Annotated in this window: 49 protein-coding genes and 3 tRNA genes (2 of these 52 only partly in view); 28 read left to right on the top strand and 24 right to left on the bottom strand. The window is 73.9% G+C overall.

Annotated elements, in window-relative coordinates; genetic code table 11:
• The 8 genes from SMD11_RS16220 to SMD11_RS16185 all read left to right on the top strand — a co-directional run.
• Positions 1-311, top strand: partial view of a S1 family peptidase gene (locus tag SMD11_RS16220; RefSeq protein WP_234366061.1) — the end only. 619 nt of this gene lie to the left of the window's left edge; 311 of the gene's 930 nt are visible here — the last part of the coding sequence; its start codon lies off the left edge, out of view; it ends in the stop codon at positions 309-311.
• A gap of 373 nt (positions 312-684) precedes the next feature.
• Complete coding sequence (locus SMD11_RS16215) at positions 685-1611, top strand: putative protein N(5)-glutamine methyltransferase (RefSeq protein WP_087927132.1); 927 nt, start codon at positions 685-687, stop codon at positions 1609-1611.
• Positions 1612-1986: 375 nt separating this feature from the next.
• Positions 1987-2295 (top strand): hypothetical protein, encoded by a 309-nt coding sequence (locus tag SMD11_RS16210; protein ID WP_087927131.1) that lies wholly within the window; start codon positions 1987-1989, stop codon positions 2293-2295.
• Between the two features lie 307 nt (positions 2296-2602).
• Entirely contained in the window at positions 2603-3580 is a 978-nt protein-coding gene (locus SMD11_RS16205; protein WP_087927130.1) for a bifunctional MaoC family dehydratase N-terminal/OB-fold nucleic acid binding domain-containing protein, read from the top strand.
• Positions 3577-4014 (top strand): MaoC family dehydratase, encoded by a 438-nt coding sequence (locus SMD11_RS16200; protein ID WP_087927129.1) that lies wholly within the window; start codon positions 3577-3579, stop codon positions 4012-4014. The genes SMD11_RS16205 and SMD11_RS16200 overlap by 4 nt, the downstream gene beginning before the upstream one ends.
• Positions 4011-5177, top strand: a complete 1167-nt coding sequence (locus tag SMD11_RS16195) for a lipid-transfer protein (protein WP_087927128.1) — start codon at positions 4011-4013, stop codon at positions 5175-5177. The genes SMD11_RS16200 and SMD11_RS16195 overlap by 4 nt, the downstream gene beginning before the upstream one ends.
• A 53-nt stretch (positions 5178-5230) precedes the next feature.
• On the top strand, positions 5231-6079 hold the full coding sequence (locus SMD11_RS16190; RefSeq protein ID WP_087927127.1) for a glycoside hydrolase domain-containing protein: 849 nt from the start codon (positions 5231-5233) through the stop codon (positions 6077-6079).
• A 222-nt stretch (positions 6080-6301) separates the two neighbouring features.
• Positions 6302-6841 (top strand): SigE family RNA polymerase sigma factor, encoded by a 540-nt coding sequence (locus SMD11_RS16185; RefSeq protein ID WP_087927126.1) that lies wholly within the window; start codon positions 6302-6304, stop codon positions 6839-6841.
• Between the two features lie 21 nt (positions 6842-6862).
• Here SMD11_RS16185 and SMD11_RS16180 read toward each other — a convergent pair whose 3' ends face one another.
• Positions 6863-7501, bottom strand: coding sequence for a hypothetical protein (locus tag SMD11_RS16180; RefSeq protein ID WP_087927125.1), 639 nt, complete (start codon positions 7499-7501; stop codon positions 6863-6865).
• 168 nt (positions 7502-7669) lie between these two features.
• Positions 7670-8176 (bottom strand): carboxymuconolactone decarboxylase family protein, encoded by a 507-nt coding sequence (locus SMD11_RS16175; RefSeq protein ID WP_087927124.1) that lies wholly within the window; start codon positions 8174-8176, stop codon positions 7670-7672.
• A 298-nt stretch (positions 8177-8474) separates the two neighbouring features.
• On the opposite strand from SMD11_RS16175, the gene SMD11_RS16170 reads away from it, so the two are divergent.
• Positions 8475-10130, top strand: a complete 1656-nt coding sequence (locus SMD11_RS16170) for a long-chain fatty acid--CoA ligase (RefSeq protein WP_087930549.1) — start codon at positions 8475-8477, stop codon at positions 10128-10130.
• A gap of 443 nt (positions 10131-10573) precedes the next feature.
• Here SMD11_RS16170 and SMD11_RS16165 read toward each other — a convergent pair whose 3' ends face one another.
• Positions 10574-13399 (bottom strand): helix-turn-helix transcriptional regulator, encoded by a 2826-nt coding sequence (locus tag SMD11_RS16165; RefSeq protein WP_087927123.1) that lies wholly within the window; start codon positions 13397-13399, stop codon positions 10574-10576.
• Between the two features lie 269 nt (positions 13400-13668).
• Between SMD11_RS16165 and SMD11_RS16160 the strand changes: the two genes are divergently transcribed.
• Complete coding sequence (locus SMD11_RS16160; RefSeq protein WP_087927122.1) at positions 13669-14520, top strand: catalase; 852 nt, start codon at positions 13669-13671, stop codon at positions 14518-14520.
• Positions 14521-14772: 252 nt separating this feature from the next.
• Here SMD11_RS16160 and SMD11_RS16155 read toward each other — a convergent pair whose 3' ends face one another.
• Entirely contained in the window at positions 14773-16038 is a 1266-nt protein-coding gene (locus tag SMD11_RS16155; protein WP_087927121.1) for an MFS transporter, read from the bottom strand.
• A gap of 112 nt (positions 16039-16150) precedes the next feature.
• Here SMD11_RS16155 and SMD11_RS16150 point away from each other — a divergent pair, with 112 nt between their 5' ends.
• The gene (locus SMD11_RS16150) at positions 16151-16750 is read left to right on the top strand and encodes a TetR family transcriptional regulator (protein ID WP_087927120.1); all 600 of its coding nucleotides are present in this window, start codon (positions 16151-16153) and stop codon (positions 16748-16750) included.
• A 228-nt stretch (positions 16751-16978) separates the two neighbouring features.
• Here the strand turns inward: SMD11_RS16150 and SMD11_RS16145 are convergent, their stop codons facing one another.
• On the bottom strand, positions 16979-21892 hold the full coding sequence (locus SMD11_RS16145; protein WP_087927119.1) for a PAS domain-containing protein: 4914 nt from the start codon (positions 21890-21892) through the stop codon (positions 16979-16981).
• Between the two features lie 201 nt (positions 21893-22093).
• Positions 22094-22573 (bottom strand): SSI family serine proteinase inhibitor, encoded by a 480-nt coding sequence (locus SMD11_RS16140; protein ID WP_087927118.1) that lies wholly within the window; start codon positions 22571-22573, stop codon positions 22094-22096.
• 207 nt (positions 22574-22780) lie between these two features.
• Between SMD11_RS16140 and SMD11_RS16135 the strand changes: the two genes are divergently transcribed.
• The 3 genes from SMD11_RS16135 (at position 22781) to SMD11_RS16125 (ending at position 23393) form a co-directional block, all read left to right on the top strand.
• Positions 22781-22871, top strand: a tRNA-Ser gene (locus tag SMD11_RS16135).
• A 327-nt stretch (positions 22872-23198) separates the two neighbouring features.
• A tRNA-Arg gene (locus SMD11_RS16130) sits at positions 23199-23271 on the top strand.
• 48 nt (positions 23272-23319) lie between these two features.
• Positions 23320-23393, top strand: a tRNA-Met gene (locus SMD11_RS16125).
• A gap of 51 nt (positions 23394-23444) precedes the next feature.
• On the opposite strand, the gene SMD11_RS16120 is transcribed toward SMD11_RS16125, so the two are convergent.
• Positions 23445-24329 carry a TIGR03620 family F420-dependent LLM class oxidoreductase gene (locus SMD11_RS16120; RefSeq protein WP_087927117.1) on the bottom strand — a complete coding sequence of 295 codons (885 nt, stop codon included), beginning with the start codon at positions 24327-24329 and terminating at the stop codon, positions 23445-23447.
• A gap of 137 nt (positions 24330-24466) precedes the next feature.
• Here SMD11_RS16120 and SMD11_RS16115 point away from each other — a divergent pair, with 137 nt between their 5' ends.
• The 3 genes from SMD11_RS16115 (at position 24467) to SMD11_RS16105 (ending at position 27943) form a co-directional block, all read left to right on the top strand.
• Positions 24467-25255, top strand: a complete 789-nt coding sequence (locus SMD11_RS16115; protein WP_087930548.1) for a response regulator transcription factor — start codon at positions 24467-24469, stop codon at positions 25253-25255.
• Positions 25256-25330: 75 nt separating this feature from the next.
• Positions 25331-26845 (top strand): MFS transporter, encoded by a 1515-nt coding sequence (locus SMD11_RS16110; RefSeq protein ID WP_087927116.1) that lies wholly within the window; start codon positions 25331-25333, stop codon positions 26843-26845.
• Positions 26846-27145: 300 nt separating this feature from the next.
• On the top strand, positions 27146-27943 hold the full coding sequence (locus SMD11_RS16105) for a TetR/AcrR family transcriptional regulator (RefSeq protein ID WP_087927115.1): 798 nt from the start codon (positions 27146-27148) through the stop codon (positions 27941-27943).
• A gap of 154 nt (positions 27944-28097) precedes the next feature.
• On the opposite strand, the gene SMD11_RS16100 is transcribed toward SMD11_RS16105, so the two are convergent.
• On the bottom strand, positions 28098-29744 hold the full coding sequence (locus SMD11_RS16100) for an MDR family MFS transporter (RefSeq protein WP_087927114.1): 1647 nt from the start codon (positions 29742-29744) through the stop codon (positions 28098-28100).
• A 66-nt stretch (positions 29745-29810) separates the two neighbouring features.
• On the bottom strand, positions 29811-30296 hold the full coding sequence (locus SMD11_RS16095; RefSeq protein ID WP_087927113.1) for a MarR family winged helix-turn-helix transcriptional regulator: 486 nt from the start codon (positions 30294-30296) through the stop codon (positions 29811-29813).
• A 482-nt stretch (positions 30297-30778) separates the two neighbouring features.
• Here SMD11_RS16095 and SMD11_RS16090 point away from each other — a divergent pair, with 482 nt between their 5' ends.
• Positions 30779-31000, top strand: a complete 222-nt coding sequence (locus tag SMD11_RS16090; protein ID WP_087927112.1) for a hypothetical protein — start codon at positions 30779-30781, stop codon at positions 30998-31000.
• Positions 31001-31067: 67 nt separating this feature from the next.
• Here the strand turns inward: SMD11_RS16090 and SMD11_RS16085 are convergent, their stop codons facing one another.
• From SMD11_RS16085 to SMD11_RS35905, 5 genes are all read right to left on the bottom strand, one after another.
• Positions 31068-31901 (bottom strand): hypothetical protein, encoded by an 834-nt coding sequence (locus tag SMD11_RS16085; RefSeq protein ID WP_087927111.1) that lies wholly within the window; start codon positions 31899-31901, stop codon positions 31068-31070.
• Positions 31902-31984: 83 nt separating this feature from the next.
• Entirely contained in the window at positions 31985-32818 is an 834-nt protein-coding gene (locus SMD11_RS16080) for an RNA polymerase sigma factor SigF (protein WP_087927110.1), read from the bottom strand.
• Between the two features lie 188 nt (positions 32819-33006).
• The gene (locus SMD11_RS16075) at positions 33007-33876 is read right to left on the bottom strand and encodes an RNA polymerase sigma factor SigF (RefSeq protein ID WP_087930547.1); all 870 of its coding nucleotides are present in this window, start codon (positions 33874-33876) and stop codon (positions 33007-33009) included.
• Between the two features lie 261 nt (positions 33877-34137).
• Complete coding sequence (locus tag SMD11_RS16070) at positions 34138-34431, bottom strand: Dabb family protein (RefSeq protein ID WP_087927109.1); 294 nt, start codon at positions 34429-34431, stop codon at positions 34138-34140.
• A gap of 10 nt (positions 34432-34441) precedes the next feature.
• Complete coding sequence (locus SMD11_RS35905; protein WP_170116743.1) at positions 34442-34606, bottom strand: hypothetical protein; 165 nt, start codon at positions 34604-34606, stop codon at positions 34442-34444.
• A gap of 711 nt (positions 34607-35317) precedes the next feature.
• Here SMD11_RS35905 and SMD11_RS16065 point away from each other — a divergent pair.
• Positions 35318-35662: an STAS domain-containing protein gene (locus SMD11_RS16065; protein WP_234366060.1), complete on the top strand. Its 345-nt coding sequence runs from the start codon at positions 35318-35320 to the stop codon at positions 35660-35662.
• Positions 35663-35734: 72 nt separating this feature from the next.
• Here SMD11_RS16065 and SMD11_RS16060 read toward each other — a convergent pair whose 3' ends face one another.
• The 3 genes from SMD11_RS16060 to SMD11_RS16050 all read right to left on the bottom strand — a co-directional run bounded on the left by SMD11_RS16060 (position 35735) and on the right by SMD11_RS16050 (position 38570).
• On the bottom strand, positions 35735-36085 hold the full coding sequence (locus tag SMD11_RS16060; RefSeq protein WP_087927108.1) for an STAS domain-containing protein: 351 nt from the start codon (positions 36083-36085) through the stop codon (positions 35735-35737).
• A 152-nt stretch (positions 36086-36237) separates the two neighbouring features.
• On the bottom strand, positions 36238-37008 hold the full coding sequence (locus SMD11_RS16055; RefSeq protein ID WP_087927107.1) for an alpha/beta hydrolase fold domain-containing protein: 771 nt from the start codon (positions 37006-37008) through the stop codon (positions 36238-36240).
• A 29-nt stretch (positions 37009-37037) separates the two neighbouring features.
• A complete protein-coding gene (locus tag SMD11_RS16050; protein ID WP_199843894.1) occupies positions 37038-38570 on the bottom strand; it encodes an FAD-binding oxidoreductase in 1533 nt (510 codons plus the stop codon).
• Positions 38571-38935: 365 nt separating this feature from the next.
• Here SMD11_RS16050 and SMD11_RS16045 point away from each other — a divergent pair, with 365 nt between their 5' ends.
• Positions 38936-40159, top strand: coding sequence for a transposase (locus SMD11_RS16045; protein ID WP_199843893.1), 1224 nt, complete (start codon positions 38936-38938; stop codon positions 40157-40159).
• Positions 40160-40249: 90 nt separating this feature from the next.
• Here the strand turns inward: SMD11_RS16045 and SMD11_RS16040 are convergent, their stop codons facing one another.
• The 4 genes from SMD11_RS16040 to SMD11_RS16025 all read right to left on the bottom strand — a co-directional run bounded on the left by SMD11_RS16040 (position 40250) and on the right by SMD11_RS16025 (position 45961).
• Positions 40250-42148, bottom strand: coding sequence for a helix-turn-helix domain-containing protein (locus SMD11_RS16040; protein ID WP_199843892.1), 1899 nt, complete (start codon positions 42146-42148; stop codon positions 40250-40252).
• Between the two features lie 336 nt (positions 42149-42484).
• A complete protein-coding gene (locus SMD11_RS16035; RefSeq protein WP_087927105.1) occupies positions 42485-44011 on the bottom strand; it encodes an FAD-binding oxidoreductase in 1527 nt (508 codons plus the stop codon).
• Between the two features lie 130 nt (positions 44012-44141).
• Positions 44142-45359 carry an MFS transporter gene (locus tag SMD11_RS16030; RefSeq protein ID WP_087927104.1) on the bottom strand — a complete coding sequence of 406 codons (1218 nt, stop codon included), beginning with the start codon at positions 45357-45359 and terminating at the stop codon, positions 44142-44144.
• A 146-nt stretch (positions 45360-45505) separates the two neighbouring features.
• Positions 45506-45961: a carboxymuconolactone decarboxylase family protein gene (locus SMD11_RS16025; RefSeq protein ID WP_234366059.1), complete on the bottom strand. Its 456-nt coding sequence runs from the start codon at positions 45959-45961 to the stop codon at positions 45506-45508.
• A gap of 50 nt (positions 45962-46011) precedes the next feature.
• On the opposite strand from SMD11_RS16025, the gene SMD11_RS16020 reads away from it, so the two are divergent.
• Positions 46012-47475 (top strand): PLP-dependent aminotransferase family protein, encoded by a 1464-nt coding sequence (locus SMD11_RS16020; RefSeq protein WP_087927103.1) that lies wholly within the window; start codon positions 46012-46014, stop codon positions 47473-47475.
• Positions 47476-47679: 204 nt separating this feature from the next.
• On the opposite strand, the gene SMD11_RS16015 is transcribed toward SMD11_RS16020, so the two are convergent.
• Together SMD11_RS16015 and SMD11_RS16010 are read right to left on the bottom strand one after the other, a co-directional pair.
• Positions 47680-48021 (bottom strand): hypothetical protein, encoded by a 342-nt coding sequence (locus SMD11_RS16015; protein ID WP_234366058.1) that lies wholly within the window; start codon positions 48019-48021, stop codon positions 47680-47682.
• 19 nt (positions 48022-48040) lie between these two features.
• Positions 48041-48268, bottom strand: a complete 228-nt coding sequence (locus SMD11_RS16010; protein ID WP_087927102.1) for a hypothetical protein — start codon at positions 48266-48268, stop codon at positions 48041-48043.
• Between the two features lie 64 nt (positions 48269-48332).
• Here SMD11_RS16010 and SMD11_RS16005 point away from each other — a divergent pair, with 64 nt between their 5' ends.
• The gene (locus SMD11_RS16005) at positions 48333-48557 is read left to right on the top strand and encodes a DUF397 domain-containing protein (RefSeq protein ID WP_087927101.1); all 225 of its coding nucleotides are present in this window, start codon (positions 48333-48335) and stop codon (positions 48555-48557) included.
• 48 nt (positions 48558-48605) lie between these two features.
• Here the strand turns inward: SMD11_RS16005 and tal are convergent, their stop codons facing one another.
• Positions 48606-49754: a transaldolase gene (tal, locus tag SMD11_RS16000; protein ID WP_087927100.1), complete on the bottom strand. Its 1149-nt coding sequence runs from the start codon at positions 49752-49754 to the stop codon at positions 48606-48608.
• A gap of 329 nt (positions 49755-50083) precedes the next feature.
• Here tal and SMD11_RS15995 point away from each other — a divergent pair, with 329 nt between their 5' ends.
• From SMD11_RS15995 to SMD11_RS15970, 6 genes are all read left to right on the top strand, one after another.
• On the top strand, positions 50084-50716 hold the full coding sequence (locus SMD11_RS15995) for a flavodoxin family protein (RefSeq protein WP_087927099.1): 633 nt from the start codon (positions 50084-50086) through the stop codon (positions 50714-50716).
• Between the two features lies 1 nt (position 50717).
• Positions 50718-52307, top strand: a complete 1590-nt coding sequence (locus SMD11_RS15990) for a carboxylesterase family protein (RefSeq protein ID WP_087927098.1) — start codon at positions 50718-50720, stop codon at positions 52305-52307.
• A gap of 91 nt (positions 52308-52398) precedes the next feature.
• On the top strand, positions 52399-53574 hold the full coding sequence (locus SMD11_RS15985) for a 3-deoxy-7-phosphoheptulonate synthase (protein WP_087927097.1): 1176 nt from the start codon (positions 52399-52401) through the stop codon (positions 53572-53574).
• A gap of 76 nt (positions 53575-53650) precedes the next feature.
• On the top strand, positions 53651-54421 hold the full coding sequence (locus SMD11_RS15980; protein ID WP_087927096.1) for a 2,3-dihydro-2,3-dihydroxybenzoate dehydrogenase: 771 nt from the start codon (positions 53651-53653) through the stop codon (positions 54419-54421).
• Positions 54422-54503: 82 nt separating this feature from the next.
• Positions 54504-55178, top strand: a complete 675-nt coding sequence (locus SMD11_RS15975) for an isochorismatase family protein (protein WP_087927095.1) — start codon at positions 54504-54506, stop codon at positions 55176-55178.
• On the top strand, positions 55175-56089 hold the 5' end (the start) of the coding sequence (locus tag SMD11_RS15970) for an anthranilate synthase family protein (RefSeq protein ID WP_087927094.1). Its footprint extends 981 nt past the window's final position; only the first 915 of its 1896 coding nucleotides appear in the window; the start codon lies at positions 55175-55177; its stop codon lies off the right edge, out of view. Before SMD11_RS15975 ends, SMD11_RS15970 begins: the two co-directional genes overlap by 4 nt.

Here is a 56089-nt window from a genome sequence, read left to right as displayed (position 1 = left end):
GCGCCCATGACGCGGTCATGGGCGAGAACGTCCGGCGCAGCGGCGCCACCACGAGCCCGCGCCTCGGCGGTGTCTCCTCCGGCCAGGTCACCGGCCTCAACTGGACGGTGACCTACCCGGAGGGCCGGGTCTCCGGCCTCACCAAGACCAACGTCTGCGCCGAACCCGGCGACAGCGGCGGCCCCTTCTTCTCCGGCACGGACGCCGTCGGCCTCACCTCGGGCGGCGACGGCAACTGCACCGAGGGCGGCACCACCTTCTTCCAGCCCGTGAAGGAGGCGCTGTCGGCGTTCGGGGTGACGATCGGCTGACGTCCGGGCGAGGTCATGGCTCCACCCCGCGTCGCGCGACGCGGGGTGGACGAGTCAGGGGACGGGCGGCCAGGAGGCGCCGATCGCGGGGGTCTTGTCCGCAGAGGTGTATCGGTCCTTACACGCCGTTCTTCCGGTATTCGATCGGAAAGTATGACGTAATGCTGAAGGGGCGGCCCTGCTGCCTTCTTCTGTTTGCACCGGGCGCCGGCTCCGGTAATGTTGCCGCTCAGCAGTGATCGAAATTTTCGACCTAGGAGGTGGGACCCATTACCGCAGTCGCAGGCAGGGTGCTCTCCTCCCTCAGCTGTACGGTCGTCACCCTCTAGCAGGACGACCGTGAGAGCGCCCTTCGGTATCCCGGAAGGCTCTCATGTCTCTTTCTCTCTCTTCTTCCTCCTCTTCGCTTTCTCTTGACGCCCTCGTCGTCCGGCTGCGCGCCGTCGGCTGTGTCTTCGCCGAGGACGAGGCGGAGTTGCTCGTCTCCACCGCACGTACGCCCGCCGAGCTCGCGGCGATGGTGGAACGGCGCGTCGACGGGCTCCCCCTGGAACACGTCCTGGGCTGGGCCGAGTTCTCCGGGCTGCGGATAGCCGTCGACGCCGGGGTGTTCGTGCCGCGCCGCCGGACGGAGTTCCTGGCCCAGGAGGCCCTCGCGCTGGCGCGCCTCGCCGTGGGTGCCGCCTGCCCGGCGCGGGCCGCGGGCCGCGGCCCGGGGTCCTCGCGGGCCGTCGTCGTCGACCTGTGCTGCGGGTCGGGCGCGGTCGGCGCCGTGCTGGCCGGGGCCCTGGAGGGGATCGAGCTGTACGCGGCCGACATCGAGCCCGCCGCCGTGCGCTGCGCCCGCCGCAACATCGGTGACCGGGGGCTCGTCTACGAGGGTGACCTCTACGAGCCGCTGCCCGCCTCGCTGCGCGGCCGCGTCGACGTCCTGGTGGCCAACGCCCCCTACGTGCCCACCGAGGCGATCGAGTTCCTGCCCCCGGAGGCGCGGATCCACGAGCCCAGGGTCGCGCTCGACGGCGGCTCGGACGGGCTGGAGATCCAGCGGCGGGTCATCGCCGGGTCGGCGGAGTGGCTGGCGCCCGGCGGGCACCTGCTCGTGGAGACGAGCGAGCGGCAGGCCCCCCGGACCGCCGAGGCGTTCGCCCGCAGCGGTCTCGTCCCGCGCGTGGTGGGCCGCGAGGACCTCGAGGCGACCGTCGTCGTCGGCACCCGGCCCGCCCCCGGGCGGGCGGCCGGCGGTCCCGCCGGGGGTGCGGGGCGGCCCGCCGTCGGTATTCCTGTCGGCGCTCGGTGAGTCGTTCGTAAGGGTTTTCCGGGCGGCTGCGGGGAGTTCCGGCCCCGCTGCCTGAACGTTTTCGCCGTCCGGGTGCCTGGTCCGTTGAACGGGTTTACGGAATTGGCCGAATTTGGGCCGGAACGGTTCTCCCCTTGGGGCGCTTGGGATCCCTGGCTGTACGAGCGCGCCCTGAGGGGCGCGGGGCGGGGGCTTGAGGGCGTGGTGGGGGTTTATTCCTGAGTGGTCATGCTTGCGAGGGAATAGCGAGCGGCGGGTGGTTCGCCGGGGATTCGGTGGGCAATTCTGAGGTTGCGACGTCGGCAAGTTCGTCGGGTGGTCGGCCAACCACTCGGCAGTAGGCAGTAGTTCCGTTCCTGTTCTGGAGGAATTGATATGGCAAGCACCCGCACTGCTCGCGTCCTCGCTGCTGTGGCGGCCCTGCCCATGGCCGTCGTTCTCTTCTCCGGCGTTGCCTCGGCCGATGACGGCAACCAGCTGGCCAACCGGGGTTCCAACGCCGCCGCGGCCGCCATCGTGGGGAGCGGCGTCGGGGGTACCAACCACGGCAACTCCACCACGGGGCAGCAGCAGGCCACCGGCACCGGTGCCTCGAACCAGAACAACACCGCGAGCGTCGTCGGTGGCGACGACACCGCCATCCACCAGGAGAACGTCTCGGTCACCTTCACCAACTGGTGGTAGGCCGCCCCTCGTGGGGAGCCACGACGTGACCGGGTGAATGTGGACAGGGTCTGGTGATGGCGCGCGACGGCACTCCGGTGCCGTCGCGCGGCCATGTGCGGAGCCATGTGCCGCGCGGGATCCGCGCGGCGGGTACGGGGTCGCCGAGCCGCCGGCGGCCCCGCTTCCGTTGCCCGGGCCCCCGGCGGGGCGCACCCGTCACGGCGGGCCGCCGCCGGCCGGGCGCACCCACCGTCGTGGCGGGCGGCCGTCGTTCTTGACATCCCGAGTTTTTCTGACGGACAGTCAGAAAAACTTGGAGGGACCCATGAGCGACCCCACCGCGCCCCCCTTGCCGCCCTCGCGGCCCTTACGGCCGGAAGAGCTCGCCGGCTTCGAAGGGCGGCCCGCCGCCGTCTCCGGCCGGGCCCGCGACCCCGTCAACCCGCCCATGATCAGGCACTGGTGCGAGGCGATGGGCGACCGTCACCCCGCCTACTCCGGCCCCGACCCCGTCGCCCCGCCCACCATGCTCCAGGCGTGGATCATGGGCGGCCTCTCCGGGCACGGCCCGCGCGGCGGCCGCGCCGACGCCTACGACCGGCTGCTCGGCCTCCTCGACCGCGCCGGGTACACCGCCGTCGTCGCCACGGACTGCGAACAGGAATACCTGCGGCCGCTCCGGCCCGGCGACGAGCTCACCTTCGACGCCGTGATCGAGACCGTCTCGCCCCTCAAGCACACCCGGCTCGGCGCCGGGCACTTCGTCACGACGCGGACGGAGATCCGCACGGCGGGCGCGCTCGTAGGGACGCACCGTTTCCGGATCCTCAAGTACGCGCCCCGCCCGAAACCCGGGAAGGCCGCCCCCGGACCCGCTGCGGACGAGCTCCGCCCGCAGCGCCCCCGCCCGGTGATCAACCGCGACAACGCCGGCTTCTGGGAGGGCGTCGCCGCCGGACAACTGCTCATCCAGCGCTGCGCCGCCTGCGCCGAGCTCCGTTTCCCCTGGCTGCCCGGGTGCGGCCGCTGCGGCTCGCCGGAGTGGACGGCCGTCCGGGCGTCCGGTGCCGGGCGGGTCTTCTCGTACGTGGTCATGCATCACCCGCCCTTCCCCGCCTTCGACCCCCCGTACGCCGTCGGGCTGGTCGAACTGGCCGAAGGCGTAAGGATGATCAGTAATCTCATCGGCACGGAGCCCGGCCGGGTGCGTATCGGGATGCGGGCAGAGCTGGAGTTCCTCCAGGTGGACGCGGGGCTGCGGTTGCCCGTATTCCGGGTCCTCCCGGACGGGGCGGACGCATGAGGCCCGGCGACGAACTGCCCCCGCTGTCCGTACCCGTCACCCGTACGCTGATCGTCGCGGGCGCCCTCGCCTCCCGTGACTTCCAGGACGTGCACCACGACGCAGAAGCGGCCCGCGCCAAGGGCTCTCCCGACATCTTCATGAACATCCTCACCACCAATGGTCTGGTGGGCCGGTACATCACCGACCATTTCGGTGCCGACGCGACACTGGTGAGGGTTTCGATCCGACTCGGGGTGCCCAACTATCCAGGCGATGTCCTGACATTGAGCGGAAGGGTCGTTTCCGTGAGTCCTGCCCGCGAGGCCGGCCGGCGCGCCGTCGAGGTCGCCGTCACCGGGACGAACCGGCTCGGACGCCATGTGACCGGCACCGTCCACGTGGCCGTGCCCGCGGCCGCGCCCGAGAGCCCGGCCGACGGGGGCGGAGCATGAGCGCCCGGCGCGGCCCCGGCCTCTCCGGTGCCGCCGCCGTCGTCGGCATCGGCGCCACGGAGTTCTCCAAGGACTCCGGCCGCAGCGAGCTCACCCTCGCCGCCGAGGCCGTGCGGGCCGCCCTCGCCGACGCCGGACTCGGGCCCGGCGACGTCGACGGCCTGGTCACCTTCACCATGGACACCAGCCCCGAGATCACCGTCGCCCAGGCGGCCGGCATCGGGGAGCTGACCTTCTTCTCCCGCGTCCACTACGGCGGCGGGGCCGCCTGCGCCACCGTGCAGCAGGCCGCGCTCGCCGTCGCGGCGGGCGCGGCGGAGGTCGTCGTCTGCTACCGCGCCTTCAACGAGCGCTCCGGCCGCCGCTTCGGCGCCGGGGTGCAGCGGCGCGAACCCACGGCGGAGGGCGTGGCGCTCGGCTGGGCGCTGCCCTTCGGGCTGCTCACGCCGGCGTCCTGGGTCGCCATGGCCGCCCGCCGCTACCTCCACACGTACGGTCTGACGCCCGAGGTCTTCGGGCACGTCGCCGTCACCGGCCGCCGCCACGCGGCGGCCAACCCGGCCGCGTACTTCCACGGCAGGCCGATCACCCTGGCCGACCACGCCGCCTCCCGCTGGATCGCCGAGCCGCTGCGGCTGCTCGACTGCTGCCAGGAGACGGACGGCGGCCAGGCGGTCGTCGTGACCTCCGCCGACCGGGCCCGTACGCTCCCGCACCCGCCGGCCGTGATCGTCGCCGCCGCTCAGGGCGCGGGCCGGGCGCAGGAGCAGATGACCAGCTTCTACCGGGACGACCTGACCGGCCTGCCCGAGGCCGGCGCGGTCGCCCGGCAACTGTGGCGTTCCAGCGGCCTGACCCCGGGAGACATCGACGTGGGCATTCTGTACGACCACTTCACCCCGTTCGTGCTGATGCAACTGGAGGCGTACGGATTCTGCGGGCCCGGCGAGGCCGGGGACTTCGTCGCCGCCGGCGCGCTGCCGCTCAACACCCACGGCGGCCAGCTCGGCGAGGCGTACCTGCACGGCATGAACGGCATCGCCGAGGCGGTGCGCCAGCTGCGCGGCACCGCCGTCAACCAGGTCCCCGGCGCCGCGCGGGTGCTCGTCACCGCGGGAAGCGGTGTTCCCACGTCCGGGCTGCTTCTCGGGGCAGACGGATGAACCGAGGGCGTGTCAGCGGGGGAGGCCGGTCCGGGGCGCCTATCACTCGGCGTATGGACCGACTGGACCGCCTAAGGAAGATCATCGGATTTCTCGTCGCTCTGACGGTCGCCGTGGCGCAACTGGTCAGCGGCGCCCAGCCCGCCACGGCGGACGACAGGGGCGATCCCAGGTCCGAGGGGGCAGAAGTCTTCAGGGGCTGGGGCTTCGACACCTGCCAGGCCCCGTCGCTGTCCGCGATGCGGGCGTGGCGGGCCTCCGACTACCGGGCCGTCGGCGTCTACTTCGCCGGCCGGGCCCGCGCCTGCCCGCGCCAGACGTACCTCAGCGCCTCCTGGCTGGCCGACGCCGACGACCTCGGCTGGCGGATGCTGCCGATCTTCGTCGGCTCGCAGTCGCCGTGCGTCAAGGCCGGGCACAAGCGGGGCTTCTCCATCAGCAGCTACGACCCCTACGGCCAGGGCCAGGAGGAGGGCCACGAGGCCGCCGACCGGGCCGGGGCGCTCGGCATCGCCCGTCGCAGCCCGCTCTACCTCGACATGGAGGCCTACGACCAGTACAACTCCTCCTGCGCCCGTACGACCCTGTCCTTCGTCCGCGGCTGGAGCTCCACCGTGCGCAGCCGCGGCTATCTGGCCGGCTTCTACAGCAGCGCCGACTCCGGCGTCCGGCACATGGAGCGGGCGCGCCGGAACGGGACGGGCGGGCTGCCCGACCTGATGTGGTTCGCCCGCTGGCAGGTCCCCGCCTCGACCTCGGGCGAGCCGGTGCTCTCCCGCTCGGCGTGGACGCCGCACCGCCGGATCCACCAGTACCGGGGCAACGTCACCGAGACCCACGGGGGCCGGCGGATCACCATCGACCGCAATCTCGTGGACGCCCCGGTGGCGATCATCGACTGAGCCCGCCCGCCCGCGGTCTCCGCCTCGGGGTGCGAGGGCGGAGCGGACGCCCACCGGTCGGGGCCGGTGGGCGTCCCTCCGCCTTCCGCACCCCGAGGCGGTCCCTGAGCACCCTCCCCCTCCAGGAGGTGGGGGTGGCCCCACCAGTACGACCTGAGGGGGACCGCCCTTCGGCACCTGCGGGCGATCCGCGGCGTACGGGTGCGCTTCTAGCGTTAAGGCATGACAGCTACCACGACGTCTGTGTGCACCAGCGCATCCACCGCCGTGTACCCGTCGTTCTCCTCCTACGTACGGGCACGCGGACCGGTGCTCCAGCGCACCGCCCGCTCTCTGACCGCGAACCCGTGCGACGCCGAGGACCTGCTTCAGACGGCGCTGACCAAGACGTATCTCGCGTGGGAGCGCATAGAGGACCACCGTGCCCTGGACGGCTACGTCCGCCGGGCCCTGGTGAACACGCGTACTTCGCAGTGGCGCAAGCGCAAGGTCGAGGAGTTCCCCTACGACGAGCTCCCCGAGCGCGAGGCCATGGCCGCCCCGGACCCGGCGGAGGCCCAGGCCCTGCGCGACGCGATGTGGCGCGCCGTACTGCGGCTGCCGGTGCGGCAGCGGGCGATGGTCGTCCTCAGGTATTACGAGGACCTCACCGAGGTGCAGACGGCGGAGCTCCTCGGGGTCTCGGTGGGCACGGTGAAGAGCGCGGTGTCGCGGGCGCTCGGCAAGCTCCGGGAGGACCCGGAGCTCTCGCGGGCGGCCTAGGCGCCGCTCCGGGGGCGGGCGTCAGCCGAGCCCCAGCCGCTGCCCCAGGCCGCCCAGCAGGCCGGTGGTCTGCTCCAGGACGTCGAAGCCGGTGCTGCCCGTGAAGAGCCGGCCGCCCGCGGGCAGGGGGCCGGTGGTGAACGCGGCGGCGAGGGCCTCCGCGCCGGCCGGGGTGAGGTTCATGGGGATGTCCTCGGCGCTCACCTTGGTCAGATACAGCTTCAGCCGTGCCGTGGGCGAGGCGAGGACGTCGATCCGCCGGCCGCGGTGGACGGCCGAGGTGATCATGATCTTGTCCGACATGACCGAGGCCGCCAGATTCTCGAACGCCGCCCGCCGCTGACCCCGGCGGAAGGCGAAGCCGCCCTCGCCGGCCGCGCCCGTACCGGAGGAGGAGCCGGGATTGATCCGCCCGGTCTCCACGGTCGTGCGCACACAGGCGTGCCCGTTCTCGGTGACCAGGGTGGACGGCGGTACGGCCTCCAGCCCGATCCGGGCGGCGCTCAGGGCCGCCGCGGACGCGTCGGTCAGGCAGAGGGTGACCGGCGTCCCGGCGGGCGCCCGCGCCGCGCCGGCGGCCTGCGGGGCGAACGCGGCCGAAGCGGCCAGTGAGGTCACGGCGAGTGCGAGGGCGAGAGCGCGGAGGCGGGGCTTCGTCACAGCGGGCTCCGGGGGAGGCGGGTGCGCGTCGGCGGCGGCCGTCGGGCGGCCGCGCCTGGCCAACGCGGGCCGGCTCCGCGCGTCACGCCCCGCGCGGCCGGTGTCAGCCGGGCGGCGTAAGCCCTTCCCGGAGCCCTTCCCGGAGTCCGTCCCGGCCCGCCGCCGGCCTTACTCCCACGGGTCGGTGAACGACCGCCCCGGGACCGGCTTGGCGACCAGGGCTATGGGGATGAAGAAGTTGACCTGCCCGATGGCGAGGGTCAGGGTGGCGAGCGCCTTGTCGTCGTAGTGCCCGGACACCTCGGCGTACAGCTCGTCCGACACCCGCTCGCCGTGCGCGGACGGCTGGAGCACCGCTTCCACCAGCGCCAGCGCGGCCCGCTCGGGGCCGGTGAAGTACGGCGAGTCCTGCCAGGACGCCACCGAGGTGATCCGCTCCTCGGACTCCCCGGCCTTCCGCAGGAAACCCGTGTGCAGGACGGTCAGATAGGTGCTGCCGACGATCTGGCCGGCGCGCAGCTGGACCAGGCTGATCGTGGTCCGCGGCACGGAGCGGTTGCCGGTGGCCTTGAACAGGGCCGCCGACACCTCCGCCACCTCGGGGACGAGCGCCGCCGGGTCCTGGGCCATCCGCGGCCGCGCCGGAACCGGGGTGCTGATCGTACGTGCTGCCATCGTCGTGTTCCCTTCGTGCTTCGTGTCGCTTCCACAGCACTGACGGAGCGCGACGAGGGAATGTGACCGGTGGCCGGGAAAAAACCGGAGGAGAAGAAGTCGCGCCGGTGTGCGCCGAACGGCAGTCGCCCGCACGGCCCTTCGGCACCGCGCCCGCCTCGTCCGGCCCGGGGCCCGTGCCTTGGCCTCCCCGGCCGGAGAACGTCGCCGCAGAGTAGTGACTTACCGAGGGGAACGAAAGCAGAATCTCAGGGAACTACCTCGCGCAACGCGGCGCGCAGATATGGGAGGCCCTTCGGTGCTGAGCACGATGCAGGACGTACCGCTGACCGTTACCCGCATTCTCGCGCACGGCGCGCGCGTGCACGGGGACGCGGTCGTGACCACCTGGACCGGCGACGGCGAGCCGCTGCGGCGGACGTTCCGCGAGGTCGGGGCCCGGTCCGTACAGCTGGCCCACGCGCTCCGCGACGAGCTCGGCGTCGTCGGCGACGAGCGGGTGGGAACGCTGATGTGGAACAACAGCGACCATCTGGAGGCGTACCTCGCGATCCCCTCCATGGGCGCCGTCCTGCACACGCTCAACCTGCGGCTCCCCGCCGAGCAGCTCGCCTGGATCGTCGGCCACGCCGCCGACCGCGTCGTGCTCGTCAGCGGCTCGCTGCTGCCCCTCGTCGCCCCGCTGCTGCCGCACCTCCCCTCCATCGAGCACCTCGTCGTCTCCGGGCCCGGCGACCGGTCCGCGCTGGAGGGCTGTCGTCCCCAGGTGCACGACTACGAGGAACTGCTCGCCGGCCGCCCGACCGAGGGCTTCGACTGGCCGGAGCTGGACGAGCGCCAGGCCGCCGCCCTCTGCTACACCTCCGGGACCACGGGCGAGCCCAAGGGCGTGCTCTACAGCCACCGTTCGATCTACCTCCACGCCATGGAGGTCAACGCCGCCGCGTCCTTCGCGCTCACCCCGGCGGACCTGGCCCTTCCGGTTGTCCCCATGTTTCACGTGAACGCGTGGGGGATGCCGCACGCGGCGTTCATGGCGGGCGCGTCGCTGCTGATGCCCGACCGCTTCCTCCAGCCCGCCCCGCTCGCGGAGATGATCGAGACCGAGCGGCCGACGGTCAGCGCCGGTGTGCCCACCATCTGGGCGGGGCTGCTCGCCGAGCTCGACGCCCGCCCGCGGGACATGACCTCGCTGAAGACCGTCGTCAGCGGCGGCTCGGCCTGCCCGCGCGCCCTGATGCGCGGCTTCGAGGAGCGGCACGGCGTGCGCATCGTCCACGCCTGGGGCATGACCGAGACGTCCCCGCTGGGCACGATCGCGTACCCGCCCCTCGGCGTGACCGGCGAGGAGGAGTGGGAGTACCGCCTCAGCCAGGGCCGCATCCCCGCCTCCGTCGAGCTCCGGCTCGCCGGGCCGGGCGGCGACCACCTGCCCTGGGACGGCGAGTCGGCGGGCGAGCTGGAGATCCGCGGCCCGTGGATCGCGGGCGCCTACTACGGCGGCGCCGGCCAGGAACCCATCCTGCCCGAGGACAAGTTCACCGAGGACGGCTGGCTGCGCACCGGCGACGTCGGCACCATGAAGCCGAACGGCTTCCTGACCCTGACGGACCGGGCGAAGGACGTCATCAAATCCGGCGGCGAGTGGATCTCCTCGGTCGAGCTGGAGAACCACCTGATGGACCACCCGGAGATCGCGGAGGCGGCGGTGATCGCCGTACCCGACGACAAGTGGGGCGAGCGGCCGCTGGCGGCGGTCGTCCTGCGGGACGGCTCGACGGTGGACTACGCGGGGCTGCGGGCGTTCCTCGGCGAGCGGGTGGCACGGTGGCAGCTGCCGGAGCGCTGGGTGAGCGTCCCGCAGGTGCCGAAGACGTCGGTGGGCAAGTTCGACAAGCGGGCGTTGCGGAAGCTGTACGCGGAGGGTGAGCTGGAGGTTTCGGTGCTGGGGTAGGCGGTGCCCGCGCCTCTCGCGGTGCCCTCGGGGCCGGGTGAGGCGGTACGGGCCGGGGTCGGCGTCCGGCGGCGGGTGCTGACCGGCCGGCGACCGTCCGATCCGGCCGCGACCGTCCGACTCGGCCCGCGACCGACCGAGCCGACCGCGACCGTCCGACCCGGCCCGCGACCGACCGGCCCACCGCCACAAGCCGGGCCGGCCGGACCGGTTGCGGTCGGGTGATGACGAGCTTGCCGGAGGCGTCGGGGTGAGCCTCTGCCCCGCCGGACCGTCATGACGGCGGCCGCGCCCGCCCGTGCGACGGGGTGCTGGGACAGCGGTGCGTCGGGCCGTCGCTCCGGGGAGGGCGTCCGGTTCGTGACGGCGGCGGCCGCACGGGCCCGTGCGGCGGGGCCCGTCGCCGGACGCGGTGGGACGGACGCGGTGGGACGGGCACGCCGTCACGGCGTCAGCCGCACGCCGTCCTCGAAGTCGACGTGGGACAGCTCCGCCCGCGAGGTGACGCCGAGCTTCGGGAAGACGTTCGACAGATGGTGTCCCACCGTCCGCGGGCTGATCAGCAGCCGTGCCGCGATCTCGCGGTTGGTCAGGCCCTCCGCCGCCAGCCGGGCCACCCGGCGCTCCTGCGGGGTGAGGCTCACGCCCGCGTCCCCGGGGCGGCGCGGCTGCCGGCCGGTGAGTTCCCGCTCGGTCCGGGCGCGGGCCAGCAGGGGAGCCGCGCCCAGCCGGCGGAACGTCTCCGCCGCCTCCGCCAGCTGCTCCCGGGCGTCCGTACGGCGCCGGACGCGCCGCAGCCACTCCCCGTACAGCAGCCGCGTACGGGCGTGGTCGAAGGGCCGGGCCGCCGCACCAGGCACGGCCAGCGCGGCCCGGAAGCGGGCCTCGGCCTCCGCCGGGTCCCCGGCCAGCAGGGCGGCGCAGCGGTGCGCGGCCGCCGCCGCCCACGCCGTGCCCGTACGGTCCGCCCACTCCCGCAGCCGCCGCGCGTGCGGCAGCGCCGCCTCCGGCCGCCCGGCCCGGACCGCCGCCTCGGCCGCGTCCGCCGCCGAGAGCAGCGCGAACGTGCCGTGCGCGGCCTCGTGGCCGGGCTCGGTCAGCCGTTCCAGCAGGCCGGACGCCTCCTCGGCGCGGCCGGCGTGCAGCGCCAGCTGCCCCCGGCTCCAGTACGCGGCCGCGGTCAGCGCCCGCACCCCGCGCGGCACCGACATCTCCAGCGCCCGCGCGCTCAGCTCCCCGGTCGCCGCCTCGTCGCCGCGCGCCGCGGCCAGCCAGGCCAGGACGTTCCGGCACTGCGACGCGGCGTGGTCGGCGCCGATCTCCTCGGCCAGCCGCAGCGTCTCCGTGGCGTTCGCGGTGGCGTCGGCCCACCGCCCGCGCACGAGGTCGAGCGTCGCGGTCTGCGGCACGGTCAGCACGAGCGCGGTCGCCGCGTCCGTGCGCCGCAGCTCGGCGACCTTCCGTTCCAGGGCCTCCGCCAGCGCCTCCTCGGCACCCCACGCGACCGCGAGCGTCGCGGGCGGCATCAGCCGCCACGAGCCCGCCCCGAGCCGGGCGACGGCCTCGTCGGTCAGCGCGGGCGCCGGGCCCTCCTCGCGCCACCACTCCGGCAGCACCGGCGGTACGTCCGGCAGTCCGGTGAGCACCCGCAGCGCCGCCGCCTGGAGAGCGGGCGAACCGGCCGACCAGCCGGCCCGTACGGCCACGCCGGCCAGCTCCGCCGCCTTGTCCGGCCGGGAGAGGGCCGGGACGTCGCGCAGCAGGTGGCGGTGGGCGGTCTCCTGGTTGCCGTGGGCGAACTCGATCAGCCCCCGCAGCCCGCCGCTCGGTTCGGCGGCCTCCTCGTCCGAGGCCAGGCGCGCGGCCCGGTCCAGCAGCTCCCGCGCCGTGTCCGCCCGCCCCGCCTCCCACGCCGCGCGCGCCCCGCGCGCGAGGCGCACGGACGCCGCGGCGGGCTCGGGGGAGAGCTCCGCGGCGCGCCGCAGGATCCGTTCGGCGGTCGCGCAGCCCCCGCGCTCCCACGCCCGTTCGGCCGCGGCGGTCAGCAGCGCGGCCACCGTCTCGTCGGGCCCTTCGCAGGCGGCGGCCAGGTGCCAGGCGCGCAGCTCCTCGGCGTCGGTGCCGGCCAGCACCCGGGCGAGGGCCCGGTGCGCGGCCCGCCGCCCGGGAGACGGCGCGTCCTCGTAGACCACGGCCCGGAGGAGCGGGTGGCGCACGCGCAGCCGGCCCCCGCGCGCGTCCAGCAGCCCCGACAGACGCACCTCCTCCCAGGCGTCGTCGCCGGCGCCGAGCCGCGCGGCGGCCTCGCGCAGCACCCACTGCTCGCCGCGTTCCTCGGTGGCGATGAGCAGGAGCAGGGTGCGGGCGGTGGGGGAGAGCGCGTCGATACGGGCGGTGAAGGCGCGGCGCAGGCGGGGGCCGACCGGGAACGGGGTGCCGGGGGCGGGAACGGCGGGTGCGCTTGTGCCGGTGGGAGAGGCGGGCGGTGCGGCGGCGGTGATCGTTGCGGTGGCGATCGCCGTGGCGGCGTTCCGCGCGGTCACCGCGGCCGTTCCCGCGAGGGCGGGCGCGCCCAGGTCCGTCGGCCCCGTGAGAGCCGGTGTGCCCGGCAGTTCCTGGAGGGCCAGCGGGTTGCCGCCCGCCACGCGGACCGTACGGGCCAGGGTGAGCTCGTCGGCGTCGGGCCAGGCGGCCGCGGCGAGCAGCCGCGCGTCGGCGTCGGGAAGGCCCGTGACCTCCAGCGACGGCAGCGGGTCCCAGGGGCCGCGGGCCGGGTCGGCGTGGGTGGCCAGCAGCAGGGCGACCGGCTCGGTGCGCAGCCGGCGGGCGACGAAACAGAGACAGTCGACGGTCGGCTCGTCCAGCCACTGGGCGTCGTCGACGGCCAGCAACACGGGCTGTTCGCTCGCGAGTTCGGACAGCAGGGTGAGGACGGCGGCGCCGATCAGGAAGCGGTCGGCGGGGTCGCGGTGGTGCCCGAGCGCGCCGCGCAGCGCGGCGGCCTGCGCGGCGGGCAGTGTGCCGATGCGGTCCACGACCGGCCACAGCAGCTCGTGCAGCGCGGCGAACGCGAGGCCGGACTCCATGCGTGTGCCCCGGCAGCAGAGAACGGTGAAGTCCGCGGCGGTGAGGGCGGTGTCCTCCAGCAGCGCGGTCTTGCCGATGCCGGGGTCGCCCCAGAGCACCAGTCCCGCCCCCGTGCCCTCACGCGCTCCGTCCAGAACGCGGTCGAGCTCCGCTTTTTCGTGGTGCCGTCCGTACAGCGTCATTTGTTGGAGATCCTATAAGGGGGTATTTCAGATCTCCGTCAGGGAAAGCCATGGTGTGTGTCACCAAATCCCTTGATGGAATGGAAAGTTCCGTTTGTTGTTGGTGCGGCGTCAGGGGCCGGGCGGCGGGGCCGGGCGGTGCCGGGCGGCGGGCGGCGCGCGGCCCGTTCCGTCCTCCCGGAATCCGGTGAGGCCCGTTCCGGCCATTCGCCGCGACACCGATACGGTGACCGATTCACTTCCGCCGCCGGGCTCGTAACGTCGGCACCATGCAGCCCTCCCCCGCACCACCCTCAGCTCCCGCAGGGGTCGTCGGCGCCGCTTCCCGCGACCGCCTCCCGCACACCCGAGGCGTCTGGGTCACCGGCCGCTTCGACCCGTCGCCCGAGGCCGCCGCGCTCGGCACGGCCGCGCTGCTGACCGGCGCCGAGGTCCCCGTCGTCGCACGCTTCTCCAGCATGCTCGGCGGGCGGGACGGCCACGACGGCGCGCCCGGCGAGCAGGGCCTCGCGGTGCGCTTCCACGCGGGCGACGGCGGCGAGATGGACCTGCTGGCCGGCACGCTGCCGGTGTTCTTCGTCCGCACCGGCGCGGACATGCTCGAATACCTGCGGGCCGTCCGCTCGCCCGACCCGGCGGCCGTCGCCGCGTTCCTGGAGCGCCACCCGGAGGCGGCCACGGCGACGGCCCTGGCGGAGACGGCCCGGCCGGCCGAGAGCTTCACCGGCGTGGCGTACCACGCCGTCCACACCTTCGGCCTGGTCGACGCCGCCGGCCGGACCCGCTGGGCCCGGCTGAGCTGGCAGCCGGAGCGCCCGCTGCCCGCGCTCACACCGGACGCGGCGCTCGCCCGCCCGGCGGACTACCTCACGGCGGACCTCCCCCACCGCCTCCCCGCCCGCTTCCGCCTCACGGCCCAACTGCCCTGCCCGGACGACGCGCCTGTACTCCACGACCCGACCCGCCTGTGGTCCCAGGAGCCGGCCCGGACGGCGGTGCTCGGGACGCTGGTGCTGGACGCGGTGTACGTGCCGCCGCGGGGGTGTGAGCCGCGGTTCGACGGGGGGCGGGTGCCGGAGGGGTTCGTGGCGCCGCGGGTGGGGGTGGCGGGGTGGGGGTGAGGGGGGTGCGGGTTGCCGCTGCGCGGGGCTTTTCCCCAGCCCCGCCCCTTCCCGTAACTGGGGGCTTCGCCCCCAGACCCCCGGTTCCGCGCTGACGCGCGGGGTGTCCTCAAGCGCCGGACGGGCTGATTTTCAGCCCGTCCGGCGCTTGAGGACCGGGGTCCGGGGCGGAGCCCCGGTATCGGGAAGGGGCGGGGTGGGGAAAGGCCCGCCGCAGGCGCACCCCGCACCCGCACCCCGCACCCCCACCCGCTACGCGCCCCCGCCCCGCCGCGCCGCCCCACCGACCCACCCCGCCACCATCCACACACACGCGATACCGCACACCCCGTTCCAGCCCCACCACGCGAACGCCGGCCCCGCCAGCGCCGACGCCGACGCCCCGCCCAGGAACCCCGTCACCACGTACGCCGTGTTCGCCGAGGCCGGCTTCGCCGTCGCGCCCAGCGCCCGCGTCTGGTTGGCGACCTGACCGGCCATCAACCCGGCGTGGATCAGTACGGCGGCGGCGTAGAGCGCCCAGAGCCGGTGGCCGCCGAGCCAGAAGAGCGGCAGGGACAGCGCCGCGAGGGCGTAGCCGGACGTCACGACGCGGCGCGGGCCGAAGCGGTCGATGAGGGTGCCGGAGACCGGGGCGACGGCGCTGGAGACGAGGCCGAACAGGCCGAAGAGACCGGCGGTCGCGGTGGACAGGTGAAACGGTTCATCAGCTGTCAGCAGCAGGGCCAGCGTGGTCCACAGGGCGCTCCAGGCGCCGAACAGGCCTGCCTGGCGCAGGCACGCCGCCCGTAGCTCCGCCGACGCCCTCATCAGGCCCGGCAGTCCCGCGACGGCCTTGAGGGGGCGGGCCCGGCGGGGCGGGCGGGTCTCCGCCGGGAGCAGGGCGGCGGTCAGCAGGCCGATGCCGACGGTCAGGACCGCCGCGCCGTAGAAGACGGCCCGCCAGCCGTACGCCTGGCCGGCGATCCCGCCGAGCACGCGCGCCGCGACGATGCCGGTGAACAGGCCGGCCACCACCGCCGCCACGTGCCGGGCGCGGCGCTCCGCCGGGGCCCGCTCGGCGACGAGCGGGACGAGCAACTGCGGGACGACCGTGGCGGCGCAGGCCACCAGCACGGCGGCGGCCAGCGCGGGCAGGCCGGGCGCGAGCGCGGCGGCGACGAGCGCCAGGCCCGCGAGGCCGGACAGGACGCCGACGAGGCGGCGCCGGTTCGCGGTGTCACCGAGCGGGGCGAAGGCCAGCAGGCCGAGGGCGTAGCCGAGCTGGGCCACCGACGCCACCCAGCCGACGGCGGAGGGCGCGACGCCGAAGTCCTCGGCGATCAGTCCGAGGAGCGGCGCCGCGAGGTAGATGTTCGCGGCGGTGACGGCGGTGCACAGGGCGATGACGGACAGCAGGACGCCGTTGCGCGGACCGGTCCGCCGGCCACCGGTGCCCGGGGTCCCGGCGCCTCCGCGCGCGGCGGTGCCGGCGGCCGCCCCGGCGGTTCCTGAGCTGGTGCGGATGGGTGTCGGCATGGGTGGTGGACGCTCCCGGGAGGCTGGCTGGAAGTTATAACCAACTGGTTGGTTATAACTTTGCGGCCACGCGCCCAGGGCTGTCAACCGAATAGTTGGTTACCCTGTGTGCATGGCAGTAGTCAGGGACCCCGAGGCCACCAAGGCGCGCATCTTCGCGGCGGCCACCGCCGAATTCGCGGCCCACGGCATCGCCGGCGCGCGCATCGACCGCATCGCGCGCGAGGCCAAGGCCAACAAGCAGCTCATCTACGCCTACTTCGGCGACAAGGCCGAACTGTTCTCCCAGGTCCTCCAGCGGGCCCTGCTCGACCTCGCCAGCGCGAACCCGGTCGACGCGGACGACCCGGACGGCTACGTCGACCGCCTCATGGAGTACCACCGCGTCCACCCGGAACTCCTGCGCCTGCTCCTCTGGGAGGGCCTGGAGTACGGCACGGCCGAGATCCCCCACGAGGCCGAGCGCCGGGCGAGCTACGAGGCGAAGGCGGGAGCCTTCGCCGCCGCCCAGGAGAAGGGCACGGTGGAGCGGATCCTCCCGCCGCAGGACCTGGTCTTCATGATCAGCGCACTCGCGGGCTGGCCGTCGGCCGTACCGCAGTTCCGGCGGCTCCTGGTGGGGGAGACGGAGGCGGACGAGGCCCGCCTGCGGGAGTCCGTGCGGACGGCGGCGCGGCGGCTGACGGGGCGGGACGAGGGCGGGCGGGCCTGACGGTTGCCGCTGCGCGGGCCTTTTCCCCACCCCGCCCCTTCCCGAACCGGGGCTCCGCCCCGGACCCCGGTCCTCAAACTCCCCCAGCTACCGCTGGGAGGTGCCCCCAGACGGGCTGAGTTGTCGCCCGGAACCGGGGGCCCGGGGGCTTGCCCCCGGTTACGGGAAGGGGCGGGTAGGGGACAAGGCCCCGCGCAGCGGCAACCCCCCCGCACCCACCCCCGCCGATCAGCCCGTACCGATCTTCGACAACAGATCCACGATCCGCCCCTGCACCTCCGTGCTCGTCGAGCGCTCCGCCAGGAACAGCACCGTCTCCCCCGCCGCCAGCAACGCCAGCTGCGCCGGATCGGCTTCCGGCGACGTGTAGACCACCAGCGGCGTACGGGCCAGCAGACCGTTGCCTCGCAGCCAGTCGACGATGCCCGCGCGGCGCCGCCGCACCTGCATCAGGTCCATGACCACGAGGTTCGGCCGCAGCTGCGCCGCGAGCGTGACCGCCTCCGCGTCCGTCGCCGCGCGCGCCACCTGCATCCCGCGCCGCTCCAGCGTCGCCGTCAGCGCGAGCGCGATCGGCTCGTGCTCCTCGATCAGCAGCACCCGGGGCGGGTGCATCTCGCTGTCGCGCGGCGCCAGCGCCTTGAGGAGGACGGCCGGGTCGGCCCCGTACGCCGCCTCGCGCGCCGCCTGGCCCAGACCGGCCGTCACCAGCACCGGGACCTCCGCCGCGACCGCCGCCTGGCGCAGTGACTGGAGCGCCGTGCGGGTGATCGGGCCGGTCAGCGGGTCGACGAAGAGCGCGGCCGGGTACGCCGCTATCTGCGCGTCGACCTCTTCGCGCGAGTGCACGATCACCGGGCGGTAGCCGCGCTCGGTGAGGGCCTGCCGCGTGGAGTCGTCCGGCGCCGGCCAGACCAGCAGCCGGCGCGGGTTGTCCAGCGGCTCCGGCGGCAGCTCGTCGTCCATCGGCGGACGGGGGGCGTTCATGACCTCCACCGCGCCGTTGGGCCCGTCGAGCGGCTCGGGCCCCTCGGAGCCCTCGTCCGGCGCGCCTATGGCGAACGCGCGCCCCTCCGGGCCCCCGAGCGGCTGCGGCCGGGCCGCGCTCGGCTGCGTGGTGCGCGCCTCGCGCTCGCCCTCGGCGGGGTTGCCCAGCTTGCGGCGGCGTCCCGAGCCGACGGGGGTCCCGCCGGGCGGGGTGTCCCCGGCGCCGGGGCCCTGCCCGAGCGTACGGACGCTGATCTGTCGGGCCTTGTCGGCCTGCGGTGCCGCGCCCGGCTCCTCGGCGAGCGCGCGGCGGGCCCGGCGGCGGCCGGTCGGCGCGTCGGCCTGCGGCGGCGCGTCCGCGCCCGGCGTGGTCTCCGGCCGCTCGCTCCGGCCGGGGCCGTCGGCCTCCTGCGGATGCGGCGTGCCGAAGGGGGCCGGGGCTCCCGGGAGCGCCCCGGCACGGCCGGGGGCCTCCCCGGACGCGTCCGCGCCCTGCGGGTGCGGCCCGGGGCCGTCCTGACCAGCGGGGCCGCCGCCCGCCCGGCCCTCGGGGGCCTGCTGCGGGTACGGGGGTGCGAAGGGCACGCCGGGTGCGGGCCGGGGCACCTGCACGCCGCCCTCGGGCCGCGCCGCCGCGTCCGCCGGTACGGGTCCGGTTCCGTCGGCGGGTGCGGCGGTGGGCTGCGGGACGGGTCCGCCGAGTCCCGGGTGCGGGACGGTACCCGGAGCGGCGGCGTCGGGGCCGAACGGGCCCGCTCCGGGAGCGGCGCCAGGCCGTCCCGGAAGGTTCGGGGCGGGCGCGGCGCCGGGCTGCGGAACGGGACCGGTCGCGGGCCCGTCGCCGTCGGCGGGCCGGGGGACGGGCCCGCCGAGCCCCGGGTGCGGCACGGTGCCCGGCCGCCCGGGCATGTCGCCCGCCGGGCCCTCGGCGCCGAACGGACCAGGTCCCGCGGCACCCGGGACGCGGCCCGCGGGCGGCACGGGCCCGTTCGGCCCGGCGCCCATGGCCTCGGCACCGAAGGGACCGGCCGCCGGGGCGTCCGCGCTGTACGGGCCCTGGGGTGCCTGGCCGGGGCGGGGCGGAGTGGTGCCGCCACCGGGGTGGTTCGCGGGGTCGGCGGCATAGGCGTCCGGGCCCGCCTGCGGCGCGGGGCCGTTCGGGCGGGCGCCGGGGACGCCGGTGCCGAACGGGCCCTGGCCCGGCCGGGGCGCGGCGGGGCTGCCATCGGGGTCGGCGGGGTACGCGCTCGGGCCCGTCTGTGACGTGGGGCCGTTCGGGTCCACGTCGGGGTTCTCCGCGCCGTACGGACCGGGCGTTCCTCGGCCGGGGCGGGGCGCGTCGGGGCCCGCCCCGGGGTGGTTCGCGGGGTACGCGTCCGGGCCCGCCTGCGGCGCGGAGCCGTTCGGGCCGGTGCCCGGGTGGTCCGTGCCGAACGGGCCCTGGGGTGCCTGGCCGGGGCGGGGCGGAGTGGCGCCGTCACCGGGGTGGCTCGCGGACCCGGTGGCGTACGGCCCCTGGCCCGCGCGGGGCGCGGCAGGGCCTCCACCAGGGCGTTCCGGGGTGCCGGCGGGGTACGGTCCCTGGCCCGCGCCGGTCGGCGCGCCGTCAGGGCCGGCGCCCGGGTGGTCCGTGCCGAACGGACCCTGCGGCACCTGGCCCGGACGGGGTGGGACGCCACCCGCACCGGGACGGTCCGCGGCGCCGACGGCGTACGGCCCCTGGCCCGCGCCGCCCTGCGCTCCGTCCGGGCCCGTACCCGAGGGCTCCGTGCCGTACGGGCCCGGTGCCGCCTCGCCGCCCGGCCGCTCCGGCCGGTTCTGCGGGGGCACCCCGCCGTAGGGCGCCGCCGCGCCCTGGCTCACCCGGGCCGCGAGCGCGTCGCCCGCCCGCGCCCCGGGGGCGGGCTTCGGCGCCGGGGCGTCCGGGCCCGGTGCCTCGGTGGACGGGAGGGCCGTCGCGCTCGGGGCGTCGGAGCCGGGGGTGCGGTCGGCGGCTGCCGGGGGAAGGGCGAACACCGCCCGGGGAGCGGCCGGTTCCGCACTCGCCTGGCCCGGAATGGGACGCTCCGCTTCCGCCAGGGAGCGGCGGGCGCGTCGCCCGGAAGGTGCCGCCGCCGGGACGGACTCCCCGGGCGGGACGGACCCGGGCGTGCGGTCGGCCTCCGCCGGAGGCAGCGCGAACGCGGCGCGCGGGGCCTCCGCGACCTGGTCGCGGGGCTGGTCACGGCGGGCCCGGCGGCCCGTCGGCGCGGCCGTGCCCTGCGGCGGCACGAGGCCGCTCACGTCCGCGGGCCGCTCCTCGTCCGTACGCGGCCGCGCCCGCCGGCGCCCCGTCGGCTGGGGCTGCGGCGGGGACTGCTGCTGAGAGGGAGACGGGGACTGCGGCCGCCCGGCCGCCTCCGCCGGGGAAGCCGGGGCCGCCGGAGCGACCGGCACGGCCTCGCCGGCCGCGCCGCGCTTGGCCCGCCGGCCACCCCCGGCGGTGCCTCCACCGCTCGTACCGCCGTCGCCGCTGCCACCGCCGGCGGGCCCGTCACCGCCGTCACCGCCGCTGCCCTTCCCGGCGGCGTCCCCGCCACCGGGAGCCGCGGCGCTCTCCGTGCCGCGCGCCCGCTGCGACGGCACCGGCATGACCGTCGTCGCGTTCATCGTGTCCGTCGCCGAGCGCTCCGCCGTGGCGGACGCGGACACCGGGCCGGCCTTCGCCGACACCGGCACCTCCAGGACGTAGGCGTGCCCGCCCGCCGCCCCCGGCAGGTCGTGCGTCTGGAGCACCCCGCCGTGGCCGCGCACGATGCCGCGCACGATCGGCGCGTGCACCGGGTCGCCGCCCGCGTACGGGCCCCGGACCTCGACGCGCACGACCTCGCCGCGCTGCGCCGCCGCCACCACGATCGTCCGGTCCCCGGCGGGCGCCGCGGCACCCGCCGGCGCGCTGCCCGTCGCGTCGACGCCCGCGACGTCCGCGATCAGGTGCGCCAGCGCCTGCGCGAACCGCTCCGGGTCGACCTCCGCCTCGATCGGCGGCGCGTGCACCGCGAACTGCGCCCGGCCGGGGCCGATCAGCTCGACCGCGCCCTCGACGCCCGCCGCCACGACCTCGTCGAGGGAGACGCTCTCCCTCGCGAGCTTCGCCTCGCCCGCGTCCAACTGCTGATATGCCAGGACATTGTCGACAAGCGTGGTCATCCGCGCGTAGCCGGCGGAGAGGTGATGCAGGATCTGGTTCGCCTCGGGCCACAGCTGTCCCGCCGGGTCGGCGGCCAGCGTGCCGAGCTCGGCGCGCAGTTGTTCCAGCGGCCCGCGCAGCGAGCTCTCCAGGACGGCCAGCAGCTGGGCGTGGCGGGCCGCCAGCGCGTCGTGGGCCCGGCGGTCGGTGAACGTCATCACCGCGCCGACCAGCTGGTCACCGTCGCGCACGGGCGCGGTCGTCAGGTCGACGGGCACCGCGCGCCCGTCCTTCGCCCACAGCACCTGCCCGCGCACCCGGTGCTTGCGCCCCGAGCGCAGCGTGTCCGCGATGGGCGATTCGTCGAAGGGGAACGGCGTGCCGTCCGGGCGCGAGTGATGAATGAGCGGGTGCAGCTCCTTGCCGCCGAGGTCGCTCGCGCGGTAGCCGAGGATCTGTGCGGCCGAGGGGTTGACGAGGACGACCTTGCCGTCGGTGTCGACGCCGACCACGCCCTCCGCCGCCGCGCGCAGGATCATCTCCGTCTGGCGCTGCTGACGGGCGAGTTCGGCCTCGGTGTCGAGGGTGCCGGTGAGGTCGCGGACGACCAGCATCAGCAGCTCGTCGCCCGTGTACGGCTGGTGGTCGGCGTAAGGGGTGCGGCCGTCCTCCAGATTGGCGCTGGTGACCTCGACGGGGAACTGCGAGCCGTCGGTGCGCCGGGCGACCATCCTGGTCGGCTTGGTGCGATTGTCCGCGTTGTCCGGGAGGCGCATCGAGCCGGGGATGCGCCGCGAGTCGAAGTCCGGGAGCAGCGAGAGCAGTCCACGGCCGACGAGCCCGGTGCCGGGCACCTCGAAGGTCTCCAGCGCTATGTGGTTGGCGTTGACGACGGTGCCGTTGCAATTGACGAGCAACAGGGCGTCGGGGAGGGCGTCGAGTATGGCTGCGAGGCGAGCAGCGCCTCGGGATGGCCTGCTGCTCACGACGACGCTTCCTCCCTGGTTACCGCACCTTGCCGACCGCGCCGGGCGGCGGCGGCACTCTTCCCCGCCGCCTTTCGGCGTGTCACTGGAGGGAAGTCTAAGGGCTGTGGAGGCGGGGGCGACGGCGGACGACGCGTGCGGCGAGGCGCGTCGAGGGGCCGCTCCGGGGCGTCCTGCCGCAGGCCGGACATGCCTCTTGTGTCAGCTCTTGGTGGTGCTCTTCGGGCCTTCGAGGAGGCCGGAGAAGCGGTTCCAGCGCTCGATCTCGCAGCCGTTCTTCCGGTTGAACTCGGCGTTCACCCGCCGGCCGACCCACGTTCCGGTGACCCGCGCCCGCTGCGGCCCGCCGTAGATCATCGTGCAGACGCTGTCCTTGGGGACGGCCGCGAAAAGGTCCCTGCCCCAGTGCGTCTGGCGGTCGAGCTGCGCGCACGCCTCCTTGGCGTTGCGGTACGTACCGCCGTCGGGGTGGCAGTAGAGGTGGTGCGTGCCGCTCCAGGAGCCGCTGTCGGTGACCGTGACGACGAGGTGGTCGCCGTGCTCGGTGCCGGGCAGCGGCAGCGGCAGGGCGCTCGCGGCGGCGGGGGCGGCGAGCAGCGCGGGGGCCAGGGCGAGCGCGGCGAGGGCGAACCGGGCGGGACGCGGGAGACGGGCGTGGCGGGGGAGACGGGACACGGACATCTGTGGGGCTCCAGAGCTGTGGCGGGACCGAAGGGGCCGGAGCGGACCCTTCACCCGTCTAACGCGCCGGGCGGCAACGCGTTGCGCGTCGGCAAACGTCTTTGCCCCCACGGGTGAAAGCCCGGTACCGTAGGGATCGATTGGTGGCGGGCCGCAAGGCTGTGTCATCATCTGCACGCACCACTCGCGCATGCGCGGGTGAATGCTGGAGGCGTCGCCTAGTCCGGTCTATGGCGCCGCACTGCTAATGCGGTTTGGGACTTAAATCCCATCGAGGGTTCAAATCCCTCCGCCTCCGCAGGTGCCGGAAGCCCCGGCCGTCCTCGTGACGGCCGGGGCTTTTCGCATGGACCCCGGGGCTTTTCGCACGGACGGCCGGGGTGCGGTCCGGGCCGGGCGCTTTTCCGGCTCCGGTTGCGGCCGGGTGTCCGTCCGGTCGCGCCCGCGTTCCGCCGGGTGTCCCCGGCCCGCCCCGCACCCCCCTCGGCGATCTTCTCCGGAGGGCCTCCAGAGCCTGTTTTCGCAGGTCGGAGCGGGTGGGGGGAATGGATTTCGCGTCACGGCGGAGTTCATGTAATGTTGTCCACGCAACGTCGACCGGCAAGAAAAACCGCCGGGAAGCCGAGCGCTCGTAGCTTAACGGATAGAGCACTTGACTACGGATCAAGAGGTTGCAGGTTCGAATCCTGCCGAGCGCACAGCCGAGGAACCGGATCCCAGATTCTGGGGTATGGTTACTCGACCGTCGCGGGGTGGAGCAGCTCGGTAGCTCGCTGGGCTCATAACCCAGAGGTCGCAGGTTCAAATCCTGTCCCCGCTACTAAGACCGAAGGCCCGGTACTCACGTACCGGGCCTTCGGCGTTCCCCCGGTCAGCCACCGAGGGGCAGCGCCTCCGCGAGCGCCCGCCATTCGGCGCGGGGCAGGGCGGCGCGCTTCGTCAGCACCCCGGGCACCACGACCTGGACGGCGACGTGGTCGGCGCCGGCCGCCAGGAACTCCTTCACCCGGCCCGCTATCGCCTCCGCGTCACCGAGGGCGAAGACCTCGTCGAGCAGCCGGTCGCTGCCGTTGCCCGCGAAGTCCTCCTCGGTGAAGCCGAGCCGCAGGAGGTTGTTGGCGTAGTTGGGCATCGGCAGATAGAAGGACAGGTACTCGCGCGCCGTCTCGCGGGCGCGGGACAGGTCGGCGTCGAGGACGACCTTCAGCTCCGGGGCCAGCACGGGGCCCTCGCCGAGGAGCTCGCGGGCCCGCGCGGTGTGCTCGGCGTTGACCAGGTACGGCAGTGCCCCGGCCGCCCGCTCGCCGGCGAGCCGGACCATCTTCGGGCCGAGCGCGGCCAGCATGCGCCGCCCGGCCGGCAGCGGCACGGGTGCCTCGTCCAGGGCCGTCAGGTAGTCCTTCATCGCGGAGTACGGGCGCGCGTAGTCCTTGGCCAGGTGGCCGTGGCTGGCCCCGAGCCCGAGGACCAGCCGCTCCCGCCGCTCCGGGGTGAGCGCCGCGTACCCGGCGGCGACCTCGGCCGCCTCCTCGTTCCAGATGCTGGCGATGCTGGTGCCGACGGTCACCCGCCGGGTCGCCTCCAGCAGCCGGGCGGCCTGGTCGAGACGGGGGCTGCCGCCGATCCAGAGCGTGCCGTAGCCGAGTTCCTCCAATTCGGCCGCCGCTTCGCGGGCTTCGCCGGGCAGGTCGGGTTCGTCCGACCGGAATGCCGTGCTCCAGATGCCGATCGTGCCGAGGTCTGTGGTGAGTGCCATGCGAGCGTCAACCGGAGGTTGATTCCGGTTATTCCGATCTTGGTCCACGGATTTCCGGCGCCCGGCCCGGGGGATTCTCAGGCGAATCACAGGTACGCGAAAGGCGGCTCTCACCCGCCGCCCCCACGCTCGTGACCATGACCGCCACCGCCCGCACCGCACCGCCGCGCGACCGCCTGTCGCGCGACCATCCGACGCACGGCGACCTGCCGCACCGGGACCTGCCGCACGGCGGCGAGCGCGCCGTGCGCGTCCTGGTCGTCGACGACGAGGCGCCGCTCGCCGAGCTGCTGTGCCTGGCCCTGCGCTACGAGGGCTGGGACGTGCGGACGGCGGCCGACGGCGAGGGCGCGGTCCGCGCCGCCCGGGACTTCCGGCCGGACGCCGTCGTCCTGGACGTGGCGCCGCCCGACATGGACGGGCTGACCGTCCTCGGCCGGCTGCGCCGCGACCACCCCGGCGTGCCGGTCCTCTTCCTCACGGCCGGGGACGCGGGTCCCGGCCGCGTCGCCGGGCTCACCGCGGGCGGCGACGACCACGTCGCCAAGCCGTTCGGCCTGGAGGAGGTCGTCGCCCGGCTGCGCGGGCTGCTGCGCCGCTCGCGCGCCGCCACGCCGCGCGAGGGCTCCGTCCTGACCGTCGGTGACCTGGTGCTGGACGAGGACGGCCGCGAGGTCTCCCGCGGCGGTGCGGAGATCCGGCTGACCGCCACCGAGTTCGAGCTGCTGCGCTTCCTGATGCGCAACCCGCGCCGGGTGCTGAGCAAGTCCCAGATCCTCGACCGCGTCTGGTCCTACGACTTCGGCGGCCGGGCCAACGTCGTCGAGCTCTACATCTCCTATCTGCGGCGGAAGATCGACGCCGGGCGCGAGCCGATGATCCACACCCGGCGCGGCGCCGGCTACCTCATCAGGCCCGCCGGATAAAACGCTTGTACGGCGTAGAGGGAACCTTGTACGGTGTACAGCGCTTCACCTCTACACCGTACAAGGGGGCTTTCCATGACCGCGACGACCGCGGACACACCCGACGCCACGGCGGAGATCCCGCCGCGGCGCAATCCCACCCGCTGGGTGATCCTCGGAGTGATCTGCCTCGCCCAGCTCACCGTGCTGCTCGACAACACGGTGCTGAACGTCGCGATCCCCTCCCTCACGGCCGACCTGCGGGCGTCCACCTCCGACGTGCAGTGGATGCTCAACGCCTATTCGCTGGTCCAGGCGGGCCTGCTGCTCACCGCCGGCAACGCCGCCGACCGCTACGGGCGCAAGAAGATGCTGATGACCGGCCTCGCGCTGTTCGGCATCGGCTCGCTCGCCGCGGGGCTCTCGGAGAGCACCGGGCAGCTGATCGCCGCCCGCGCGGGCATGGGCGTCGGCGGCGCGCTGCTGATGACCACCACGCTCGCCGTGATCATGCAGGTGTTCGACGCGGACGAGCGCGCCAAGGCCATCGGTCTGTGGGGCGCGGTGAGCTCCCTGGGCTTCGCCGCGGGCCCGCTCGTCGGCGGCACGCTGCTCAACCACTTCTGGTGGGGCGCGATCTTCCTGGTCAACCTGCCGGTGGCCGCGCTCGGTCTGCTCGCCGTGGCCCGGCTCGTACCGGAGTCGAAGAACCCCAGCGGTGACCGCCCGGACCTGCTCGGCGCCCTGCTGTCCACCGTCGGCATGACGGGCGTGACGTTCGCGATCATCTCCGGGCCCGAGCACGGGTGGACGTCCGCCCGGGTGCTCTTCTCGGCCGGGGTGGGCGTGCTGGTCCTCGCCGCCTTCGCGCTGTGGGAGCAGCGGATCCCGCACCCGATGCTGGACATGCACTTCTTCCGCGACAGCCGCTTCGTGGGCGCGGTCTCCGGCTCCGTCCTGGTGGCCTTCGGCATGGGCGGCTCGCTCTTCCTGCTCGCCCAGCACCTCCAGCTCGTCCTCGGCTACGACCCGCTGGAGACCGGGCTGCGGATGTCGCCGCTGGCGCTGATGATCGTCCTGCTCAACCTCACGGGTGTCGGCGCCCGGCTGCTGCCGAAGGTGGGCACGCCCGTCTCGATCGCGGGCGGCATGACGCTGCTGGCCGCCGGGCTCGCGGCCGTCGCGGTGCTGGGCGCGGACGGCTACGGCGGGATGCTGCTCGGCCTGGTGCTCATGGGCTCCGGCATCGCGCTCTCGATGCCCGCCATGGCCACCGCGATCATGTCGGCCATCCCGCCGGAGAAGGCGGGCGTGGGCGCGGGCGTGAACGGCACGCTCCAGGAGTCCGGCAACGGCCTGGGCGTCGCGGTGCTCGGCGCCGTCCTCAACTCCCGCTTCGCGGCGCTGCTGCCCGCGGCGGCGGTGGGCGCGGGGTCCCTGCCGGAGGCGCTCTCGCTGGCGCGGACGGACGCGGACCGGTCGGCGGTCGCGGACGCGTTCGCCTCCGGCGTGCAGTCGAGTCAGCTGGTGGGGGCGGGGGCGGTGCTGGTGGGGGGTGTGCTTGCCGCGGTGCTGTTGTGGCGGGCGGAGCGGAAGGTTGTACGGGGTTGAGTGCGGGTGCGGGTGCGGGTGCGGAATCGCGGGTGGGTGCGGCTGCGCGGGCCTTTTTCCCCAGCCCCGCCCCTTCCCGCCGCATCCGATGTGCGGCTCCGCCGCGTGCGGGGCTCCGCCCCGGACCCCGGTCCTCGAACTCCCCCAGCTACCGCTGGGAGGTGCCCCCGGACGGGCTGAGTCGTCGCCCGGAACCGGGCCGAAAGCAGACCGTCCGGCGTAGCGGAACGGTGATTAAGGGCAAACGGGGCGCACGGCCTAGCATTCAGGCATGTGTCGACGGTGAGAGGGAGAACGCGCATGCCGGGTGGGAGTCGGGCGGGGCGGCCGCGTCCCAGTGTGTGGCTGGCCGGGGCCGGGACCGCGGCTCCCAAGCGCAAGGCGGAGGGCGGCGACGGGACCGCGCTCGACCGGGAGCGCATCGTCGCGGCCACGGTGCGGCTGCTCGACGCCGAGGGGCTCGCGAAGTTCTCGATGCGGCGGCTGGCCGCCGATCTCGGGGTGACCGCCATGTCGGTCTACTGGTACGTCGACACCAAGGACGACCTCCTGGAGCTCGCGCTCGACGAGATCTGCGCGGAGCTCTCCACCCCGGACCTCGCCGACGAGGGCGCCGACTGGCGCGACCAGCTCCGCGGGCTCGCCACGGAGTACCGGGACCTGCTGCTCGCGCACCCCTGGGCGAGCCAGCTGCTGGGCCGGTACCTCAACATCGGCCCGCGCTCGATGACGTTCGCCGAGTCCACCCTCGCCGTGATGGCGCGCAGCGGGGTCGCCCCGGAGAAGCGGGCGGGGTCGCTCGCCGCCCTCTTCCAGTTCATCTACGGCTTCTGCACCATCGAGGCGCTCCACGAGGAGCGCTCCCGGGCCTCCGGCGTCTCCATGGACGAGTACTTCCGGCAGGTCACGGAGCTGGTCGCGGACCGGCCCGAGTTCACCGAGAACTACGGGAACGCGGGCGAGCTGCTCCGTGACGGTGGCGACGACGCCGTCAGCACGATGCGGAAGCAGACCTTCGACATCGCCCTGGAGACGGTGATCGCCGGGATGGAGGCCCTCCGGGACCGGGCGGAGCCCACGGCGGCCGGGGACGCGTGAGGCCCCGGTGCGGTGCGCGCCGGCCGTCCCCTGCCTGCTTCTGCGCACCCTCACCGGGGCCGGTTCCCGGGAACACCCTTTGCCGTTCGGTTCCCGGGGGCCGCCGTCCGCCCGCGCGCTCCGCTCGAGGCGCGCGACCGGACGACGGGGTCTGTCAGCCGCCCTGCCGGGCGGGAGTCGCCTCGGTCGGTGCCGGGGCCGTGGTGGAGGCGGACGTCGTGCCACCGGCCTGCGCCGACAGCTTGACCTCCTTGATGAAGAGCGTGATGACGAAGGCCAGCAGCGCGCACGGGGACGCGTAGAGGAAGACGTCACCGACGGCGTGGCCCCAGCTGCTCTCGAAGACCGTCCGGATCGGGGCCGGCATCGCGTCGAGCTTGGGGATCCCGCCGCCCGAACCGCCCTTGGCGGCGGCCTCCGCGGCCTTCGGGCCGAGGGCGGTGATGCCGTCCTTGACGTAGTCCGTCACCCGGTGGCCGAGCACCGCGCCGAGCGCCGAGACACCCACCGCGCCGCCCAGGGAGCGGAAGAAGACGACGACGGAGCTGGCCGCGCCCAGGTCCTTGGGGGACACCTGGTTCTGCGTGGCGAGCACCAGGTTCTGCATCATCATGCCCATACCGAGACCCACCAGCGCCATGTAGATCGCCAGGTGCCAGTACGGGGTGTCGTAGCGCATCGTGCCCAGTAGACCGAGGCCCGCGGTGAGCAGCACACCGCCCGAGACCAGCCAGGACTTCCAGCGGCCGGTCTTGGTGATGATCAGGCCGGAGATCGTCGACGACAGGAACAGGCCGCCGATCATCGGGATCGTCATCACGCCGGACATCGTCGGCGACTTGTCGCGGGCGAGCTGGAAGTACTGCGAGAAGAAGACCGTGCCGCTGAACATCGCGATGCCGACGAAGAGACTCGCGGCCGAGGCCAGGGTGATCGTCGTGTTGCGGAACAGCCGCAGCGGGATGATCGGTTCGGACGCCTTGGACTCGACGTAGACGAAGACCGCGCCGAGCACGACCGAGCCGGCCACCATGACGTAGGTCTGCCAGGACAGCCAGTCGTAGTTCTTGCCGGCCAGCGTCACCCAGATCAGCAGCAGCGTCACCGAGGCGGTGATGAAGAACGCGCCCAGCCAGTCGACCTTGACGTCCCGCTTCACGACCGGGAGCTTCAGCGTCTTCTGGAGCACGATCAGCGCGATCACCGCGAACGGCACGCCCACGTAGAAGCACCAGCGCCAGCCGAGCCAGTCGGTGTCGGTGATGACACCGCCGAGCAGCGGGCCGCCGACGGTCGCGACCGCGAAGGTCGCGCCGAGGTAGCCGCTGTAACGCCCGCGCTCCCGGGGGGAGATCATCGCCGCCATGATGATCTGCGCCAGCGCCGACAGGCCGCCGACGCCGATGCCCTGGACCACCCGGCAGGCGATCAGCGTGCCGGTGTTCTGCGAGAGACCGGCCACCACGGAGCCGGCGACGTAGACGATCAGGGCTATCTGGACCAGCAGCTTCTTGCTGAACAGGTCGGAGAGCTTGCCCCAGAGCGGGGTGGACGCGGTCATCGCCAGCAGCGAGGCCGTGACGACCCAGGTGTAGGAGGACTGGCTGCCGTGGAGGTCGGAGATGATCTCCGGCAGGGCGTTGGAGACGATCGTCGAGGACAGGATCGCCACGAACATGCCGAGCAGCAGCCCGGACAGCGCCTCCATGATCTGCCGATGCGTCATGGGGGCGTCGGAGCCGGCGGGGCCTCCGTGCTTGTCGTGGACGGCCCCCACACCGGCGGGTGTGGTCTTAGCCATTGAGTTTCTTACTCCTGATCTCCTGGTAGGGGAGGTGGGTTCGGGAACGAAGGGGGGAAAGGGGGGTCAGCCCGCCACCGCGGCCTCCGCCGCGGGCACCGGCTGGTGCTGGGGCGGCCGGGCCCGGCAGTCGCCGAAGCTCGTCCGCAGCCGCGCCAGGAGGCCGGTGAGGGCGCCGATGTCGTCGTCCGACCAGTCCTGGAGGCAGGTGGCCAGCGCCTCGGTGTAGCGCGCGGACACCTCCCGCAGCAGCGCCTCGCCGTCCGGGCTCAGACTGAGCAGACGGGAGCGCCGGTCGGCCGGGTCGGGGTGCCGTTCGAGCCAGCCGTGCTCGGTCGCGTAGGTGACATGACGGCTGGTCACCGACATGTCGACGGCCATCAGTTCGGCGAGCCGGCTCATCCGCAGCTCGCCGTGCTTCTGGACCAGCGCGAGCACGACGGCGGACGCGGGCGAGCAGTCAGGGGGGAGCAGCCGGCCCAGATCGCGCCGGACGGCCGCGACGGCACTCAGCTGCCGGGCGAGCTCCTCGTACTGCTCCTGCGCGGCCACGCGCCACCCCTTTCGGTTGCTTGAGGCAACCATAGAAGCAGTTATTGGTTGCTGAAGGCAAACGAAATCATCCCTTTCCGGGTAAAGGAACCCTCAAGAGCTTGCCGGTGGGGTGTAAAGGGGCAGGTGGGAGGGGTTGGGGGAGCCGTCGGGGGGCTGGGGTGCGGCTGGGGTGCGGCGGGGGTGCCGGTGCGGGTGGGTGCGGAATCGCGGGTGGGTGCGGCTGCGCCGGGCCTTTCCCCACCCGCCCCTTCCCGCCGCATCCGATGTGCGGCTCCGCCGCGTGCGGGGCTCCGCCCCGGGCCCCGGTCCTCGAACTCCCCCGGCTACCGCTGGGAGGTGCCCCCGGACGGGCTGAGTTGTCGCCCGGAACCGGGGCCACGGGAACTCCCCGGTTTCATGAAGGGGCGCGGTTGTCGTCCGGTCGCCGAAGGGTGGCCCGGCGCGCGCTCCGTACTCCCTCTTCGCTAGGGTCCTGGCCTATGGCCAACCCCCATCAGCAGAACCCCGAGGGCTCCTACGACCCGGCGGGCAGCACCCAGATGTTCCGCGCCTTCGTCGACGAGGGCACGACCGGCCGCCGCGCGGCGGCCCCGGCCGCTCCGGCCGCCACCGCCTCGTCCGGGCCGCGGGCCGGCGTGATCATCGGTGTGGTCGTCGCGATCGCCGTGATCGCGGCGGTGGCGTGGCTGGCGCTCGGCTAGCGGGAACGTTTCCGGGACTCTTCCGTCCTGACCCTTCCGTCCTGACCTTTCCGTCCTGCCCGTTCCCTCAGGGGCGTTCCGTCAGGGACGCCGCGTCCGACCAGTCCGCCGTCACGTCCCGCGTCTCGACGTGCCAGCCCAGCGGTACCCGCCAGGCGTCGACGCAGACCGTCCAGGCCGGTTCCGCCTGCCCGCCCGCGGCGATCGGCACGGGGAGCGGCGCGGTGGAGCGTACGGTCACCCAGTCCACGCCGAGCGGGCCGATGACATGGGTGCCGAAGGTGACCGTGCCGGCCGTCACCGGACGGCCGCCGGTGTTGTGGAGGGGGACGGTGACCCGCTCGCACCAGCGCCGGCCCTCGTCGGGTTCCCGTCGCGGCGTGCCGACGGTGAGCTTCGCGGGGCGGGTGGGCGAGGGGGCGCCGCTCGGTGCCGAGGGGGAGGGGGCCGGGGGTTCCGGCGGTCGGCCGCCGCCCGGTCCGGGGCGCGGTCCTGAAGGGGAGTGTCCGCCGCCCGGGCCGCCGCCGGGTGGTCTCCCGGGGTGGGGCGAGGCCTGTCCGGAGGGTCCTGCCGAGGTCTTCGGCGGCCCTGGGGCGCTCGACGGGGCGTGCGGTGCTGCCGTGGAGTCCTTCGCGGGGTCGTCCGAAGGAGCCGAGGCGTGGTCCGAAGGCTTTCCGGTGGGTGTCGCGGACGGTCCGGATCCGCTGTCCAGCGGAACCATCTCCACACCGCCCCTGGGCGGTACGGCCCCGTCCACCGATCGGGACGAGCCGGGTCCGGCGGCCCCCGTCGCGACATAGCCGTCGCGGTCACTACCGCCGCATCCCGCCATCAGTGTCCCCAGGACGAGCGCGGCGGCACCGGCGGAAGCGGAGGCGGAGACTATCGTCTTCCGTCGCATCGGCACAGTGTGGCTGACGACTCGTCAGGTGTACATACACCGGCCGGCGGCCGGTGCGTCCGGGGAGTGGCGCCCGGACGTGGTCAGTCGGCGATGAGTCCTTCCCGGAGCTGCGAGAGCGTCCGTGTGAGCAGCCGGGAGACGTGCATCTGGGAGATGCCGACCTCCTCGCCGATCTGCGACTGCGTCATATTGGCGAAGAAGCGGAGCATGATGATCTGCCGCTCGCGGGGCGGCAGCTTCGCCAGCAGCGGCTTGAGCGACTCGCGGTACTCCACGCCCTCCAGGGCGCTGTCCTCGTAACCCAGGCGGTCCGCGAGGGAGCCCTCGCCGCCGTCGTCCTCGGGGGAGGGGGAGTCCAGTGAGCTGGCGGTGTAGGCGTTGCCCACGGCCAGGCCGTCGACCACGTCGTCCTCCGAGACGCCCAGGCACAGGGCGAGTTCGGGGACGGTCGGCGACCGGTCGAGCTTCTGCGCGAGCTCGTCGCTCGCCTTCGTCAGGGCGAGCCGGAGCTCCTGGAGCCGGCGCGGCACCCGCACGGACCAACTGGTGTCACGGAAGAAACGCTTGATCTCCCCGACGACCGTCGGCATCGCGAAGGTCGGGAACTCCACCCCCCGTTCGCAGTCGAAACGGTCGATCGCCTTGATCAGGCCGATGGTGCCGACCTGGACGATGTCCTCCATCGGTTCGTTGCGGCTGCGGAAGCGGGCCGCGGCGTAGCGCACCAGGGGGAGGTTGAGCTCGATGAGGGTGTCGCGGACGTACGTACGCTCCGCGCTGTCCCTGTCGAGCGCGGCGAGCCGCAGGAAGAGCGAGCGGGAGAGGGTGCGGGTGTCGATGGCTTCGCAGTCGTCGAGCACGGCGTGCGGTGCGTCGTTGGCGAGCACCTTCGCGCTGCCCAGGTCTACGGACATGCCACCCCCTTGAGGTCGCGGACGGGTCACAGCAACTCCCTCGTGCGAGGGGTTCAGCCTCCACCTGAATACCGGAGGCCGGGCTGTGGCAAACGCAGTTCCAGCAGAATGTCACATGTCGGCAACACGCTGTAGCGTCAAGTCGACATATCTGCCCACTGACATCGGAGGGGTGTCACCCGTGAGGGTTAGGCATCGATTCGATTTGCGGACCGCAGCCGGGCGAAGGACCGGGAGAGCAGCCGGGAGACGTGCATCTGGGAGACGCCCAGCTCGGCGCTGATCTGCGACTGCGTCAGATTGCTGTAATAGCGCAGCAGCAGAATGCGCTGCTCGCGCTCCGGCAGTTGGACGAGCAGATGGCGCACGAGGTCCCGGTGTTCGACCCCGGCGAGTGCGGGGTCCTCGTAGCCGAGCCGGTCCAGCAGGCCGGGCAGCCCGTCGCCCTCCTGGGCGGCCTCCAGCGAGGTGGCGTGGTAGGAGCGGCCGGCCTCGATGCAGGCCAGCACCTCCTCCTCCGGGATCCGCAGCCGCTCGGCGATCTCCGCGGTGGTGGGCGTGCGCCCGTGCAGCACCGTCAGGTCCTCGCTCGCGCCGTTGACCTGCACCCACAGCTCGTGCAGCCGGCGGGGGACGTGGACGGTGCGGACGTTGTCGCGGAAGTAGCGCTTGATCTCGCCGACGACGGTGGGCATCGCGAAGGTCGGGAACTGCACCCCGCGGTCGGGGTCGAAGCGGTCGATGGCGTTGATGAGGCCGATGGTGCCGACCTGGACCACGTCCTCCATGGGCTCGTTGCGGCTGCGGAAGCGGGCCGCGGCGTAGCGCACCAGGGGGAGGTTGGCCTCGATCAGGGCGGCCCGTACGCGGGTGTGCTCGGAGGTGCCGGGGGTGAGGGTGACGAACTCCTTGAAGAGCACCTGGGTGAGCGCGCGGGCGTCCGCCCCCCGGCTGCGCGGGCCCGGGCCGGGCTCCTGGTCCTCCGGCTGCGGGGCGGGGCGCGGGGTGGTGCGCGGCGGGGTCTCGGGCGTGGCTTCGGGGACGGTACGGGCCGACACGGTCACGCCACCCTTCACGGTCAACTCATCCGGCAAAAGCGGTCATAGCATCACAAGACATGTGCACTGTGTGCAAGCACCGCATAGAGCCGTGTTGGCGCAAAACGGACCCCTCGCCGGGGTGGCGAGGGGTCCGCTGGGAAAGGGGTCGCGAAGGGGTGCCGCGGGGGTCTGCCGGGGGCGCCTGCGGGGCGCCGACCAGGCATCGGAGAGCTGCCGGCGGGGTCGCCCGCGGGGCGCCGGCGGGAGCTCGCGAACCGCTCAGAACGGGTAGTCGGCGATCACCCATGTGGCGAATTCGCGCCACTGCGCGACGCCCGCCTGGTGGGCCGGGTGGTCCAGGTAGCGCTGGAGCGCCTCGGGGTCCGCGACGGCGGAGTTGATGGCGAAGTCGTAGGCGATCGGCCGGTCCGAGATGTTCCAGGCGCACTCCCAGAACTCCACCTCGGGGACGAGGCCGCCGAGCTTCTCGAACGCCTGCACGCCGGCGACGACACGCGGGTCGTCGCGCTCGACGCCCTCGTTGAGCTTGAACAGGACGAGGTGACGGATCACGGGTCTGCCCTCAGTTGATCAGCTGGGTCATGAACTCACCGACGCTCTTGGCGGCGTCCGAGATGCCCTCGAACCCTATCTGGACGAGCTCGGCCGACCGGGCGGGGGAGTGGATGATGGTGTAGGCCACGAAAATGCCGACGGCGTAGAGCGCGATCTTCTTCGCTTTGGCCACGACGCACTGTCTCCCCTGTTGTCCCCGGTGCCTCGGCGGTCGCTCCCGACGCCGGTGGCGCTGTGATCGCGAGAGTCTAACCGGCCAACCGTACGTATGGACGAATACGGCGCGGGGCGGCCGGCGCGTCCTCACCGGACCTTTAAGGACCAAAGGCCCGGCAAGGAGGGCCCTTCGGCCGCACGACGGGCTCCCGCGGGGGCGGAGGATGGGGGTAATGGCCCTCGGATCTGGCAGGAATCCGCCGGGGCCAGGGACATGACCTCACTGCGGGGTCCGGGCCGCGACTCCCCCCGACTGCGGCCCGTGACTTTGAGGGCGTGTCCTCGCCGGGGGGAGCGGCTTTCCCCCCGATGCCGCTTCCCCCGACCTGCACTTCTCCTTCCCCTTCTCTCCTGTCCTCCCCGGCCCTTCCCCGCGGCGCCCCGGACACCTCGGCGCGCGCCTTCCGCGCCACCCCCGCGCGCACCCGTTCGCCCCGCGGCGCGCCTGAGCCCCTGAGTGCTCCCACGCGGTCCGGGCCCACCCTCTCCGGCCGTCCCGGCCCCCTCGGCCCTCCCACGGCGTACCGCCGAATGCCATGAGCGGCGATCACAGCTTTGCGACGTAGGTGAGATTCATGTACTGCCGGGGCACCAAAAGGTGGACGGCATATGCGGCCGAGGGAGGTCGGTGAGAGGCGACATGGGCGCGGAGTGGCCCTCCTTCGCCATGAGTGAGCGTGTGGCGAGCGGGGCGATCATCATTGAACTGCACGGTGAAATAGATATTTTGGCGGAACAGGAGCTCGGGCCGCGGGTGGACGCGCTGACGGAAAGGTTCCGGGCGGATGTCGTCATCGATCTCCGCGGGGTGACGTTCCTGGACGCGAGCGGGCTGCGGCTGCTGCTGAGGGCCCGGGAGCGGGTGCTCCGGAGAGGCGGACGGCTGCGCCTGGTGCGGGGCGCTCCGCGGGTCTTCCGGGTGCTGCGGGTGACCGGGGTCGAGGGCGGGTTCACGATCGTGGACGCGTTCCCGTACGGGCGCGTGGGGGAGGGCGGGAGCGTGCCGGCGTAGGAGGCGGACGCCCTCTCTCCAGGGCCCGTGATCCCCGGGGCCCGCCGGGGTTCCGCTCCCGGGCGTCCCCGGCTACCGGGGGACTTCGTCCAGGGTGCGGAACACCGGCATCACCTCGCGCAGGCCCGTCAGCGCGAACACCTTCCTCGTCAGCGGCGCGGGCGCCACCACGTACAGCGCCATGCCCTCGTCCCGTGCCAACTGCCGTGCCTCCACCAGCACCGAGAGCGCCGTCGCCGTCGCGAAGCGGGACGCGGAGAGGTCGGCGACCAGGGCGCGGCAGCGGCCGCCGTGGTCCTGGATGATCGTGCGCAGGGCGCCGCGGACGTCCGGGGCGTTCCCGATGTCGACCACGTCGGGAAAGGCGACCACGCAGTGGGCCGACATGACGTGGGCCGGCATGGTGTGGGTGGGCACCTGCATGAGGTCCTCTTCAGGGTGCTTCCTGCGACCTGGTGAAATCCGCGGACGGATCTTTATTGCCGCCCGCTTCCCGGGCCGCTTCCCGATCCGAGAGAATTCCACCACATTCGCCGTGGGCTCCAAGTAAAACCGAGGACATTCTCCGGAATCCCCTACACCAGCGGTAGAATTCCCGGCCGCACGAGTCCCCTTGACGCCTCCAGCAGTGCCCGGACCGTGGTCCGGCCGCCCTCGACCGCGTGCGGCGCGGTGTCGGGCACACAGCGGCCGGCCGCCGGGTCGAAGCGGGTCATGACGACCCCGGCGTGATCCGTCGGCACCTCCTCCAGACCCACCGGCCAGCCGTGCCGGCCGAGGGCCGCCGCGAACCGCCGCGAGGAGACGCTGTCCAAGGTGTCGTCCCGGGTGCCGTGCACCAGCCGTACGGGCACCCGGGCGGCGGCGTCCTCCCACTCGGCGAGGTCGTCGAGGGGCACCCGCCCCGTGGTGCGCGCCGGGAGGTCGTACCGTCCGGCGATGCCGACGACCGCGCTGGGACGCGGGTGGCCGGACGGGCCCGGGTGCGTGGCGAGACCCGCGGCGGCGCCCGCCCCCGCCGACCACCCCGCGACCACGAGCCGGCCGGCGTCACCGCCGTGCTCCGCCGCGTGGTCGTGGGCGTGGGCAAGGGAGTCCAGCAGGTGCGCCCGGCCGCGGTCCGGTGCGTCGGAGCGCCAGTCCGGGACGAAGACCACCAGGCCCCGGGCGGCGGCGGCCCGCGCGACGGGCGCCATCATCGCCCGTTCGTCCGGCCCCGCGCCGTGCCACAGCAGTACGACGGGTGCGCCCCCGGCCCCGGGCCCGCCGGCGGGCCCGTAGACGTCGACGGCCTTGCCGTGCGCCCCTTGGACAAGCGTGTGCGTCGCTACTAACTCACTGGTCACACAGGTCACCCTATGCGGCGTGCGTCGCGTCAGTCGATGCCCTGCGCGAAGCGGAAGAAGCCGTACGGGTCGTAGGCCCGCTTGACCGCGCGCAGCCGTTCGTAGTTCTGTCCGTAGTACGCCTCGCGCCAGTCGCGCAGCGCCGGGTCCATGTAGTTCTGGTACGAACGGCGGTTGGACCACGGGAGGACGGCGGCGTACCCGCCGTCGGCCCAGGCCTGCGCGGCCTCCCGCTGCTCCCTCGCGGGCGCCGGCGTGGTGAGGCCGGCCTGGTAGTCGGCCTCGAAGAGGGCGTCCCGGTGGACGAAGGCGGTGGCCTTCGGGTCCACCTCGTTGATCCGCCCGCCGTAGGCGAACAGGCCGAGGAAGCGGAACTGCCCCGGCCGGAGCGCCGCTTCGAAGGCCCGCAGGGCCTCCTGGGCGGCCTGCGCGGTCCAGGGCCGGGTGAAGTAGAGGTTCCGGCCGGTGACGTAGTTGTCGCGCGGCAGCCGCGCCTGCGGGGAGTAGCCGGTCCGGTGGCACTCGGGGACGCTCCGGTCGGCACAGCCGAAGATCTTCATCATCCCGGCCCGGTAGGGGAGTTCGGCCGCCTCCCGGGTGAGCGGGCGCGCCCCGGCCGCCGCGACGAGCTGGTCGAGAAGCCGGTCGCACACCCCGGCGGTACCCGCGAAGGTGCCGCTGACCTGCACCGCCGGCTCGATGCCGGCCGGGCCGTCGGTGGCGAGCGTGACCGACAGCTCGGCGGCGAGCTCCACCGGGCCGGCCGCGATCCACTGCTGCCACGCGAGCATCGCGTCGGCGGCGGCCGCCCACGCGAACGTCAGGGTGAAGACCACCATCGACGGCAGCCGGGTGGGCCGCACCTCGTACTCGGTGACGACGCCGAAGTTCCCGCCGCCCCCGCCGCGCAGCGCCCAGAACAGATCGGCGTCCTCCCGCTCCGAGCAGCGGGTGACGGTGCCGTCGGCGAGCACCACCCGCGCCGACACCAGCCGGTCGCAGCCCATCCCGAACCGCCGGGCGTGCGGCCCGAGCCCGCCGCCGAGCAGCCAGCCGCCCGCGGCGACGGTCGGGCAGGTGCCCCCGGCCACCTGGACGCCGTACGGGTCCAGGGCGTGCACCACGTCCACACCCTGGCCGCCGGGGCCCAGCCGGACGGTGTCGCGGCCAAGCCGGACCGCGTTCAGCCGGGACACGTCGATCACCAGCCCGGGGGTCGTCGAGTAACCCGCGAAGCTGTGGCCGCCGCTGCGCGCGGCGACGGCGAGCCGGTGCTCCCGCGCGAACCGCACGCACGCCGTGACGTCGGCGGCGCTCGCGCAGTACGCGACGGCCTGCGGCTCGACGGTGTCGTACTGGGCCAGCTGGAGCTGCTTGGCCACGGGGTACGACGGGTCGGCGGGCAGCACGAGTCCGCCGGTCAGCCGCTCACGCAGGCGGGCCCAGGGGGCGCCCGCCGCGAAGGCGCGGGCCCGGCCCGGCAGGGGGACGCCGCCCGCCATGAGTGCTCCGGCGGCGCCGATCCCGGCGCCGGCTCCGACGAGCGACCTTCTGCTGATCAATGGAAGTTCCTCCCCCGTGGGCCCCGCGGAAGCGCGGGGCGAAACCGGCCACGCCTCTTCCGGCCATGGCCGGTATCGCGTGTCCGGAGGGACGGTATGCAGCGGCCCGGGGTAACTCCAGATGTATTCCGGTGGCCGGGCGCAGTCAGTCAAGTCCGTTTCTGGAACTTAGAATTCCGAGCCCATTCGGAGCGCAGCGTCAGGGCCCGCCCGTTCCGTTCACGCTGGGTGAGTGATGGTGGATCATCCACCACCCGTCCGGTGTGCCAGGTGACTTACGCACCTATGCGGCGGTGGGCGGAAACGGCACTGTGGAGACATCACTTCGCGCCGCTCGCCCCATCGGATCCGAGATAGGGAACGCAATGAGCACTCTTGCCCTGTACCCCGACGACGTCAGAAGGCAGCCGCACGCACCGAAGTACGCCGGGGCCTACGACGCGATGCTCACCGAACTCTGTTCGGAGCTTTTCGCGACGCTGCCCCGGAGCGACCAGCGCCGAAAGGGCCTGGAATACCTTCGCGGACTGCTCGGCGGACAGGGCCGTAAAACCATTCGGAACATCGCCGCGCTCATCGGCGGATCGGCGACGGAACAGAGCATGCACCATTTCATCTCCAGCTCCATCTGGGACTGGGAGCCGGTGCGCCAGGCGCTCGTCCGCCACCTCGGCCGGATCGCGCCGCCGCAGGCCTGGGTCGTCCGGCCGATGGTGATCCCCAAGGGCGGCCGGCACTCCGTCGGCGTCGACCGGCGCTTCTTCCCGGCGCTCGGCCAGGTGCTCAACGCGCAGCAGGCCGTCGGCGTCTGGGCGGCGTCCGACGAGATGGCGACGCCCGTCAACTGGCGGCTGCACCTGTCGGAGGACTGGCTGGAGGACGACGAGCGGCGGACCCGCGCCTCCATCCCGGACGGCACGGTCCCCGAGACCCTCGGCGACTGCGCGGTCGGCGCCTATCTGGACATGCTCACCACCTGGGACGTCCCGGTGCGGCCCCTGGTCCTGGACGCGCCGGAGACCGACACCGGGGCGATCGTCCGGCGGCTGCGGGAGGCGGGCGTCCCGCTGCTGGTGCGCGTCAGCAGCACCTTCCGGCTGACGGCGGCGGACCCCGCGCTGCCCGGCTGCCGGGCTGAAGGGGTGCCCGCCCACCAGATCATGGGCGCGGCCGCCGGCATGCGCCGCCCGGTGATGTGGTCGGACCACGACGCCGCGGAGACGCTGCGGACCAGCATGTCCGCGAGCGTCCGGGTCCGGATGCCGGCCCGCGGGCCCCGGCCGGTACGGGCCCTCGGCCAGGCGGGCGTGGGGGACCTGCGGCTGATGGGCGAGTGGGAGAACGGCCAGTCCTCGCCCACGGCCCTCTGGCTCACCGACATGACCTCGCTGCACCCGGTGGCCCTGATGCAGCTGAGCAAGATGACGCGCCGGGTCGACCGCGACTTCGCGGAGATCTCCGACCAGGTGGGCATGCGGGACTACACGGGGCGGTCGTTCAAGGGATGGCACCGGCATGTGACGCTGGCGTCGGCGGCACACGCGGTCACTGCGTTGGGGCGGGCGGGGCGGGTGGGTGTGCGGGTGTGAATGCGGGTGGGGCGGTGCCGCTGCGCGGGGCCTTTTCCCCAGCCCCGCCCCTTCCCGAAACCGGGGGCTCCGCCCCCGGACCCCCGGTCCTCACATGCCGGACGGGCTGCTCTTTCCTGGTCGCCGTCTCTTCAGCACGTGCCGGATCCTCGACAGCCGCAGCGCCAGCTGGATCTCGAAGGCCCGCTCCGACTGCTGCCACCCCGGCCCTAACAACTCGCTGATCCGCTCCAGCCGCCGCGCCACCGTGTTCGGGTGCACGTGCAGCCTCTCGGCCGTCTGCGTGATGCTGCCCCGGGCGTCGAAGTACGCGGCCAGCGTGGGCGTGAACTCGGTGAAGCGCTGCGCGTCGCAGTCGGCGAGCGGGCCGATCATGGAGCGGATGAAGCCCTCCACGTCGTGGGTGTCCGACAGCAGCACGCCCAGGAAGCCGTGCTCGCGGGCGGAGGCGAAGCCCCCGGCGGCCCCGAGGGCGATCATCGCCTCCAGGCAGCGCACGGCCTCCTCGTAGCCGCGGGTGATGTCGCCGCCGTCCCGGCCGGCGTCGACGGGGCCGGACGCGCAGACGGTGACCGGCCGGTCCAGCAGGGGCGCGAGCGCGCGGGAGACCTGCTCGGCCGTCGCCGTCGGGTCCGTGCCCGGCAGCAGCAGGACGGCGCTGCCCGCGTGCATGCCCTTGAGGCCGTTGCGGCGGCGGGCGTACGAGGAGGCCCACAGGTCCAGCTTGTCCTGGGGCTCGCCCTCGGGCCGGGCGACCACCACCACGTGCGGCAGCCCGAGGTCGACGCCGAGCCGGGCCGCGCGCTCGCGCAGCCGCGCGGCCGGCCGGGCCGGACCGGCCAGCAGGTCCTCCAGCAGCCAGTCGCGGTCGTGGCCCGCCGCCGCGTCCTGCCGGCCGGCGCGCAGCAGCAGCTGGGCCGCGACGGTCTGGGCGACGAGGACGAGCAGCGGCACGTCCTGGTCGCCGAGCGGGTGACGGGGGCTGAACAGCAGCGTGCCGAGGTCCTCCGGGCCGGCCAGGACCGGCGCGGCCCACAGGCCGCCGTCGAGCAGCGTGGGCTCGCGCGGCGGCTGCGCCCCGGCCGCCTCGACCAGCGCGCGCACCGCGTCCGCCCCGGCCTCCGCCGGCATCTCGCCGGCCGTCGCCAGCACCGCGCCGTCGGCGTCGTGGATCCGCAGGGCGCCGCCCAGGCCCGCGGCCGCCTCCCGGGCCAGCGCGGACAGCTCGCCGCCGCGGAGGACGACGTCCATCAGCCGGCCGTGCAGGGCCGTGGTCTCCCGGACGCCGCGCGCCCCGGCCTTGTGCCGCTCCAGCTCGGCGATCACGTCGGTCGCGCGCTCCAGGAAGCGGGCCTTGCCGATGGCCACCCCGGCGAGCTCGCCGAGCGAGGCCATGAGGGACACCTCGCCCGCCGTGAAGTAGCGCATGCACCGGCTGGCCACGTAGAGGGTGCCGACCGGCCGGGCGCCGTCGTCGAGCGGCACGGACATCAGGGCGCGCACCCGCTCGGACTTCATCAGCCCGTCGACGGCGCGGCTGTGGCCGACCCGCTCGTCCGCCGCGTAGTCGGGCGTCCAGAACGGGGTCGGGCCGCCGCTCAGGGCCACGTCGTCGGGCATCGTGAGACCGGGGGCGAGGACGGTCGTGTGACCGTCGAAGGCGCTGACGGACACGATCCCGGGCGTCCGGTCGAAGGTGGTGACGTACGCCAGGTCGACGTCGAAGAGCCGGCGGGCCTCCTGGGCGAGCGTGCCGAGCAGTTCCGGAAGGTCCTGGGTATTGGCGAGCGTGCGCGCCGTCTCGATGAATGCGGAGAGCCGGGCCTCCTTCCGCTGCCGCCGTTCGGCCTGGGCGTAGATGGCCATGCCGAGCCGCTTGGCCTTTTCCAGGAATGCCAGTTCGGCGCCCGTGGTCCCGCGCCAGCGGGCCTCTTCCACGAGCGATTCGAATTGATCTATGGGCGCTTCGTCGGCCAGTAACTCCAGCACGGCGAACGCACTCGCCTCCGTAGCCCTCCCTTGTGACGCAACGCTTCCCATTTTTGCCCCCCCAGGTGCAACGCAGAGATCGTTCGCGGCGTACATGTCGGAAGCTACGCATCGAGTAATGCCCGAGTCAACGTCCGGACTTATCCAGGGACGTGAACAAAGCATTGCCATTTGCGCAGGGGACGACCGCACCCGGAGGGAAGGAGTTTCTCTCCGGGCGCGGTCGATTCCGGCGACGACGGACGTCGCGCACAGTCGCGGTTGGTGTGTACCGGAATTGTCCTCGCGCGACTCGGAACGATCAAGGGGGCCTGGGGGCCCTGGCCCCGCGGGCGGTCAGGGGGTACGGACCGACAGGGCGTGGCCGAAGACGCCGCGCGGGTCGTACGCCGCCCGGACGCCCTGGAGCCGCGGGTAGTTGTCCTTGTAGTAGAGCTCGTGCCAGGGGCTGTCCGAGGTGTTCCAGGCGGGGTCGGCCAGGTCGGTGTCGGCGAAGTTGACGAACGCGCCGTCCTGGGTGTCGTCGGGCGCGGGCACGCCGCCGGTCTTCGCGAACACGGCGCCGTGGAAGCGCCGCATCCAGTCGAGGTTGACCGCGTCGTCGGCCGCGTCCTGCCAGGTGTTCATGAAGAGCACCTTCAGCACCGAGTCGCGCTGCGCGACGGCGGTGGCGTCGGGCGCGACGGTGCCCACCCGGCCGCCGTACGAGTCGAGGGCCACCAGGCTGCTGCCGTTGGCGTGGTCGTCGCTGTTCAGGAAGGCGTGCAGGGCGTCGGCCTGGTCGTCGCGGAACGCGCGGCGCAGGTTGGCGGACTTCACCTTCTGGCGGCCGGTCTCCGCGTCCTGCGCGTCCCCGAGCGCCTTCTTCGAGTCGAGCCACGGCACGGTTCCGTGCGGCAGGACCACCGGCGCGAGGCCGGGCTGCCCGGCCACCTCGTCGAGGAAGTCCGTGAGCAGCCGCTCCGCGTCCGGCCGGGTCGCATCCATGTGGGTGACGAGGACGGCGCCCATGTCCTTCTCGGGGTCCGGGTCCCGGCCGAGCAGCACCAGGCTGGCGAAGAGGTGGGCGTACGGGGAGTCCGGCGCGCTGTTGCGCTCGTGCCAGCGGCCGAAGCCGCCGACCAGCGTCCGCATGGCCGGCTGGTCCAGGCCCGCGCGGGGGAACAGCACGGTGCTGGTGATCACCTCGGCGGGCGGGTTCGGCAGCAGGCCGGCCGGGTCGGTGCCCTCGGCGCCGGGCGTGCGGAACCAGAAGCGGGTGACGACGCCGAAGTTGCCGCCGCCGCCACCGGTGAGCGCCCACCACAGGTCGTGGTGCGGGTCGTCCGGTTCGCGGGTGGCCACGACCGCGCGGGCCTCGCCGGCGGCGTCGACGGTGACGACCTCCACGGCCTCCAGGTGGTCGACGGTCAGGCCGTGCGCCCGGCACAGCGAGCCGTAGCCGCCGCCCTGCACATGGCCGCCGACGCCGACGGTGTTGCTGTTGCCCGCGGGTATCGCGACGCCCCAGCGCTCGTACATCGGCCCGTAGACGTCCTTCAGGAGGCGGGCGCCGGGCTCGACCATGAACGCGTCGCGCTCGGTGTCGAAGGCGACGGCGCGCATCTCGCCGAGGTCCAGGACGAGTTGGACGCCGGGCTCGCCGACGGCGTTCTCGTAGCCGTGGCCGCCGCTGCGGACGGCGATGTGCTGCCCGGCGCGTACGGCGTCGCCCACGGCCGCGACCACCTCGGCGGTCGTGGTGACGACCCGGAACTCCTCCGGGCGGGCGGTGAACCGCTTGTTGTTGCCCCGGGTGGCCAGCGCCTCGTAGCGCGGGTCCGCGGCGCCCACGGCGGACGGCGGGCGGGATGCGTCGGACATGTGCGGCCTTTCGGAAGGACGAACGGAAGGACGGACGGGAGGACGGACGGGAGGACGGACGGGAAGAAGCGGGGGAGGCCGCCCCCGCACTCCGGGGGATCGAGTGCGGGGGCGGGTCAGGAGCCGCGGGTCAGTGACCCGCGGCGGGCTCGGTGGACAGCAGGCCCTTCGTCCGGCCGCCGGCCACGGCCAGCGTGAGGACGGCCAGGGCGGCGCCGATCCACAGCACGCTCGTCATGGCGAGGCTGTCGAAGGCGAGGCCGCCGATCAGGGCGCCGAGCGCGATCGAGAAGTTGAACATCGAGACGTACAGCGAGGACGCGGCCTCGGTGGCGTCCGGGGCGGCCTTGAGGATCCAGGTCTGGAGGCTCACCGGCACGGCGCCGTAGCCCAGGCCCCACAGGACCAGCAGGGCGATGCCCACGGCCAGGCCGCCGCCGGTGACGGCGAAGAGCACCATCGCGGCCGTGAGGATCACGGAGATCGCGAGGACGATCGTCCGGACGTGCTGTCCGACCTTGGCGCCCGCGAGGAAGTTGCCGATGATGCCGGCGACTCCGAAGATCAGCAGCATCATGCTGATCCGGTTCCCGGAGATCCCCGCGTCCTGGAGGATCGGCCGGACGAACGTGTAGGCGACGAAGTGCCCGGTGATCAGCAGGAACGTGATGGCGATGCCCACCCGTACGCCCCTGTTGGACCTGAAGATCCGGGGGAGTTCGGCGAAGGTCAGCGACTCGTCGGCGGGCAGCGGCGGCAGCAGGAAGACCATCAGGACGAGGGCGGTCAGGCCCAGCCCGCCGACGGCCGCGAACGCGGTGCGCCAGCCGCTGAGGTCGCCCAGCAGGGTGCCGGTCGGGACGCCGAGCACGGAGGCCGTCTCGACGCCGCCGAAGATGACGGCCATGGCCCGGCCGACGTGCTCCTCGGGCACCAGCCGCAGGGCGATGCCGCCCGCGATGGCCCAGAAGCCGCCGACGGCGATGCCGACGAGGAAGCGCGCGCCCAGCACGATCGCGAAGTGGTCGGCGAACGCCGAGGCGAGGTTGGCCGCGCCCACCAGGCCGACCAGGACGCCGAGGACGAGCCGGCGGTCGATGCGGCCGGTGGCGACGGTGACGACCGGCGCGGACAGCGCGGCGACGACGCCGGGGACGGTGACCATCAGGCCGGCCGTGCCCTCGGAGACGTGCAGGGCGTCGCCGACCGGGGTGAGCAGGCCCACCGGCAGCAGTTCGGAGGTCATCAGGCAGAAGATGCCGAGGGTGACCGCCGCGACGGCGAACCAGCCCTTGACCGGGGATCTTCCGGTGCCTGTGGCGGGGGACGGGGATGCGACAGTGGTCAAGTCCTCACAGCCTTCGACGGGAGCGCGCGAGTGCGCGCACCAGGAGCGGGGGATACGGGTGCGACGGCCGGCGTCCCGAACCGATGGAGCCCGATGAAGAGGGAGGTGGACGGAGTACGCCCAGGCCGGTGGCGGCACCGGCGGGGTCACTCGGTGCCGGGGGTCTTCCGGGTGGGCACCGCGATGCGGTTCCAGGCGTTGATGGTGAAGATCAGTGCGATGAGCTGGGCGAGCTCCTCGTCCGCGAAGTGCCGGGCGGCCGTCCCGTACACCTCGTCGGACACCCCGCCCTCGCCGAGCTCGGTGACCGCCTCGGTGAGGCCGAGCGCGGCCTTCTCGCGCGGCGTGAACAGGCCCGCCTCGCGCCAGGCGTTGAGCTGGTAGACGCGCTCCTCGCTCTCGCCCGCCTTCCGCGCCTCCTTGGTGTGCATGTCGATGCAGTAGGCGCAGTGGTTGATCTGCGAGGCGCGGATCTGCACGAGGTCGATCAGCACCGGGTCGAGACCCGCCCGCGCCGCCGTGTCCAGGGCGATCATGGCCTTGAAGACCTTGGGCGCCGCCTTGGTGAAGTTCATGCGCTGGTCGAGATCGGTAGCGGTCATGTCAACGACTCTAGGCAGCCCACCGGTCGGGAGTGTGGTGCAATTCCCGGGTGAATTCGAAGGTCAATGCGCGCGTCGATCCGGCGGGAAGCCTGGGCAGCGATCTCCATCTGGAGCTCCCCGATTCACCGGCGGGAGGCCGCCGCGGCGCGCTGATGAGCGCCCTGCGCGACGCCATCCGCACCGGCAGGCTCGCCCCCGGCACCAAATTGCCCCCCTACCGCTCGCTCGCCACCGATCTGGGGCTGGCGCGCAACACCGTCGCCGAGGCGTACGCCGAACTGGTCGCCGAGGGCTGGCTGAACGCCCGGCAGGGCTCCGGCACGTACGTGGCCCGCCGTGCCCGGCTCGCCGACCCGCGGCCGCGCCGGCCCACCACCCCCGACCGGGTGCCGCGCGCCCGCTACAACCTGGTGCAGGGCACCCCGGACGCCTCGGCCTTCCCGCGCTCGGCGTGGCTGGCCTCGGCCCGCCGCGCGCTCACGGCGGCGCCCAACGACGCCTTCGGGCCAGGCGATCCGCGCGGCCGGACCGAGCTGCGCCGGTCGGTCGCCGAGTACCTGGCCCGGGCCCGCGGCGTGCGCGCCGACCCCGACCGCATCGTCATCTGCTCGGGCTTCGCCGGGGCGCTGCGGCTGCTGGGCGAGGTGCGGACCGGGGCGGTCGCCGTGGAGTCGTACGGGCTGGGCTACTACCGCCACCTGCTCTCCGCGGCCGGGCTGCGGACCGTGGACCTGCCGGTGGACTCGTACGGGGCCCGGGTGGAGGACCTGGCGGGCAGCGGTGCAAAAACGGTTCTCCTGACGCCCGCTCACCAGTTCCCGACGGGTGGCCCCTTGCATCACGAACGACGGTCCGCCGTCATCGACTGGGCGCGGGCCGAGGGCGGTCTGGTGCTGGAGGACGACTACGACGGGGAGTTCCGCTACGACCGCCAGCCGATCGGCGCCGTGCAGGGCCTGGACCCGGACCGGGTCGTCTACATCGGCTCGGTGAGCAAGAGCCTCTCGCCCGCGCTGCGGCTGGGCTGGATGGTGCTGCCGGGCGGGATGGTGGACGACGTGGTGGAGGCCAAGGGCGAGCGGGAGCCCTACGCGAGCGCCCTGGAGCAGCTGACCCTGGCGGACTTCCTCGACTCCGGCTCGTACGACCGCCATGTGCGGCGGATGCGCCGGCACTACCGGCGCCGCCGGGACCAGCTGATCGAGGTCCTCGCCGAACGGGCGCCGCACGTGCGGGTCACGGGCATCGCGGCCGGTCTGCACGCCGTGCTCGAACTGCCGCCGGGCACGGAGGCGTCGGTGGTCAAGGCGGCGGCCTGGCAGGGGCTGGCGCTGGAGGGCCTGTCGCTCTACCGCCACGCGGAGGGCGCGGGCGCGCCGTCGGACGGGCTGGTGGTGGGGTACGGCACCCCGCCGGAGCACGCGTTCGCGGGGGCGCTGGAGGCACTGTGCGAGGCGCTGCCGCTGCCTGAGGGGGGTGCGGTGCCGGGGCGGGGGGTGCGGGTGGGGTAGGCGGGGTGGGGGTGCGGGTGCGGAGGCCGCTGCGCGGGGCCTGTTCCCCGCCCCGCCCCTTCCCGCCGCATCCGATGTGCGGCTCCGCCGCGTGGCGGGGGCTCCGCCCCCGGGCCCCTTACCGGGCGGCCGCCGCGGCGCGTGCCGGCCAGGGGGAAGGGCCCCTCCCGGAGTCCTGGGAAGGGCCCTGTGCCGCGGAAGGGGTCAGGAGCTCACTTCACCTTCCCCGTGGCACGTCCGGCACAGTGCTTCGTGATCCCACCCCTCTTCGTCCGTCCACTCGATCTTTCCGCTTCCTCCGCACGAGGAGCACAGAGGCATGGGCTCGACCACCCCGATCCGTTGGCACAGCGCGTCCTTCTCCAGGAGAACCGCCTCCACGCCCGGTAGCGCGTTCTTGGTGAGCTTGATCCGTAGACGGCCCTCCCAGATTCCGGCAACGACCCCTTCGGCGCCGTCGACCCAGCCCGAACCGTTGACTTCGACGCGGAGCATGTCGCCGTCCTGGGCCTGCGCCGTGTCGGCGCGCCCGGCTTCATCGATCACGTTCAGCACCTCCTCCGTGTCATGCTGTCACTTCCCCGAGCCCGTACTCCTGCCGCTCCTCCGCGGTCGCGATCCGGAGATCGGCCTGTTCGGCCCACCACCGCAAGCCGCTCGCCGCGCCCTTGACCAGGTAGCGGCTCCGGTCCCTCCGCCGGGTCACCCCGACCACGTCGGGCATGCCGGCCGCGCCGCCGCGTGTGCCGACCACCGTCGCACCGATCCGGTAGCCCTCGGTCTGATACGTCACCTGTTCGAGCCCTCCGTGTGTCCCGCTCGCGGGGAGCGGGCGACTCCGTGCTGTGAACTCTCTGATGAGCACCACCAGCCCTGATCTCTCCGGCGTCGAGTGGCTGAAGTCGTCGCACAGCGGCAACGGGGGCGGAAGCTGCGTCGAATGGCCCCCCTCGCTAGAGATCGTCGGCGTCATACCGGTCCGTGACAGCAAGCGCCCGCAGGGCCCCGTGCTCACCGTGCCGAAGGCGGCCTGGCCGGCGTTCACCGGCGCGATACGGGGCGGCGGACTCCCCGCCGGCTGACGTCCGCCCGCGGTCCCGTGGCCCGGCCCGCTGCCGTCAGCGTCGGCGTCACGTCCCCGACAACTGTGCCCCCCTCAGCCGTCGTTCCACCGCCGCGTACAGCAGGCTCCACGACGTCTGGAGCCACTCCACCCCCTCGGTCTCCAGTTTGTCGGCGACCGCGCGGTAGGAGATGCCCATGGCGTCGAGCCGTTCCCACACCGAGCGGGCCGCGCCGTAGGAGTCGGAGAGGGTGTCGCCGGTGAGGGGGCACATCCGGTCGGCGCCCTCGCCGAGGGCGGTGAGGGACAGGGCGCTGGCGGTGCCCCAGGCGACGAGGCGTTCGGCGTAGCGCTTGCTGGTCACGCCGGGGCGGCGGGGCGCGGTGCTCGCCCACATGACCGTCTGCGGGCGGGCGCCGGAGCGGGCGAGGTCGCGCCAGCGGTCGCCGGACAGCCGGTCCTCGTAGCGGCGGTAGACCAGGCGGGCGCTGGCCAGGGCGGCCTCGCCGCGCATGGCCCGGGCCTCGTCCGTGCCCAGGGCCTCCAGGCGGGCGTCCACCTCGGCGTCGAACCAGGTGATGGGCAGGGAGGCGAAGGAAACGATGTCAGAGAGGTCGTGGCCGGCGGCGCGGGCCCGCTCCAGGCCGTCGAAGTAGGCGTCGACGACCTCGCCGTAGCGGCGCACCGAGAAGATCGCCGTCGCATGGACGCCGATCTTCCGGCCGATGCACTCGCTGATCGCCTCCAGCCCCTCGGGGGTGGCGGGGATCTTGGCCAGGACGTTGGGGCGGTTGACGGCCCGGACCAGCTTGTCGGCCTCCGAGGCGACCAGCGCGGCGTCGTGCGCCAGCCAGGGGTTCACGTCGACCGAGACATAGCCCTCGCGGCCGCCGGTCTCCTCGAAGACGGGCAGCAGTTCGTCGCAGGACAGGCGGGCGTCGTAGGCGGTCAGGGCGCGGATCGCGGTGTCGGCCGGGACGTCGCGGTAGGACAGGAAGAGCAGCTGGTCCAGATAGTCCGTGTCGCCGGACTCGACGGCCGCGGTCAGCGTGGCGAGGTTGGAGGTCGCCCCGCGGATGCCGGCCCGCGAGACGAGGTCGGTGAGCCTGCCCGAGGTGAGCAGCGGCCGGCAGAAACCGTCCAGCCAGGGGGACACACCCTCGGCGGCCAGCCGGCGCAGGTCGCCGCGCACGGCCGTCAACTCCCGTTCTTTCATGGAATTGTCACGACTCCTGTGCGGGGTGAGGTCGGGGGGTGGGGATTCAGGATAAGGAACGTCCAGGATCCGAACCAGAGGATGTCCGCCTCCTGGGTAGACGACGGGAACGCCGTGGCCGTTGCCCGCCGTTCACGCGCGGGCCGACTTGATGGATCAACGTCCTTTTGACGGAGTCCGCCGAACTCCGCCTGCGGGCCTTGGCAGTTTCCCGCGGCCCGAAGCAGCATCTGGTACGTCCGGTCGGCCCGGACCGGCGGGTTCCCCGGAGTCCGGGACGCCGGTGAGCGAGGGCCGCAGCCGTCCACCCGCCAAGGGGCACTTCTTCCATGATCAAGTTTGCCGTCATCTATTCGTCGTCCACCGGCAACGTCCACCGGCTCGCCGAGGCCGCGGCCGCCGCCGCGGAGAAGGCGGGCGCCGAGGTCCGGCTCCGCAGGGTCGCCGACCTCACCGCGGAGACGATCGTCCCCGGCAACGACGCCTGGACCGCGGCCTGGACCGAGCATGTCGCGGCCACCGGGCACATCGCCGAGGCGTCCCTGGACGACCTCGACTGGGCCGACGCCGTCCTGTGGGGCACGCCGGGCCGCTACGGCCTGCCGTCCGGCCCGCTGAAGCAGTTCATCGACACCACGCTCCCGCTGCACAGCCGCCGGGGGCTGCTCAACAAGGTGATGTCCTCCTTCACGTCCACCGCGACCCTGCACGGCGGCCAGGAGAGCACCCTCCTGGCGCTGAACAACGCCTTCTACCACTGGGGCGCCATCGTCGTCCCGCCCGGCGTGGCCGACCCGATCCAGCTCGCGCCCACCAACGGCAACCCGTACGGCGTCAGCAGCGTCTCGCGCAACGAGCCGGGCAACGTCGACGACGACAACCTCGCCGCCATCGGCTACCAGGCGCGCCGCATGGTGGAGATCACCACCGCGCTCCGCCGGGGCCAGGGCGAGGCCGCCTGACATGAGCGCATCCGATCGACGGGCGGCCGCGCCGGACACCGTGGTGGCCCACACCACCGCCGGTACGGTCGCGGGGCTGCGGACCGGGCACGGCGGGCCCGGGGGCGGCGTCGCCGTCTTCCGCGGGGTGCCGTACGCGGCGCCGCCGGTGGGCGCGCTCCGCTTCGCCTCGCCCCGGCCGCCGGCTGCCTGGGACGGCGTGCGGGACGCCACCGCCTTCGCCCCGGCGTCCTTCCAGTCGATCGTCCCCGGCCACAGCGAGGACTCGCTGTACGCCAACGTCTGGACCCTGGGCACCTCCGGCGCCCGGCCCGTCCTCGTCTACGTCCACGGCGGCGGCTGGGAGCGCGGCGCGGGCAGCCTGCCGAACTACGACGGCGCGCGGCTCGCGGCCCGTGGCGACCTCGTGGTCGTCACCTTCAACTACCGGCTGGGCGCCTTCGGTTTCGGCCTCCACGAGGAGCTCGCCGACCCGCTCACCGGGTCCTGCGCCAACTGGGGGCTCCAGGACCAGGCGGCGCTCGTCCGCTGGGCCCACGACAACGCCGCGGCCTTCGGCGGCGACCCCGGCCGGATCGTCCTGTGCGGCACCTCGGCCGGCGGCGCGAGCGTCCGCCAGCTGGCCCTGCTGCCCGAGCTGGGCGGCCTCGTCCAGGCGCTCGTCCCCATCAGCGCCTGCCACGTCTGGGCCCCGGCGAACTCGCTCACGCCCGAGGACTCCCGGGCCGTCTACGCGGCTCTGGCGAAAGGCTTCGGCACGACCGTGCGGGGCCTGCGCGACGTCCCCGCGGCGGCGCTGCGGGACGCCTGGGAGCGGATCTTCTCCGGCCCGCCGGAGACCCGGGACGTGGCCAGCGGGCGGGAGTACCGCGGCCCCGTCGTCGACGGCCGCTGGCTGCCCGACCACGACCACAAGCTCCCGTCACCGGCGCGGCCTTCGCTGGTCGTGCACACCCGCACCGAGGGCTCCTTCTACACCTGCCCCGAACGGCCCACCGCGCCCCCGGCACCGGCCACGGACGCCGAACTGCGCGAAGCCGTCCGCGGCGTCCTCCTCAAGGGCGCCGTACGGGCCGGCGACGCGCTCGTGGACGCCTGCCTCGCCGCCTACCGCGAGGCCGCCGCGGCCGAGGGCCTTCCCCAGGACCCGCTGTCCCTGTGGACGGAGATCTGGGGAGACCTCCTCTTCCGCTTCCAGATCCTGCGGCTCGCCGAGCGGCACGCCCGCACGGAGACCGCCCCGCAGTACGTCATGGAGTTCGCCCACCCCGTCCGCCCGCCCTACCTCGGCACCCCGCACGAGGCCACCTCCAAGTTCCTCTTCGGCACCTACGGGCTGCCGGAGAACGTCGCCGAGTTCGGCGACGGCCCCGCCGAGGCGGCGGTCTCCGGCGCCTTCATGGACCTCGTCGCCTCCTTCGCCCGCACCGGCGTCCCCGGCGGCGCGCACACGCCGGACCGGCCCACGTACACGCCCGGGCGGGACAGCACCCTGATACTCGGCGGCGACGGCGTCGCACGGGTCGCCGCGGCCGTCAAGCGGCGGCAGCTGCGGTTCTGGGACACCGCGGGCGTCGTCCCCTGTCCCTGACCGCCGCCTGCCCCCGGCCGTGCCCCGCCCGCACCCCGGCACCGGCCGCGCACCCACCGCCCGCACGAGCGACCGTCCAGGAGAGAACCCCGTGAACAACGCTGTGCTCGACGCCCGGCCCGAGACCGCACTCCAGCAGCCCGACTGGGGCGACGCGGCCGCCCAGGTCGAGCGCGTCCGGCAGGAGCTCGGCTCCCGCCCCGCGCTCGTCCGGGCCGCCGACATCCGCACCCTGCGCGCCCACCTCGCCCACGTGGCCCGCGGTGAGTCGCAGGTGGTGCAGGCGGGCGACTGCGCGGAGGACCCGGCGGAGTGCACCTCGGGCTACGTCGCCCGGAAGGCCGGACTCCTGGACGTCCTCGCCGGCGTGATGAAGATGATCACGCACAAGCCGGTGGTGCGGGCGGGCCGGATGGCCGGCCAGTTCGCCAAGCCCCGCTCCCGCCCCACCGAACTCGTCCAGGGCGTCGAGCTCCCCGTCTACCGCGGCCACATGGTCAACAGCCCCGAACCGCACCCCGAGCGCCGCCGCCCCGACCCGCAGCGCCTGCTCTCCGGCTACCTCGCCGCCGGCGAGGCCATGACCCACCTCGGCTGGCTGCACCCCGCCCGCCGCTCGGGCATCTGCCCGCCGGTCTGGACGAGCCACGAGGCCCTGCTCCTCGACTACGAGGAGCCCATGGTCCGCCGCGACGAGGAGGGGCGGGCCTGGCTGACGTCCACCCACTGGCCCTGGATCGGCGAGCGCACCCGCCAGGTGGACGGCGCCCACGTCGCCCTCCTCGCCGCCGTCGGCAACCCCGTCGCCTGCAAGGTCGGCCCCACCATGACCGCCGACGAGCTCCTCGCCCTGTGCGAGCGCCTCGACCCCGGCCGGGAGCACGGCCGGCTCACCCTGATCGCCCGCATGGGCGCGACGGCCGTCGCCGACGCGCTGCCGCCGCTCGTCGAGGCCGTACGCGCCGCCGGGCACCCGGCGAGCTGGCTGTCCGACCCCATGCACGGCAACACCGTCACCGCGCCGGACGGGCTCAAGACCCGCCTGGTCGACACCGTCGTCCGCGAGGTCCGCGACTTCCAGGAAGCCGTCCGCACGGCCGGCGGCGTCGCCGGGGGCCTGCACCTGGAGACCACGCCCGAGGACGTCACCGAGTGCGTACGGGACGAGTCCGGGCTCGGCCACGTCGGCGACAAGTACACGAGCTTCTGCGACCCCCGGCTCAACCCCGCCCAGGCCATCGAGGTCGTCTCGGCCTGGCAGGGCTGACCGGCCGCCGCGCACCACGGCCCGGACCGGGGACCACCCGGGCCCCGGACCCCGCACCAAGGGAGAGGAGACACCGATGGAGAACAGGACCGCACTGGTCACCGGCGCCGCCGGCGGCATCGGCGCGGCAGTCGCCCGCACACTGGGCGAGAAGGGCGTCCGCGTCGCCGCCGTCGACCGCGACGCCGAGGCGCTCCGCGAGACCGTCGAGAAGCTGACCGCCGACGGCCTGACGGCCGCGGCGTTCCACTGCGACGTCACCGACGAACAGCAGGTCGAGGCCACCGTCGCCGAGGCGGAACACCGCCTCGGCCCCCTGGAGTTCCTCGTCAACGCCGCCGGGGTGCTGCGCCTCGGCGAGGTCCGGGACTTCACCTCCGAGGACTGGGCGGCGGTCTTCGCCGTCAACGTCGACGGCGTCTTCCACGTCTCCCGCGCCGCCGTCCGGCGCATGATCCCGCGCCGCCGCGGCGCCATCGTGACGGTGGCGTCCAACGCGGCGGGCACCCCCCGGCAGGCGATGGCCGCCTACGCCGCCTCGAAGGCCGCCGCCTCGATGTTCACCAAGTCGCTGGGCCTGGAGGTCGCCCGGCACGGCATCCGCTGCAACGTCGTGGCACCCGGCTCCACGGACACCCCGATGCTCAGCAGCATGTGGAACGAGACGACCACTCCGCGGACGACCATCGAGGGCCGCACCGACACCTTCAAGGTCGGCATCCCGCTGGGCAAGCTGGCCAGCCCCGCCGACATCGCCCACGCCGTCGCCTTCCTCCTCTCCGACCAGGCCGCGCACATCACCATGCACGACCTCACCGTCGACGGCGGCGCGACCCTGGGCGTCTGACCGCGCCCCCGTTCCCCCCTTTTTTCCGCATCTCCCTTCCGCATCTCCGCCCTTCCGCGGCGAACCAACACGAGGACGTGTCATGGCGGGCATCCCCCCGATAGAGCCGTACCCGATGCCGACAGCGGGCGAGCTGCCCGAGAACACCGCCCGGTGGACCGCCGACCCGGCCCGCGCGGTCCTGCTCCTCCACGACATGCAGCGCTACTTCCTCAAGCCGCTGCCCGAGGCCCTGCGCGAGGAACTCGTCGCCAACGCCGCGCTGCTCCGCGGGACCTGCGCGGACCTCGGCGTCCCCGTGGCCTACACCGCCCAGCCCGGCGGCATGAGCGACGCCGACCGCGGCCTGCTGAAGGACTTCTGGGGCCCGGGGATGCGGGTCGACCCGGAGGACCGGCTCGTCGTCGACGCGCTGGCGCCCGCGCCCGGCGACTGGGTCTTCACCAAGTGGCGGTACAGCGCCTTCTTCCGCTCCGACCTGCTGGAGCGCATGCGGGCCGCCGGCCGCGACCAGCTGATCGTCTGCGGTGTGTACGCCCATGTGGGCATCCTGACGACCGCCGTCGAGGCGTTCACCCACGACATACGGACCTTTCTCGCGGCCGACGCCGTGGCCGACTTCTCCGCCGCCCACCACCGGCTCGCGGTGACCTACGCGGCCGAGCGCTGCGCCGTCGTGGCCACGGCGAAGGGCCTCGCGGCCGACCTCGCCGGAGACGCGACCGCCGGAGACGCGACCGCCGGAGCCGGGGCATGAGCGCCGCCGACGGACGGGCCCAGGCCGGCCCGCTGGACCGCGTACTCGCCGGTGACGCCCCCGCGTTCGCCCTGATCCACCGGCCGGACGCGACCGGCCCGGGCAGCCTCGACGTCCTGCTCGGGGACGTCTCCGCGCCGCGGACGCTGGCCGGCATCCCGCTGCCGGACGGGCCCGCCGCCCCCGGCCACGAGGTCCTGGCCGTCGTCCCCTACCGGCAGATCGCCGAACGGGGCTTCGCCTGCGCCGACGACGGCACCCCGCTGCTCGCGATGACCGTCACCGGCCAGGCCCTCGTCGGCGTGGCCGAGGTCCTCGCCCGGATCCCCGACGTGCCCCTCACCCTCACGGGAGAGCACTTCGACGTCGACGACGACGCGTACGCCCGGACCGTGCGGCGGGTCGTCGCCGACGAGATCGGCGAGGGCACGGGCGCCAACTTCGTCATCAAGCGGTCCTTCACCGCCGACATCAGCGGCTACTCCCCGGCCCACGCCCTGACCTTCTTCCGGCGGCTGCTGGAGCGCGAGTCGGGCGCGTACTGGACGTTCCTCGTGCACACCGGCGACCGCACCCTCGTCGGCGCGACCCCCGAGCGGCACATCAGCGTCGCGGACGGCCGGGCGGTCATGAACCCGATCAGCGGCACCTACCGCTACCCCGCCGCCGGCCCCAGCCTCCCCGAGGTCATGGACTTCCTCGCCGACCGCAAGGAGACCGACGAGCTGTACATGGTCGTCGACGAGGAACTGAAGATGATGGCCCGGATCTGCGACGGCGGCGGCCGGGTCGTCGGCCCGTACCTCAAGGAGATGGCCCGCCTGGCGCACACCGAGTACCTGATCGAGGGCCGCACCGGCCGCGACCCCCGGGAGATCCTCCGCGAGACGATGTTCGCGCCGACCGTCACC

The organism is Streptomyces albireticuli, assembly GCF_002192455.1.
In the GTDB taxonomy this organism is placed as follows: Bacteria; Actinomycetota; Actinomycetes; order Streptomycetales; family Streptomycetaceae; genus Streptomyces; species Streptomyces albireticuli_B.
Note: the sequence above shows the minus strand (reverse complement) of the source record. Positions and strands in the feature narration are given on the sequence as shown.

What these genes read in the sequence shown, in the direction of transcription:
- SMD11_RS16115 (WP_087930548.1), top strand. Translation starts at nt 24,467, where the DNA reads ATGACCGCCACCGCCCGCACCGCACCGCCGCGCGACCGCCTGTCGCGC.
- SMD11_RS16175 (WP_087927124.1), bottom strand. Translation starts at nt 8,176, where the DNA reads ATGGCAGCACGTACGATCAGCACCCCGGTTCCGGCGCGGCCGCGGATG.
- SMD11_RS16150 (WP_087927120.1), top strand. Translation starts at nt 16,151, where the DNA reads ATGGCAGTAGTCAGGGACCCCGAGGCCACCAAGGCGCGCATCTTCGCG.
- SMD11_RS16105 (WP_087927115.1), top strand. Translation starts at nt 27,146, where the DNA reads ATGCCGGGTGGGAGTCGGGCGGGGCGGCCGCGTCCCAGTGTGTGGCTG.
- SMD11_RS16195 (WP_087927128.1), top strand. Translation starts at nt 4,011, where the DNA reads ATGAGCGCCCGGCGCGGCCCCGGCCTCTCCGGTGCCGCCGCCGTCGTC.
- SMD11_RS16160 (WP_087927122.1), top strand. Translation starts at nt 13,669, where the DNA reads ATGCAGCCCTCCCCCGCACCACCCTCAGCTCCCGCAGGGGTCGTCGGC.
- SMD11_RS16060 (WP_087927108.1), bottom strand. Translation starts at nt 36,085, where the DNA reads ATGCAGGTGCCCACCCACACCATGCCGGCCCACGTCATGTCGGCCCAC.
- tal (WP_087927100.1), bottom strand. Translation starts at nt 49,754, where the DNA reads ATGAAAGAACGGGAGTTGACGGCCGTGCGCGGCGACCTGCGCCGGCTG.
- SMD11_RS16210 (WP_087927131.1), top strand. Translation starts at nt 1,987, where the DNA reads ATGGCAAGCACCCGCACTGCTCGCGTCCTCGCTGCTGTGGCGGCCCTG.
- SMD11_RS16080 (WP_087927110.1), bottom strand. Translation starts at nt 32,818, where the DNA reads ATGTCCGTAGACCTGGGCAGCGCGAAGGTGCTCGCCAACGACGCACCG.
- SMD11_RS16110 (WP_087927116.1), top strand. Translation starts at nt 25,331, where the DNA reads ATGACCGCGACGACCGCGGACACACCCGACGCCACGGCGGAGATCCCG.
- SMD11_RS16090 (WP_087927112.1), top strand. Translation starts at nt 30,779, where the DNA reads ATGGCCAACCCCCATCAGCAGAACCCCGAGGGCTCCTACGACCCGGCG.
- SMD11_RS16025 (WP_234366059.1), bottom strand. Translation starts at nt 45,961, where the DNA reads ATGACCGCTACCGATCTCGACCAGCGCATGAACTTCACCAAGGCGGCG.
- SMD11_RS16085 (WP_087927111.1), bottom strand. Translation starts at nt 31,901, where the DNA reads ATGCGACGGAAGACGATAGTCTCCGCCTCCGCTTCCGCCGGTGCCGCC.
- SMD11_RS16120 (WP_087927117.1), bottom strand. Translation starts at nt 24,329, where the DNA reads ATGGCACTCACCACAGACCTCGGCACGATCGGCATCTGGAGCACGGCA.
- SMD11_RS16200 (WP_087927129.1), top strand. Translation starts at nt 3,577, where the DNA reads ATGAGGCCCGGCGACGAACTGCCCCCGCTGTCCGTACCCGTCACCCGT.
- SMD11_RS16215 (WP_087927132.1), top strand. Translation starts at nt 685, where the DNA reads ATGTCTCTTTCTCTCTCTTCTTCCTCCTCTTCGCTTTCTCTTGACGCC.
- SMD11_RS15990 (WP_087927098.1), top strand. Translation starts at nt 50,718, where the DNA reads ATGAGCGCATCCGATCGACGGGCGGCCGCGCCGGACACCGTGGTGGCC.
- SMD11_RS15995 (WP_087927099.1), top strand. Translation starts at nt 50,084, where the DNA reads ATGATCAAGTTTGCCGTCATCTATTCGTCGTCCACCGGCAACGTCCAC.
- SMD11_RS16065 (WP_234366060.1), top strand. Translation starts at nt 35,318, where the DNA reads ATGAGTGAGCGTGTGGCGAGCGGGGCGATCATCATTGAACTGCACGGT.
- SMD11_RS16100 (WP_087927114.1), bottom strand. Translation starts at nt 29,744, where the DNA reads ATGGCTAAGACCACACCCGCCGGTGTGGGGGCCGTCCACGACAAGCAC.
- SMD11_RS16005 (WP_087927101.1), top strand. Translation starts at nt 48,333, where the DNA reads ATGAGCACCACCAGCCCTGATCTCTCCGGCGTCGAGTGGCTGAAGTCG.
- SMD11_RS15975 (WP_087927095.1), top strand. Translation starts at nt 54,504, where the DNA reads ATGGCGGGCATCCCCCCGATAGAGCCGTACCCGATGCCGACAGCGGGC.
- SMD11_RS16045 (WP_199843893.1), top strand. Translation starts at nt 38,936, where the DNA reads ATGAGCACTCTTGCCCTGTACCCCGACGACGTCAGAAGGCAGCCGCAC.
- SMD11_RS15980 (WP_087927096.1), top strand. Translation starts at nt 53,651, where the DNA reads ATGGAGAACAGGACCGCACTGGTCACCGGCGCCGCCGGCGGCATCGGC.
- SMD11_RS16035 (WP_087927105.1), bottom strand. Translation starts at nt 44,011, where the DNA reads ATGTCCGACGCATCCCGCCCGCCGTCCGCCGTGGGCGCCGCGGACCCG.
- SMD11_RS16205 (WP_087927130.1), top strand. Translation starts at nt 2,603, where the DNA reads ATGAGCGACCCCACCGCGCCCCCCTTGCCGCCCTCGCGGCCCTTACGG.
- SMD11_RS16155 (WP_087927121.1), bottom strand. Translation starts at nt 16,038, where the DNA reads ATGCCGACACCCATCCGCACCAGCTCAGGAACCGCCGGGGCGGCCGCC.
- SMD11_RS16190 (WP_087927127.1), top strand. Translation starts at nt 5,231, where the DNA reads ATGGACCGACTGGACCGCCTAAGGAAGATCATCGGATTTCTCGTCGCT.
- SMD11_RS16140 (WP_087927118.1), bottom strand. Translation starts at nt 22,573, where the DNA reads ATGTCCGTGTCCCGTCTCCCCCGCCACGCCCGTCTCCCGCGTCCCGCC.
- SMD11_RS16165 (WP_087927123.1), bottom strand. Translation starts at nt 13,399, where the DNA reads ATGACGCTGTACGGACGGCACCACGAAAAAGCGGAGCTCGACCGCGTT.
- SMD11_RS16185 (WP_087927126.1), top strand. Translation starts at nt 6,302, where the DNA reads ATGACAGCTACCACGACGTCTGTGTGCACCAGCGCATCCACCGCCGTG.